Annotated in this window: 47 protein-coding genes (1 of these 47 running past the window's edge); 25 read left to right on the top strand and 22 right to left on the bottom strand. The window is 72.2% G+C overall.

Features of this window, described 5'->3' with window-relative positions; translation table 11 throughout:
• The 6 genes from J7E94_RS02810 to J7E94_RS02785 all read left to right on the top strand — a co-directional run.
• Positions 1 to 1,049 carry the 3' portion of an ROK family transcriptional regulator gene (locus J7E94_RS02810; RefSeq protein WP_215012002.1) on the top strand. It extends 166 nt beyond the left edge of the window, so 1,049 of the gene's 1,215 nt are visible here — the last part of the coding sequence; its start codon lies beyond the left edge, outside the window; it ends in the stop codon at positions 1,047 to 1,049.
• A 129-nt stretch (positions 1,050 to 1,178) separates the two neighbouring features.
• Positions 1,179 to 2,279 (top strand): sugar ABC transporter substrate-binding protein, encoded by a 1,101-nt coding sequence (locus J7E94_RS02805; protein ID WP_215012000.1) that lies wholly within the window; start codon positions 1,179 to 1,181, stop codon positions 2,277 to 2,279.
• A gap of 159 nt (positions 2,280 to 2,438) precedes the next feature.
• Positions 2,439 to 3,227: an ATP-binding cassette domain-containing protein gene (locus J7E94_RS02800; protein ID WP_215011998.1), complete on the top strand. Its 789-nt coding sequence runs from the start codon at positions 2,439 to 2,441 to the stop codon at positions 3,225 to 3,227.
• 26 nt (positions 3,228 to 3,253) lie between these two features.
• Complete coding sequence (locus tag J7E94_RS02795) at positions 3,254 to 4,534, top strand: sugar ABC transporter permease (protein WP_215012040.1); 1,281 nt, start codon at positions 3,254 to 3,256, stop codon at positions 4,532 to 4,534.
• A 249-nt stretch (positions 4,535 to 4,783) separates the two neighbouring features.
• The gene (gene dxs / locus J7E94_RS02790; RefSeq protein WP_215011995.1) at positions 4,784 to 6,733 is read left to right on the top strand and encodes a 1-deoxy-D-xylulose-5-phosphate synthase; all 1,950 of its coding nucleotides are present in this window, start codon (positions 4,784 to 4,786) and stop codon (positions 6,731 to 6,733) included.
• Between the two features lie 287 nt (positions 6,734 to 7,020).
• Positions 7,021 to 8,517: an amino acid permease gene (locus J7E94_RS02785; protein ID WP_308344441.1), complete on the top strand. Its 1,497-nt coding sequence runs from the start codon at positions 7,021 to 7,023 to the stop codon at positions 8,515 to 8,517.
• Between the two features lie 20 nt (positions 8,518 to 8,537).
• On the opposite strand, the gene J7E94_RS02780 is transcribed toward J7E94_RS02785, so the two are convergent.
• Positions 8,538 to 9,608 (bottom strand): LCP family protein, encoded by a 1,071-nt coding sequence (locus J7E94_RS02780; protein WP_215011991.1) that lies wholly within the window; start codon positions 9,606 to 9,608, stop codon positions 8,538 to 8,540.
• A gap of 176 nt (positions 9,609 to 9,784) precedes the next feature.
• On the opposite strand from J7E94_RS02780, the gene J7E94_RS02775 reads away from it, so the two are divergent.
• The 6 genes from J7E94_RS02775 to J7E94_RS35575 all read left to right on the top strand — a co-directional run bounded on the left by J7E94_RS02775 (position 9,785) and on the right by J7E94_RS35575 (position 19,981).
• Positions 9,785 to 11,383, top strand: a complete 1,599-nt coding sequence (locus J7E94_RS02775) for a hypothetical protein (protein WP_215011990.1) — start codon at positions 9,785 to 9,787, stop codon at positions 11,381 to 11,383.
• A gap of 220 nt (positions 11,384 to 11,603) precedes the next feature.
• A complete protein-coding gene (locus J7E94_RS02770) occupies positions 11,604 to 12,788 on the top strand; it encodes a CDP-alcohol phosphatidyltransferase family protein (protein WP_215011989.1) in 1,185 nt (394 codons plus the stop codon).
• Positions 12,785 to 17,221 (top strand): glycosyltransferase, encoded by a 4,437-nt coding sequence (locus J7E94_RS02765; protein WP_215011988.1) that lies wholly within the window; start codon positions 12,785 to 12,787, stop codon positions 17,219 to 17,221. The genes J7E94_RS02770 and J7E94_RS02765 overlap by 4 nt, the downstream gene beginning before the upstream one ends.
• A 21-nt stretch (positions 17,222 to 17,242) precedes the next feature.
• Positions 17,243 to 18,010: a rhamnogalacturonan acetylesterase gene (locus tag J7E94_RS02760; RefSeq protein ID WP_215011987.1), complete on the top strand. Its 768-nt coding sequence runs from the start codon at positions 17,243 to 17,245 to the stop codon at positions 18,008 to 18,010.
• Positions 18,007 to 18,723, top strand: coding sequence for an Ig-like domain-containing protein (locus J7E94_RS02755; protein ID WP_215011986.1), 717 nt, complete (start codon positions 18,007 to 18,009; stop codon positions 18,721 to 18,723). The genes J7E94_RS02760 and J7E94_RS02755 overlap by 4 nt, the downstream gene beginning before the upstream one ends.
• Positions 18,707 to 19,981: a phosphodiester glycosidase family protein gene (locus tag J7E94_RS35575; protein WP_215011985.1), complete on the top strand. Its 1,275-nt coding sequence runs from the start codon at positions 18,707 to 18,709 to the stop codon at positions 19,979 to 19,981. Before J7E94_RS02755 ends, J7E94_RS35575 begins: the two co-directional genes overlap by 17 nt.
• Positions 19,982 to 20,076: 95 nt before the next feature.
• On the opposite strand, the gene J7E94_RS02745 is transcribed toward J7E94_RS35575, so the two are convergent.
• From J7E94_RS02745 to J7E94_RS02725, 5 genes are all read right to left on the bottom strand, one after another.
• Positions 20,077 to 22,206 carry a 3-hydroxyacyl-CoA dehydrogenase NAD-binding domain-containing protein gene (locus J7E94_RS02745; protein WP_215011983.1) on the bottom strand — a complete coding sequence of 710 codons (2,130 nt, stop codon included), beginning with the start codon at positions 22,204 to 22,206 and terminating at the stop codon, positions 20,077 to 20,079.
• A complete protein-coding gene (locus J7E94_RS02740) occupies positions 22,203 to 23,429 on the bottom strand; it encodes an acetyl-CoA C-acyltransferase (protein WP_215011981.1) in 1,227 nt (408 codons plus the stop codon). Before J7E94_RS02740 ends, J7E94_RS02745 begins: the two co-directional genes overlap by 4 nt.
• Before the next feature lie 528 nt (positions 23,430 to 23,957).
• Positions 23,958 to 25,241: a ribonuclease D gene (locus J7E94_RS02735; protein ID WP_215011980.1), complete on the bottom strand. Its 1,284-nt coding sequence runs from the start codon at positions 25,239 to 25,241 to the stop codon at positions 23,958 to 23,960.
• Between the two features lie 140 nt (positions 25,242 to 25,381).
• Positions 25,382 to 26,044 (bottom strand): response regulator transcription factor, encoded by a 663-nt coding sequence (locus J7E94_RS02730; RefSeq protein ID WP_007267191.1) that lies wholly within the window; start codon positions 26,042 to 26,044, stop codon positions 25,382 to 25,384.
• 274 nt (positions 26,045 to 26,318) lie between these two features.
• Positions 26,319 to 26,975, bottom strand: coding sequence for a DUF3000 domain-containing protein (locus J7E94_RS02725; protein WP_215011979.1), 657 nt, complete (start codon positions 26,973 to 26,975; stop codon positions 26,319 to 26,321).
• Positions 26,976 to 27,123: 148 nt separating this feature from the next.
• Between J7E94_RS02725 and hemE the strand changes: the two genes are divergently transcribed.
• A complete protein-coding gene (gene hemE, locus J7E94_RS02720; protein WP_308344457.1) occupies positions 27,124 to 28,170 on the top strand; it encodes a uroporphyrinogen decarboxylase in 1,047 nt (348 codons plus the stop codon).
• A 143-nt stretch (positions 28,171 to 28,313) separates the two neighbouring features.
• On the opposite strand, the gene J7E94_RS02715 is transcribed toward hemE, so the two are convergent.
• Both J7E94_RS02715 and J7E94_RS02710 read right to left on the bottom strand, forming a co-directional pair.
• Positions 28,314 to 29,705, bottom strand: coding sequence for an FAD-dependent oxidoreductase (locus J7E94_RS02715; RefSeq protein ID WP_215011977.1), 1,392 nt, complete (start codon positions 29,703 to 29,705; stop codon positions 28,314 to 28,316).
• Between the two features lie 59 nt (positions 29,706 to 29,764).
• Positions 29,765 to 30,763, bottom strand: a complete 999-nt coding sequence (locus tag J7E94_RS02710; protein WP_215011976.1) for a DUF4349 domain-containing protein — start codon at positions 30,761 to 30,763, stop codon at positions 29,765 to 29,767.
• Between the two features lie 150 nt (positions 30,764 to 30,913).
• Here J7E94_RS02710 and hemG point away from each other — a divergent pair, with 150 nt between their 5' ends.
• Both hemG and hemQ read left to right on the top strand, forming a co-directional pair.
• Positions 30,914 to 32,371 carry a protoporphyrinogen oxidase gene (gene hemG / locus J7E94_RS02705; RefSeq protein WP_251056033.1) on the top strand — a complete coding sequence of 486 codons (1,458 nt, stop codon included), beginning with the start codon at positions 30,914 to 30,916 and terminating at the stop codon, positions 32,369 to 32,371.
• Positions 32,372 to 32,393: 22 nt separating this feature from the next.
• Positions 32,394 to 33,107 (top strand): hydrogen peroxide-dependent heme synthase, encoded by a 714-nt coding sequence (hemQ, locus tag J7E94_RS02700; protein ID WP_215011973.1) that lies wholly within the window; start codon positions 32,394 to 32,396, stop codon positions 33,105 to 33,107.
• A gap of 98 nt (positions 33,108 to 33,205) precedes the next feature.
• On the opposite strand, the gene J7E94_RS02695 is transcribed toward hemQ, so the two are convergent.
• From J7E94_RS02695 to J7E94_RS02675, 5 genes are all read right to left on the bottom strand, one after another.
• Positions 33,206 to 34,882, bottom strand: a complete 1,677-nt coding sequence (locus tag J7E94_RS02695) for an alpha/beta hydrolase (protein WP_374224378.1) — start codon at positions 34,880 to 34,882, stop codon at positions 33,206 to 33,208.
• Positions 34,883 to 34,964: 82 nt separating this feature from the next.
• Positions 34,965 to 35,753 carry a TIGR04222 domain-containing membrane protein gene (locus tag J7E94_RS02690; protein ID WP_215011970.1) on the bottom strand — a complete coding sequence of 263 codons (789 nt, stop codon included), beginning with the start codon at positions 35,751 to 35,753 and terminating at the stop codon, positions 34,965 to 34,967.
• 84 nt (positions 35,754 to 35,837) lie between these two features.
• Entirely contained in the window at positions 35,838 to 36,896 is a 1,059-nt protein-coding gene (locus J7E94_RS02685) for a TIGR04222 domain-containing membrane protein (protein ID WP_215011969.1), read from the bottom strand.
• Positions 36,893 to 38,356: a DUF692 domain-containing protein gene (locus tag J7E94_RS02680; RefSeq protein WP_215011968.1), complete on the bottom strand. Its 1,464-nt coding sequence runs from the start codon at positions 38,354 to 38,356 to the stop codon at positions 36,893 to 36,895. Before J7E94_RS02680 ends, J7E94_RS02685 begins: the two co-directional genes overlap by 4 nt.
• Positions 38,357 to 38,517: 161 nt before the next feature.
• Entirely contained in the window at positions 38,518 to 39,270 is a 753-nt protein-coding gene (locus J7E94_RS02675; RefSeq protein ID WP_215011967.1) for an aminoacyl-tRNA hydrolase, read from the bottom strand.
• A 71-nt stretch (positions 39,271 to 39,341) separates the two neighbouring features.
• On the opposite strand from J7E94_RS02675, the gene J7E94_RS02670 reads away from it, so the two are divergent.
• The gene (locus tag J7E94_RS02670; RefSeq protein WP_215011966.1) at positions 39,342 to 40,016 is read left to right on the top strand and encodes an AIM24 family protein; all 675 of its coding nucleotides are present in this window, start codon (positions 39,342 to 39,344) and stop codon (positions 40,014 to 40,016) included.
• Between the two features lie 26 nt (positions 40,017 to 40,042).
• Here the strand turns inward: J7E94_RS02670 and J7E94_RS02665 are convergent, their stop codons facing one another.
• The 3 genes from J7E94_RS02665 to J7E94_RS02655 are packed head-to-tail and all read right to left on the bottom strand — an operon-like array spanning position 40,043 to position 43,640.
• On the bottom strand, positions 40,043 to 41,029 hold the full coding sequence (locus J7E94_RS02665) for a hypothetical protein (RefSeq protein WP_215011965.1): 987 nt from the start codon (positions 41,027 to 41,029) through the stop codon (positions 40,043 to 40,045).
• Positions 41,026 to 42,291, bottom strand: a complete 1,266-nt coding sequence (locus J7E94_RS02660; protein ID WP_215011964.1) for an MFS transporter — start codon at positions 42,289 to 42,291, stop codon at positions 41,026 to 41,028. Before J7E94_RS02660 ends, J7E94_RS02665 begins: the two co-directional genes overlap by 4 nt.
• Positions 42,291 to 43,640 (bottom strand): discoidin domain-containing protein, encoded by a 1,350-nt coding sequence (locus J7E94_RS02655; protein WP_215011963.1) that lies wholly within the window; start codon positions 43,638 to 43,640, stop codon positions 42,291 to 42,293. Before J7E94_RS02655 ends, J7E94_RS02660 begins: the two co-directional genes overlap by 1 nt.
• 249 nt (positions 43,641 to 43,889) lie before the next feature.
• Here J7E94_RS02655 and J7E94_RS02650 point away from each other — a divergent pair, with 249 nt between their 5' ends.
• Entirely contained in the window at positions 43,890 to 44,081 is a 192-nt protein-coding gene (locus tag J7E94_RS02650; protein WP_215011962.1) for a hypothetical protein, read from the top strand.
• Between the two features lie 22 nt (positions 44,082 to 44,103).
• Here J7E94_RS02650 and J7E94_RS02645 read toward each other — a convergent pair whose 3' ends face one another.
• From J7E94_RS02645 to zapE, 5 genes are all read right to left on the bottom strand, one after another.
• The gene (locus tag J7E94_RS02645) at positions 44,104 to 45,009 is read right to left on the bottom strand and encodes a polysaccharide deacetylase family protein (RefSeq protein ID WP_308344435.1); all 906 of its coding nucleotides are present in this window, start codon (positions 45,007 to 45,009) and stop codon (positions 44,104 to 44,106) included.
• A 17-nt stretch (positions 45,010 to 45,026) separates the two neighbouring features.
• Positions 45,027 to 45,857: a PPK2 family polyphosphate kinase gene (locus tag J7E94_RS02640; RefSeq protein ID WP_251056039.1), complete on the bottom strand. Its 831-nt coding sequence runs from the start codon at positions 45,855 to 45,857 to the stop codon at positions 45,027 to 45,029.
• Between the two features lie 202 nt (positions 45,858 to 46,059).
• Complete coding sequence (locus J7E94_RS02635; protein ID WP_215011960.1) at positions 46,060 to 47,406, bottom strand: alkaline phosphatase PhoX; 1,347 nt, start codon at positions 47,404 to 47,406, stop codon at positions 46,060 to 46,062.
• Positions 47,407 to 48,292: 886 nt separating this feature from the next.
• Complete coding sequence (locus J7E94_RS02630; protein ID WP_215011958.1) at positions 48,293 to 48,721, bottom strand: OsmC family peroxiredoxin; 429 nt, start codon at positions 48,719 to 48,721, stop codon at positions 48,293 to 48,295.
• Positions 48,722 to 48,783: 62 nt separating this feature from the next.
• A complete protein-coding gene (gene zapE / locus J7E94_RS02625; protein WP_215011956.1) occupies positions 48,784 to 49,884 on the bottom strand; it encodes a cell division protein ZapE in 1,101 nt (366 codons plus the stop codon).
• 36 nt (positions 49,885 to 49,920) lie between these two features.
• Between zapE and J7E94_RS02620 the strand changes: the two genes are divergently transcribed.
• The 4 genes from J7E94_RS02620 (at position 49,921) to msrB (ending at position 53,182) form a co-directional block, all read left to right on the top strand.
• The gene (locus tag J7E94_RS02620; RefSeq protein ID WP_215011955.1) at positions 49,921 to 50,703 is read left to right on the top strand and encodes a pyrimidine reductase family protein; all 783 of its coding nucleotides are present in this window, start codon (positions 49,921 to 49,923) and stop codon (positions 50,701 to 50,703) included.
• Between the two features lie 135 nt (positions 50,704 to 50,838).
• Positions 50,839 to 51,306, top strand: a complete 468-nt coding sequence (locus J7E94_RS02615) for an indole-3-glycerol phosphate synthase (RefSeq protein WP_215011954.1) — start codon at positions 50,839 to 50,841, stop codon at positions 51,304 to 51,306.
• A gap of 58 nt (positions 51,307 to 51,364) precedes the next feature.
• Positions 51,365 to 52,759 carry a UDP-N-acetylmuramate--L-alanine ligase gene (gene murC / locus J7E94_RS02610; RefSeq protein ID WP_215011953.1) on the top strand — a complete coding sequence of 465 codons (1,395 nt, stop codon included), beginning with the start codon at positions 51,365 to 51,367 and terminating at the stop codon, positions 52,757 to 52,759.
• 15 nt (positions 52,760 to 52,774) lie between these two features.
• Positions 52,775 to 53,182 (top strand): peptide-methionine (R)-S-oxide reductase MsrB, encoded by a 408-nt coding sequence (msrB, locus tag J7E94_RS02605; RefSeq protein ID WP_215011952.1) that lies wholly within the window; start codon positions 52,775 to 52,777, stop codon positions 53,180 to 53,182.
• Between the two features lie 173 nt (positions 53,183 to 53,355).
• Here the strand turns inward: msrB and J7E94_RS02600 are convergent, their stop codons facing one another.
• On the bottom strand, positions 53,356 to 54,042 hold the full coding sequence (locus J7E94_RS02600) for a GntR family transcriptional regulator (RefSeq protein WP_215011951.1): 687 nt from the start codon (positions 54,040 to 54,042) through the stop codon (positions 53,356 to 53,358).
• A 350-nt stretch (positions 54,043 to 54,392) separates the two neighbouring features.
• Here J7E94_RS02600 and J7E94_RS02595 point away from each other — a divergent pair, with 350 nt between their 5' ends.
• The 4 genes from J7E94_RS02595 (at position 54,393) to J7E94_RS02580 (ending at position 57,239) form a co-directional block, all read left to right on the top strand.
• Complete coding sequence (locus tag J7E94_RS02595) at positions 54,393 to 54,725, top strand: hypothetical protein (RefSeq protein WP_215011949.1); 333 nt, start codon at positions 54,393 to 54,395, stop codon at positions 54,723 to 54,725.
• Positions 54,726 to 54,833: 108 nt separating this feature from the next.
• Complete coding sequence (locus tag J7E94_RS02590) at positions 54,834 to 55,643, top strand: putative hydro-lyase (protein ID WP_215011947.1); 810 nt, start codon at positions 54,834 to 54,836, stop codon at positions 55,641 to 55,643.
• Between the two features lie 9 nt (positions 55,644 to 55,652).
• Positions 55,653 to 56,282 carry an allophanate hydrolase subunit 1 gene (locus tag J7E94_RS02585; RefSeq protein WP_215011946.1) on the top strand — a complete coding sequence of 210 codons (630 nt, stop codon included), beginning with the start codon at positions 55,653 to 55,655 and terminating at the stop codon, positions 56,280 to 56,282.
• A gap of 81 nt (positions 56,283 to 56,363) precedes the next feature.
• Positions 56,364 to 57,239, top strand: coding sequence for a biotin-dependent carboxyltransferase family protein (locus tag J7E94_RS02580; RefSeq protein WP_215011945.1), 876 nt, complete (start codon positions 56,364 to 56,366; stop codon positions 57,237 to 57,239).
• The last annotated feature ends 432 nt before the right edge of the window (positions 57,240 to 57,671 follow it).

Raw genomic sequence — 57,671 nt, 5'->3', positions numbered from 1 at the left:
CCGTCGAGGTCACCGACACCTCGGCGGGCGGCCGGCGGGCGCGCAGCGTCTCGCTCAGCGGTGACGCGGGCATCGTCATCGGTGTCGACTTCGGCCACACCCACCTGCGGGTGGCGGTCGGGAACCTCGCCCACCAGGTGCTGGCCGAGGAGGCCGAGCCGCTGGATGTGGACGCCTCCTGGACGGAGGGCTTCGACCGGGCGGAAGCGCTGGTCGGGCGGCTGATCGCGGGCATCGGGGTGGGGCTGGAGAAGGTCATCGGCGTCGGGCTCGGCGTCCCGGGCCCGATCGATGTGGAGTCCGGGACCCTGGGCTCGACCGCGATCCTGCCGGGATGGGCGGGGATCAACCCCCGCCAGGAGCTCTCGCAGCGCCTCGGGGTGCCGGTCTACGTGGACAACGACGCCAACCTCGGAGCCCTCGGCGAACTCGTTTGGGGGAGCGGGCGGGGAGTAAAGGACCTCGCGTACATCAAGGTGGCCAGCGGCGTGGGCGCCGGGCTGGTCATAAACGGCCGGATCTACCGGGGGCCGGGCGGCACCGCGGGCGAGATCGGGCACATCACGCTGGACGAATCCGGCCCGGTCTGCCGCTGCGGGAACCGCGGCTGCCTGGAGACCTTCGCCGCGGCCCGGTACGTCCTGCCGCTCCTCCAGGGCACGCACGGACCGGAGTTGACGATGGAGCGGGTGGTCGAACTGGCCCGCGGCGGGGACCCGGGCTGCCGCCGGGTGATCACCGACGTGGGCCGCCACATCGGCAGCGGCGTGGCCAGCCTCTGCAACCTCCTGAACCCGAGCCGGGTGGTCCTGGGCGGCTCCCTGGCGGAAGCGGGTGAACTGGTGCTGGCGCCCATCCGTGAATCCGTGGGGAGGTACGCGATTCCGAGCGCGGCCCGCCAGTTGTCGGTGCTCACGGGCTCCCTGGGCGGCCGGGCCGAGGTGCTGGGCGCGCTGGCGCTCGTACTCAGCGAGATGGGCGATTCGACGCTTTTGTCAGATCATGGAAGTGGAGTGCGAACGCCCGCCGTCTTGCCTTCAGGTAGATAACAGATGGCACCGTTGTCATCTCGTTAAGGATTCACTCCTTGACGGCAAAACGCGGCCGGGGTTGACTCACATCCACCTCGGCCGCAGTGTTGCGGCCTCGTCAGGGAGGTTCAAGAAATGAACACTCGTATGCGTAGAGCCGCTGTAGCCGTCGCAGCCGGAGCGATGGCCGTTTCGCTCGCCGCGTGTGGCAGCGCCAAGGAGGCCGGCGAGAAGCCGAAGGCCTCCGGCTCCGCCGCGGGCGACGCGATCAAGATCGGCCTGCTCCTGCCGGAGAACCAGACCGCGCGTTACGAGAAGTTCGACAAGCCGCTCATCGAGAAGAAGGTCGCCGACCTCACCGGTGGCAAGGGCCAGGTCGTCTACGCCAACGCCAAGCAGGACGCGACCACGCAGAACTCCCAGGTCGACACGATGATCACCAACAAGGTGAACGTCCTGATCGTCGACGCCGTGGACTCCAAGGCCATCGCCGGCTCGGTCAAGAAGGCCAAGGACGCCGGTATCCCGGTCGTCGCCTACGACCGCCTCGCCGAGGGCCCGATCGACGCCTACACCTCCTTCGACAACGAAGAGGTCGGCAAGGTCCAGGGCAAGGCCCTGCTGGAGGCGCTGGGCGACAAGGCCAAGGACGGCCAGATCGTCATGATGAACGGTTCGGTCACCGACCCGAACGCCAAGCTCTTCAAGTCCGGTGCGCACTCCGTCCTCGACGGCAAGGTGAACATCGGCAAGGAGTACGACACCGTCGAGTGGAAGCCGGAGAACGCCAACACCAACATGGCGGCCGCGCTCTCCGCGCTCGGCAAGGACAAGGTCATCGGCGTCTACTCCGCCAACGACGGCATGGCCGGCGGCATCATCACCGCCCTCAAGGCGGCCGGCGTCTCCCCCCTGCCCCCGGTCACCGGCCAGGACGCCGAGCTCGCCGGTGTGCAGCGGATCGTTGCGGGCGAGCAGTTCATGAGCGTCTACAAGCCGTACGCCCCCGAGGCCGAGGCCGCCGCGAAGATGGCCGTCGCCCTCGCCAAGGGCGAGAAGATCGACGACATCATCAACCAGAACGTCGACAGCCCCACCACGAAGGGCGTGCCCTCCGTGCTGATCCCGGTCGTCTCGCTCACCAAGAACAACATCAAGGACACCGTCGTCAAGGACGGCGTCTACAAGGCCGACGAGATCTGCACCGACAAGTACGCGGCCGCCTGCGCCACCGTCGGCCTGAAGTAGCGGCCCCCGCCGCCTCCTCGCGAGGCGGCCCCCGTGCCTGTCCGGCGCCCCGCCCCCTCTTTCCCCGCCATCCGCGGGGCGCCGGGCAGAAACGTTTCCCCCATTCGCCCCGCTCCTGCTCTTTTGCACGACATCCCCGCCGGTCAGGCGGCGAAGGAGATGGTTCATGTGTCCGCTGCGCCCGTGCTGGCGTTGCGAGGGGTCTCGAAGCGGTTCGGCGCCGTTCAGGCCCTGACCGACGTAGAACTCGAGATCCACTCCGGTGAGGTGGTCGCCCTCGTGGGCGACAACGGCGCCGGCAAGTCCACGCTGGTCAAGACGATCGCCGGCGTGCACCCCATCGATGACGGCGTCATCGAGTGGGAGGGCCGTCCGGTCTCCATCGGAAAGCCCCATGACGCCCAGAACCTGGGCATCGCGACGGTCTACCAGGACCTGGCGCTGTGCGACAACATCGACGTCGTCGGCAACCTCTTCCTCGGCCGCGAGCTCAAGCGCCGCGGCGTCCTGGACGAGGTGGAGATGGAGCGCCGCGCCCGCGAGCTCCTGACCACGCTGTCCATCCGGATACCCAGCGTCCGGATCCCCATCGCCTCGCTCTCCGGCGGCCAGCGCCAGACCGTGGCGATCGCCCGCTCCATGCTGGGCGAGCCCCAGCTCGTCATCCTCGACGAGCCCACCGCGGCCCTCGGCGTCGAGCAGACCGCGCAGGTCCTCGACCTGGTGGAGCGGCTGCGCGAGCGCGGCCACGCCGTCATCCTCATCAGCCACAACATGGCCGATGTGAAGGCCGTCGCCGACAAGGTGGCGGTTCTGCGGCTGGGCCGCAACAACGGTGTCTTCAACGTCGCCGACACCTCGCAGGAAGAGATCATCTCCGCCATCACGGGAGCCACGGACAACGCCGTGACCCGCCGGGCGGCCCGCACCGGGGAGGCTCGCAAGTGAGCACCGAGAACCAAGCCGCCGACCCGCTGCACACGCCGGAGGAAGCGCACACCAAGGTCGTCAACCCGGCCGCCGCGCACGACGCCATCCCGGCCGTGGACCCCCGCCTGCTCGTACGCGAGGAGGGCCTCGCCGGATACCTGAGCGAGTTCGGGCGCCGGATGAAGGCGGGCGACCTGGGCTCCATCCCGGTCGTCATCGGCCTGGTCATCATCTGGAGCATCTTCCAGGGCCTGAACGCGAACTTCCTCTCCCCGGAGAACCTCAGCAACATCGCGATCACGATGACCGCCACCGGCATGATGGCCGTCGGCATCATCTTCGTGCTGCTGCTGGGCGAGATCGACCTCTCGGTCGGCTCCGTCAGCGGCGTCTCGGGTGCGATCGTCGCCGTCCTCGCCGTGACCCACGGCGTGAACGAATGGCTCGCGATCCTCGCCGCCGTCGTCGGCGGCGCCCTGATCGGCTCCATCCACGGCTTCTTCTTCGCCCGGATCGGCGCCCCCGCCTTCGCCGTCACCCTGTCGGGCCTGCTGTTCTGGTCCGGCGCGATGCTGCAGATCCTGGGCAGCAACGGCACGGTCAACCTCGACTCCGAGGGTGTGGTCGGCAAGCTGACCACGTACTTCTTCTCGGACGTGGCCGTCGGCTACGGGCTGGCCGCCGTCGCGGTGGCCGGGTACTTCCTCGCCACCTTCTTCGACGCGCGCCGCCGCGAGGCCGCCGGGGTCCCCTCCCGGCCGCTCGCCGAGATCCTGCTGCGCACCGGCCTGCTCGCCTTGTTCACCTTCGGTCCCGCGATCGTGTTCAACCAGTACAAGGGCCTGCCGCTCGCGGTGGTGCTCTTCCTGCTGGCCCTGGTCGGCACGGACTTCGTCCTGCGCCGCACCTCCTTCGGCCGCCAGGTCTTCGCGCTCGGCGGCAGCGTCGAGGCCTCCCGCCGCGCCGGCATCAACGTCAACCGGGTCCGGATCACGGTCTTCGCGATCGCCGGCACCTTCGCCGCCATCGGCGGGCTCTTCTGGGCCTCCAAGATCGCGGCGGCCAACCAGAGCGCCGGCGCCGGCGACCTGCTGATGAACGTCATCGCGGCGGCCGTCATCGGCGGCACCAGCCTCTTCGGCGGCCGGGGCCGGACCTGGAACGCCCTCCTCGGCGTCATGGTCATCACCTCGATCCAGTACGGTCTGGCCCTGGAGGGAATCGCGACGCCGATCCAGTACATGATCACGGGAGCCGTGCTGCTGGCCACCGTGGTGATCGACTCGATCACGCGCAAGACCCAGAAGACGGCCGGACGCGCCTGACGCGCGTCCGGAGGCGCTTCCGGCGGTAAGACAGGTCACAGTGCCCGGTGCCACTCCGTGTGGCGCCGGGCATCCGTGCGTACATGTGTGCGCACGGCTGTGCGGGTTTGCGCCCTTATGTGATGTGTGATCGCGCAATGGTGCGTACATGTATGACAAAGGTGTGGCTCACCCGGGCAGCCGGATGACCGGTCCCGCGAGCGGAACATTAGACTCGACAGACCAGCCAGCAACTGCAAGGAGGCACGGGTGCTGCTGACCCGCATCAAGGGACCGCGCGATCTGGACCGGCTCAGCCAGGAGGAGCTCAACCAGCTCGCCGCGGAGATCAGGTCGTTCCTCGTCGACGCCGTCTCCAAGACCGGCGGGCACCTCGGCCCCAACCTCGGTGTGGTCGAGCTGACGATCGCCCTGCACCGGGTCTTCGACTCGCCCAAGGACAAGGTCCTCTTCGACACCGGCCACCAGGCCTACGTCCACAAGCTGCTCACGGGCCGCCAGGACTTCGGCAACCTGCGCTCCAAGGGCGGCCTGTCCGGCTACCCCTCGCGCGCCGAGTCCGACCACGACGTGATCGAGAACTCGCACGCCTCCACCGTGCTCGGCTGGGCCGACGGCATCGCCAAGGCCAACGAGGTGCTCGGCCGCGAGGACCACCACGTCGCCGCCGTCATCGGCGACGGCGCGCTGACCGGCGGCATGGCCTGGGAGGCGCTGAACAACATCGCCGCCGCCAAGGACCGCCCCCTGGTCATCGTCGTCAACGACAACGAGCGCTCCTACGGTCCCACCATCGGCGGCCTCGCCAACCACCTGGCCACCCTGCGCACCACGGACGGCTACGAGCGCTTCCTGGCCCGCGGCAAGGACCTTCTGGAGCGCACCCCGGTCGTCGGGAAGCCGCTCTACGAGACCCTGCACGGGGCCAAGAAGGGCCTCAAGGACTTCATCGCGCCGCAGGGCATGTTCGAGGACCTGGGCCTGAAGTACATCGGCCCCATCGACGGCCACGACATCGAGGCCCTGGAGTCGGCGCTCCAGCGCGCCAAGCGCTTCAGCGGCCCGGTCATCGTGCACTGCCTCACCCAAAAGGGCCGGGGCTACGAGCCGGCCGTCCAGGACGAGGCCGACCGCTTCCACGCGGTCGGCGTCATCCACCCGGACACCGGCCTGCCGGTCTCCACCGACGCCGCCAGCTGGACCTCCGTCTTCGCCGACGAGATGGTCAAGCTGGGCAGGGAGCGCAAGGACATCGTCGCGATCACCGCGGCCATGCTCCAGCCGGTCGGCCTGAAGAAGTTCGCGGACGCCTATCCCGACCGCATCTTCGACGTGGGCATCGCCGAGCAGCACGGCGCCACTTCGGCGGCGGGCCTGGCGACCGGCGGCGCCCACCCGGTCTTCGCGGTGTACGCCACCTTCCTCAACCGCGCCTTCGACCAGGTCCTGATGGACGTCGCCCTGCACAAGTGCGGAGTCACCTTCGTCCTGGACCGGGCCGGTGTCACCGGCACCGACGGCGCCTCCCACAACGGCATGTGGGACATGTCCATCCTCCAGGTCGTCCCGGGCCTGCGCCTCGCCGCCCCGCGCGACGCCGAGCAGCTGCGCGCGCAGCTGAACGAGGCCGTCCTCGTCAAGGACGCGCCGACCGTGGTGCGCTTCTCCAAGGGCGTCGTCGGCCCGGCCGTCCCGGCCGTCGGCCGGATCGGCGGCATGGACGTGCTGCGCACCCCGGCCCCCGAAGTCACCCTCCCCCTCGGCCCTTCGGGCCTGGGAGGTGCCTCCACGGACGTACTGCTCGTCTCGGTCGGCGCACTCGCCCCGATGTGCCTGGAGATCGCCGACCTGCTCGACAAGCAGGGCATCTCCACGACCGTCGTCGACCCCCGATGGGTCAAGCCGGTGGACGAGGCGCTGGCCCCGCTCGCGGACCGGCACCGGGTCGTCGTCACCGTCGAGGACAACAGCCGCGCCGGCGGTGTGGGCTCGGCCGTCGCGCAGGCGCTGCGCGACGCGGGCGTGGACGTGCCGCTGCGCGACTTCGGCATTCCGCAGCGCTTCCTCGACCACGCCACCCGCAAGGAGGTCATGGCCGAGATCGGCCTGACCGCCCCGGACATCGCCCGGCAGGTCACCGGCCTGGTGGCCAAGCTGGACGGGCGCTACGACAGCGAGGCGGCCGCCACCCTCGACTAGGCCCGTACTTCGCAGGTCACCCGTTAGGAACGCCTCAACTCAAGATCGTTGGCCGATCTCGGCCGCGTTGGCCCAGCCGTGACAGACCGCACGGCGTCAACTATCCGATGGCGACCGATCGCGACCGGTTGATCTTCACGATCGGGTGACCTGCGAAGTCCGGGACTAGGACGGGTACGGGGCCACTGGGCCGCCGCGCGGTTGCACGTCACGGGCCGGGAGATCACCCTGAGGAGGGTGGGCCTCCCGGCCCTTTCTCGTGCGTCGCCGTGTTCGGAGGTGCGTTGGTGAGTACGGATCTGAACAGTCCCTTCCGCACCAAGTCGGTCGAACAGTCCATCCGGGACACCGAGGAGCCGGAACACCAGCTCCGCAAGTCGCTCTCCGCCTGGGACCTGACCGTCTTCGGCGTCGGCGTGATCATCGGTACCGGCATTTTCGTCCTCACCGGCAAGGTGGCCAAGGAAACCGCGGGCCCCGCCACCGCGCTGGCCTTCGTGGCCGCCGGTGTCGTGTGTGCCCTCGCCGCGCTCTGCTACGCCGAGTTCGCCTCGACCGTCCCGGTCGCCGGTTCGGCCTACACCTTCTCCTACGCCTCGATCGGCGAGCTGCCGGCCTGGATCATCGGCTGGGACCTGGTCCTGGAATTCGCCCTGGGCACCGCGGTGGTCGCCGTCGGCTGGTCCGGGTACGTCCGCTCCCTCATGGACAACGCGGGCATCCAGCTGCCCGCGTCCCTCCAGGGGCCCGACGTGCCGGGCGGCGCCTTCGACCTGCTGGCCTTCGTGCTCGTCCTGGTGCTGACCGCGATCCTGGTGGTCGGCGTGAAGCTGTCCGCGCGGATCACCGCCATCGTCGTCGCGATCAAGGTCACGGTGGTGCTCATCGTGATCATCGCCGGCCTCTTCTTCATCAAGGGCAGCAACTACAAGCCGTTCATCCCCAAGGCGGTGACGCAGGAGGGCGGTTCGGGCCTCGACGCGCCACTGGTGCAGCTGATCTTCGGCTACGAGCCCACGAACTTCGGCGTCATGGGCATCTTCACCGCCGCGTCCGTCGTCTTCTTCGCCTTCATCGGCTTCGACGTCGTGGCCACGGCGGCCGAGGAGACCAAGCTGCCCCAGAAGGACATGCCGCGCGGCATCATCGGCTCGCTGCTGATCTGCACCGTGCTCTACGTGGCGGTCTCGCTCGTGGTCACCGGCATGCAGCACTACAGCCAGCTGTCGGTGAGCGCCCCGCTGGCCGACGCCTTCAAGTCCGCCGGACATCCCGTGTACGGCGGCATCATCAGCTTCGGCGCCGCCGTGGGCCTCACCACGGTGTGCATGATCCTGCTGCTGGGCCAGACCCGCGTGTTCTTCGCGATGAGCCGCGACGGCCTGCTGCCGCGCTTCTTCTCGCGGACCCACCCGAAGTTCCGCACCCCGTACCGGCCGACGATCCTGCTCGGCGTCGTCATCGCGATCGTCGCCGGGTTCACCAGCATCAACGAGCTCGCGACCCTGGTGAACATCGGCACGCTGTTCGCGTTCGTGGTCGTGGCGCTCGGCGTGATCATCCTGCGCCGCAGCCGACCCGACCTGCACCGGTCGTTCCGGACCCCGTGGGTGCCGCTGGTCCCGATCCTGTCGATCGCCACCTCGGTCTGGCTGATGCTGAACCTGCCGGCCGAGACCTGGCTGCGCTTCGGGATCTGGATGGTGATCGGCCTCTTCGTGTACTTCCTGTACGGACGCAGCCACAGCCGGCTCGGCCGGCGGGGCCGCGACGCGAAGTTCTAGACCGAAGTTCCAGCAGGGGCTCAGCCCTTGGCGGGGGAGTCCTTGGCAGCGGCCGGGATCTTCTGGTCGTTGCGGAGGGCTTCCCACAGCTGGGTCGCCTGCGGCTCGGCCACGATCACGCGGTTGGGGTCGACCTTGTCGTAGGCGACCGGCAGCATGACCGTCTCCATGGTGTCCGGGTCCACGCCCTTCATGCTCTGCGCGAAGTCGGACAGCGCGGTGAGCGAGGCGAGGTCGGAGTCGGTGGTGAGCGACTTGGTGCCGGCGTCCGCGAGCTTGTAGAGCCGCGCCGGGTTGCCGAGGGCGTCCTGCTTCTTGATCTCGGACAGCATCGCCATCATGAACTGCTGCTGGAGCCCGATGCGCCCGAGGTCGCTGCCGTCGCCGTAGCCGTAGCGGGTCCGTACGAACTTCAGCGAGTCCGTGCCGTTCAGCCGGTGCTCGCCCGCGTCCAGCTTCAGGCCGCCCTTCGCGCCGCTCATCGGCTTGTCCAGGGTGACGGTGACCCCGCCGAGCGCGTCCACCAGTCCCTTGAACCCGGCGAAGTCCACCTCGACGAAGTGGTCCACGCGGATGCCCGACATCGACTCCACGGTCTTGACCACGCAGGCCGGACCGCCGAGCGAGTAGACGGAGTTGAACATGACCCGCTTCGCGGACGCGACGGTCTTGCCGTTGTCGCCCTTGCACTCGGGCCGGGTGATCAGGGTGTCGCGGGGGATGCTCACCGCGGTCGCCTTGGCCCGGCCCTCGGGTATGTGCACCAGCATCGCGGTGTCCGAGCGGGCTCCGCTGACATCGCCGTGGTCGAGGTCGCCGTTGGCTCCCGCACGGGAGTCGGAGCCGAGTACGAGGACGTTCTGCGCTCCGGCGACGACCTTCGGCGGGCGGTTGTCGCCGATCGCCTTGTCCAGGTCGACGCTGTCGATGTTCCCGTTCAGGTGGCTGTACGCCCACCAGCCGGCGCCCGCGGTGCCGAGGATCAGCACGGCGACCACGAGGAGGACGATCCTCAGAACGCGCCGCTTGCGCGGGCGTGCCCCGCGGCCTCCGGTCCGGCGGCGACTGCGTGCGGCGGTGTCTTGGGTCATACTGCTCGAATCCTCGGGGGGCCCTGGGGCGGACGTCAGTGGGTGCGGCCGTCCGGATGCCGCTGCACTATAAGCAGATTTCCGAGTCGAATGGGAGAGCGCTTATCGTCCTCCTGGTCGGTCGTGAAGCGGAAATCCCGGAGTCCGCGAAGCGCCAGGGAGGAGGAGAGGAAGCCATGGCCCGAGCAACCAGACGCCGTGCGCGACGCGGTGAGACGTCCCGTGAACCGCTGCCGGGCGCCGGCCCGCAGGCGACCCGGACGGCCCCCGTGGCGATCGTCGTGGCCGGCCCCGCCGATGCCGTTCCCCTCCTCCACTCCGAACCGGCCGGCTCCGTGATCGAGGTCATCTGCCTCGACGGCGGCGGCGACGCCGAGTACCGCGCGATGGAAGCGGCCGTCACCCAGGCGAAGCGACGCGGGTGCAGCTTCCCCGGAGAACCGTTCTTCCTCGACGCCGAGGCGGGCAGCCTCACCGGCCAGATCCTCGACGCCCTCCACGAGATCGGGCCGCTGCGCGTGCGGACCCTCGATCCGGACCCCGTGCACGACGACATCGACCGCGAACGCAAGCTCCCGATCGTCAACGAGCCGGCCGCGCGCGGCCAGGTGGCCCGCAGCGCGCTCAGGGCCGCCCGCCGCTACCAGCTGGAGGCCGGTACGCCGGTCTTCGTCGACTGCCGCAGGGCCGGCGCGGACGCCGAACTGCCCGCCGAGGCGTGCACGCGGTACCCGCTGCCCACCCGGTGGCTGATCACCGGCAAGGACGGCCGGCTGTCCGCCTACCTGCCCACGGCCGCCGGCGTCGTCCGCTGGACCGAGGGACCCACCGAGGCCGACGGCTGGCGGGGACCCGAGCTGCTCGAAGGCCCGGAGCTGATGCCCGGGCTGACCGTGCTGCGGGGGCCCGAGGGCTACGCGCACCTGATCGGTCTGAGCCGGACCACGCGCAGGGAGGGCGGCGTCGCCGTCGAGGTGGTCTGCGCCACCCAGTACCAGACGGGCCGCCCGGTCGGACCCTGGATCTCGATCGGCAATCCCAACGCCGCGAGCTGGCAGAAAGCGCGCGAAGTCGGATTTCCGGCAGCCACCTTCGACGCCGCCGGCGTTCTGCACCTGTTCGTCCGCAATTTCGGGCACAGCGTCAGTGTGCGGCGGCAGTCGCCCAAGGGGAGCCTGGCCGGCTGGGAGACGCTGCGCGGAATGCGGACGGCCGATGAAGTGGCGGCCTTCCCGGCCGCCGACGGCGGGGTGCACATGGTGGCGAGGGCGCGCGACGCCCGGGCCGCGGTGCACTGGTACCGGCGGGACGAGGCGTCGGGGTGGACGGAGAACCGCCGCATCCCCGTGAGCCCGTACCCCGGGAGCCTGTCCGCGGCCCCCGAGGCCGGCCTGGTGCGCTTCCGCTACGCGGGCAGCAACGAGGTCTGTGCCTGGTGGCCGGGTGCGCAGGCGCCGATCGGCCTCGGCGGGCCGGACGGGGTCGGTCCGGTCGCAGGGGTGGCGGGCGCCGACATCCAGGGGTGGGGCTGCACGGTGCTCGTGCGCGGCGGCGCCGGGAGAGTGACGGCCATCGGCGCGCACCCGGACGGGCGGCCGGACACGGGTGTGTGGTGGTCGGAGTCCGGGGAGCCCTCGGTGGTTCCCCCCGCGGCCGCGTTCGACAGCCGGGGCCGTGTGGTGATCGCCACAGTCGGGATGGACGGAAGACTGCGCGTTGCCCGCCAACAACTGGGATCCTCTGGCCTGGAGTTCACACAGTGGGACGTCCACTGAAGGGCATTGTGGCGGATCGCACGGTACGGGATGACCGGAGTTGTCATCCTGCGCCCTGGCTGGTGTCATACGTGTCTTGTTATGGTCGCTCAGCGCCCTTTACCTAAAACATAGGTGAACGTTCGGCGTCACGGTGGCGGCTCTCGCTGTCGCCCGTGCTCGTGGTTCGAGCGTTGGCGCCGCTGGAGGCCAGGTTCGCGCCATTGACGACTGAGGGGTTATGTCCAAGCTGTCACTGAAGGCCGTCCAGAAGCTGACCTGCAAAAAAAGGGACGCCTGGTGGACGGTCCTTCTGGTCGACCCGATAGCGACCCGCCTCGTCTGTCTGTTCGCCCGGTGGAACTTCGTGACGCCCAACCGCGTGACATGGGCCGCGCTCTACGTCGGCCTCGGCTCGGCCTACTTCTTCCTGCAGGGTGACTGGGCGTCCCTGTGCATCGGCGCGGGCCTTTACCACGTCAGCTTCATCCTCGACTGCATCGACGGCAAGCTCGCCCGCCTCAAGGGCAACGGCACCATCTTCGGCGGCTGGCTCGACTACGTCTTCGACCGCATCCGCGTGCTCTTCTGCGCGCTGGCCCTGATGGGCGGGCAGTTCCTGCTCCACGACGAGGAGGTCTACCTCCTCGCGGCCCTCGCCGTGATCTTCCTCGACATGCTCCGCTACGTCGACGCCCTCCAGATCTACAAGATGCGCATGTCCATGCGGAACAAGATCGAGGCGGTCACCCTCGCCCGGCAGGCGGAGCAGGGGCTCGCGGAGGAGGAGCGGAAGGTCGTCTTCATCGAGGACCTGCTGCGCGAGAACCCCCTGGGCGAGGCCGACGCCCTCAAGCGCGAGAAGGCCGAGGTCGACCAGGCCGAGGTCATCGACCTGCACCAGCAGTTCCGCGAGCGCTTCCCCTGGTACGCACGGGTCCGCCACGCCCTGGTGCAGAGCCGTATCCGGCCGCACCTCATCAGCGGCATCGAGTTCCAGATGTTCATCTTCATCGTCGGCCCGGTCATCGGCCACGTGCTGTGGACCACGGCCGTGTCGGCCGTGCTGATGGGCGCCTTCGAGCTCGTCATCATGTTCAAGTTCTGGCTCTCCACCCGCGACTTCACGCGCACGATGGAGCGCCTCGACCCGGGCAACACCCCGTCGCGCGCCGGCTCCATCGCCCCGCACCTGCACGCGGGGCGCCACCGCCGCCGCAGCGAGGACGACGACGCGCGCCTGATGCAGGCCGCCCAGATGTTCCCCGCCCCCGAGGCCTACGAGGACCCGGGCTTCCAGCCGTACCCGTCCCCCTACCCGGACGAGTACACGGGCAGCGTGACCGACACCATGCAGTTGTCCAAGATCCCGTCCCAGGCATCGCCGCGACCGGGCTACGCCGAACCGGAGCGCCACCCCAGATGAGTTTCCCGGTCGACATATCGCAGTACCGCGTCACCATCGTCATCCCGGCCTTCAACGCGAGCGCCACGCTCGCCCGGGCGCTCCAGTCGGCCCTGGCCCAGACGCACCGCGGCGTCGAGGTGCTCGTCGTCGACGACTGCTCCACCGACGGCACCCTCGGGGTCGCCCGTCAGTTCGCCGGCCAGGACGGCCGGGTCCGCATCATCGAGCGGCCGCACAACAGCGGCGGCTGCGGCGCACCCCGCAACAACGGCATCGAAGCCGCCTCCGGCCAGTTCGTGATGTTCCTCGACGCGGACGACGAGCTGCCGCTCAAGGCCGTCGAGACGCTGCTCTCCTCCGCCCTCACCACGGGCTCCGAGGTCACCGCCGGCCGTGTCGTGCGCATCAACATCGCCACCGACGAGATCACCGTATGGCAGCCGCAGCTGTACCCCGCCGACCAGACGGTGGCGGGCCTGGGCGCCATGCCGGAGCTCTTCGAGGACCCGATCGCCGCCGGCAAGCTGTACCGCCGCGACTACCTCGACAGCTTCGGCATCCGCTTTCCCGAGGGCGTCTTCTTCGAGGACACGTACTTCTCCACCGTCGCGAACTTCCACGCGCGCTCCCTCACCATCGTCGCGAGCCCCGTCTACCGGTGGATGTGGGAGCGGGACTCCGACCAGCCGTCGATCACCAACCGCCGGGGCGAGCTGCGCAGCATCCGCGACCGCATCCTGGTGCACCAGTACACCGACCAGTTCCTGCACAGCGTCGGCCGCCCGGACCTGCTGGCCCGCAAGGCCGCCAAGTTCCTCTCGCACGACCTGCGGCTCTACACCCCCGAGCTCCGCACCGGCGACCGCGCCTACCACACCGGCTTCCTCGCGGCGGTGGCCCCGTACCTGCGCACCCTGGAACCCACCACGTACGAGCTGTGCGGACCCATGGAGCGGGTGCGGGCCTTCGGCCTGATGCACGGCCGGGTCGACATCGCCGTCTCGGCCTCCGACTACATGCGGCGCCGCAGCGTCATCAGCTCCGACATCGTCGAGCGCGACGGCCGGGTGTTCTGGTCCGCCTCGCTGCTCGGCCACCCCGAGGCCGAGCGGTTCCTCGACGTCACCGAACTCGAGCTGACGGGCCAGAAGCTGGCCGACGCCCGCCTGTACAACCAGGCGTCGGCGATCGAGACCGTCGACGGCGAACTGCACATCCAGGGTGCGATACGCAACCAGTTCGGCCGGGTCGGCCCCGGCGACAAGGTCGAACTCGTCGCGGTGCTGCGCCGCCGCAGCACCAAGACCGACCACCGCTTCCCGGTCTCCGGCGTGGAGGTCGACGGAGACTGGATCCGCTACCACACCACCGTCGACCTCACCTCCACGCTGGGCAAGGCCGACCGCGCGGGCCACTGGAACTTCTTCGTCCAGCTCCGCCACGGCGGCGAACGCGCCTCCACCGCCCTCAACATCAGCGGCATCGACGTCAGCGCCCTGCGGTACACGTGCGAAACCGGGGTCCTGGAGGTCTACGAGACCGTCAGCGGCAATCTCGGCATCCGCCCGGAGACCGAGGAACGCCAGGTCAAGGACTCCGACCGGGGCACGCCCTGGCTGTGGTGGAAGGACGCCCCGCCGCCCGACTTTCCGGCGGCGGCGGAGCAGTACGCCGCCGCGGTCGTGGTCCACTGCCACAACGACGAGTACCACCTGCGGGAGTTCCTCTCCTCGCTCGTCGCCCAGCGGGCTTTCCCCCGCACCCAGGTGGTGTTCGTCGACGACGGGTCGAGCGACAGCACCGCGCGGCAGCTGGCCGCGTTCACCTCCTACTATCCGAATGCGGTCGTCGTCCACCAGCCCCCCCTCGGGCTGCGCGCCGCCTGCGACAACGGCCTCCAGTACGTCGTGGCGCCCTACGTGATGCTCGCGCGGGCGCGGGACATCCTCGGCGAGGACGCCCTAGGCCGGCTGCTCGCCGCCGCCCGCCGGGTGAGGGGAGCCGACGTCGTCGTCGGCGAGACCGACAACTTCCCCGGCCCCCCGCGCAGCGAGGACGAGCCCTGGCAGCGGTACTTCGAATCCGCCGCCAAGGTGCGCAGGCTCGCCGACGCCCCCTATCTCGTCTTCTCCACCTCGCTCGGCGCGAAGCTGTTCAAGACCTCGCACGTCCGCGAGCACGGCTTCCACTGCGGTAAGGGCCCGGGCCCCGAGGACGACTACTTCACCGTGCCCGCGCTGCTCTACTCGCGCGCCGTGGCCGTCGCGCCCGGAGCCCGCTTCTACGCGCGCGAGGAACGCCAGCAGAACTCGCTCTTCGACCGCCCGTGGAACGACCCGGTCAAGACGACGGACCGGATCCGGCTGGCCGCCTACGTCCTCGCGTCGGTGGAGGGGGCCCCGGACCGCGTGGTCCGTCTGGCCCAGCGCTTCATCGTCCGCACCCTTCAGCCCTATGTGCGCAACATGCACCGCATCATGAGCAGGCCGGAGCTCGCCGCGGCCCTGCCCCCGCTCACCTCGGTGTACTCGCGGATACCCGACGACCTCATCCTCCAGTACGCCGTACAGCCGCTCGCCAGGGTCCAGCACCACGCGATCGTCACCGGCAACCTCGACCTGTTCGCCGACCCGCTGCGGACGCCCGACTACCTGCCCACCCTCTTCCTCGACGACGAGGGCATCTACCGGCGCCTCGCCGGCGACCCGGTCCGTACCACGCTGCTGCGCGTGCCGCGGGCCAGCGCCGTCCTGGAGACCTTCGAGTGGCAGGACGACGAGATCCGCTTCGAAGGACTCCTCGTCCTGTCCGGGACCGACATCAGCACGGCCTTCACCAACAGGATCCAGCTGGTCCTCTCCAACGGGCGGCGGGAGGTGGCCCTCCCGGTGGAGCAGGTCTACCGCCGTGACCGCTGGCGCACCCGCAAGAACCAGGACTGGCTCTCCGGCTGGCGGGCCACCGCCAGGCCGGGCGCGCTCGACTCACTGCGCAACGCCGACCTGACCCTCACGATCCGGGTCATCGACGAGGACCGCCACCACGACATCCGGATCGCGGCCCGGCAGATGCTGCACCGGTTCAAGGGCGTGCACACCGCGGGCGGGCAGCGCTTCGTGCTGTCCATCGACGACGAGCAGGTGGCCGTCCGCTGGGTGCGCGGGTTTTGGGCGCGGCGCAAGGACACGCTGCGCCGCTTCCGCTGGGAACTGCGCAATTCGCTGCCCGGCCGCCCGGGCTGGCGCACCCGTCTCATGTACTGGTGCACCTACCCCTACCTGCACGGCCGGGGCATCTGGATCATCGGTGAGCGCGAGGACACCGCGCAGGACAACAGCTACCACCTGTTCAAGTGGATCCGGCAGAACCGGCCGAAGTGCAAGGTCTACTACTCCATCAACGGGGACTCACCGGACTTCGAGAAGGTCGCGCCGTACGGACAGGTCATCGACCGGCTGTCCTGGAAGCACCGCGCCTACCTGCTGCACGCGGAGCGGCTGATCAACGCCTACGACCTGGAGGCCTACCTCGGCTTCCCGGGCCTGCACAAGCGCGCCTTCCTGCGCGGCTACGGCGACCTGCTGCGCTACAAGCGCGTGTTCCTCCAGCACGGCGTCGTCTACAACGACGTCGTGGCCTCGATCCACGGCCAGGCCACCAACGTCGACATGGTGCTGACCACGGGGCGCAGCGAGCGGTCGTACTACGCCGAGCACTGCGGCTACGGCTACGACCGCGTCGCGGCGACCGGCCTGCCCCGCTTCGACGCTCTGGAGCCGGTGCCGGGCCTGCGCCGCGTCCTGGTCATGCCGACCTGGCGCCGCGACATCGTGGCCCCCTCGTACAACAAGGCGGCCAAGCCCGAGATCCCGTTCGCGGCCTCCGAGTACTACCGGTTCTTCTCGGCCCTGCTGCGCAACGAGCGGCTGCTGAGCGCGCTCCAGTACTACGGGGTCGAGCTGGAGTTCATGCCGCACTACGAGATCCGGCCCTACCTCGGCCACTTCAAGATCGACCACCCGTCGATCACCGTGTCGACGACGGGCCGGGACGTCCAGCTCGCGATGCGCGAGTGCTCGATGCTGGTCACCGACTACTCGTCGGTGTTCTTCGACGTGGCGTACATGGGCAAGCCCATCGTCTACACGAACTTCGACGACGAGTCCTTCTACAGCAAGCACTACAAGCGCGGCTACTTCGACCTGGCGAGGGACGGTTTCGGTCCCGCCTGCCGCACGGTCGACCACGCCGTCCACGAGATCATCGCGACCATCGAGCGGAATTTCCAGGTGGAACCGCACTACCGGCAGCGCGCCGAGGACTTCTTCGTCCTGCGCGACACCTCCAACTGCGAGCGCGCGTACGACGTCATCGACACGATGGACGCGAACGTCGTGGGCGACCAGCGGGCGCTGCTGCACCTCGGAGCACACGGGTTCGGGGAGTTCTGAGAGAGACATGAAGGTCGCAAGATGACGGCAGTTTTCCTCGCGGGCGGATCCAGCGTCTGCGACCGCCCGCGCAGCATGGCTCCCATGATCGGCTGGGGTCAGGCCATGCCCCTGTTCATCCAGGGAGCGGACGTGATCAACTGCGCGCGCGCCGGCGCGAGCAGCAAGAGCTTCATGGAACGCGGCCGCCTGTCGTGGATCCTCGACCACCTCACCCCGGGCGACCTGCTGGTGGTCTGCTTCGGCATCAACGACATGAGGCCCGTGGATGGCCTGTACGCCGCTCCCTTCGGCGAGTACCAGTCCGTGCTGCGCAGGTACGTCACCGAGGCCCGCGACCGCGGCGCCCACCCGGTCCTCGTCACCCCGCACGAACGGCGGGTCTACGACCGGTTCGGCAACCTGCGCCGCCCGCTCAGGCTGTACCCCGCCGCGATGCGCGAGGAGGCGCAGCGGCTGGCCGTGCCCCTCATCGACCTGAACGAGTGGAGCGTCGGCTGGTGGCGCCGGCTCGGCCCCGACGGCACCCGGGACCTGTTCCTGCACCTCGAACCCGGGGAGCACCCCAACTACCCCGAGGGCATAGCCGACAACACCCACCTGCGTGCCCACGGAGCCGCCGAATGCGCCCGTTTCGTTGCGGGTGAGCTGCGCGCGCAGGGCCTTCTGCCCACCGACTGGTTCCGCAACCTCGAAGCCGTCATCGATGCCGACCGGGTCATCCCCTTCCTCGACGACGCCGTCTTCGAGCAGCTCACCAAGGAACGTGTCGCGGGAGGCATGAAATGACCGCGTGGTTCCCCCTGGTCCGCGCCTGGGTCGCGGACGGCCCGTACGGAGGCGTGCTCGACCTCGCGTCCACCGTCGATCCGGCACGCCCGCTCGTCCCCGGCCAGACGTTCCGGCTCGCCCTGACCATCACCCCGAGCGGCGGTGCCTACCGGACGTACGGCTACATCCTGGACGGGGACCTGAGCGACGCGGTCACCCTCACGGAACTCCAGGGCATGCGTCAATTGCCCAACGGGCGGTACGCGGCCTTCGCGTCCGGCACCGAGGCGGTCACGGCCACCTGCCTGGTCGAGGTCGGGCAGGACGCCGTGGACGGAACGGTCGTCCTGCCGCGCGTCGTCGTCGGCGTCATGCCCGCACAGGGCGACAAGCTCGTCGCCTCCGCGGGGATCGAGGACCAGGGCTTCCACGTGCGCCGCCGCGTGATCCCCGGCCGGACGCTGTTCCTGAACCCCGGCGGCCAGGCGACGCTGCCCGGCGCCACGGCCGACGGCCTGCGGCTGAGCGCGGTCTCGCCTGCCCGGTACGGCATGGTCGGCTGCGCCCCCGACGGCACCGTCACCTACCAGGCGCCGGCCTCGTTCCACGGCTACGACCGCTTCACCTGCACGTACGAGGACCAGGACGGGCATGCCACCGCCTCCCACGTGATCATCCGCATCGGCGACCTGGGCCTTTCACCGGGGGCGCTCAGTGTCCACCACGGCTGACCGCGCCCGCTGGGCCGCCGCCGCGCTGGCCCTCGCCCTCGCCCTCACCGGATGCTCGGGACCGTCCGCGGTGCCCGACGACGGGGCGCCCTCCCGCACCCCGGTCCAGGAGATCCCGCTGCCCGCGGGGGTCACCTACCGGGAGACGGTCCGCAAGCTCGACGGCAAGCAGCCCTCCCACGTCCGGATCCTCACGATCCACCCGGACGCGCAGGTCCGCGTGGCGGGAGCGCACGGCAGCTCCCTCGCGCGCGCCGAGACGGTCCGCGCCATGGCCGGCACGGCCGGGGCGCTGGCCGCGGTGAACGCCTCGTACTTCGACATCAGCGGCGGCAAGAACTACGGCGGCTACGACGGCGACCCGCTCGGCCTGTACGCCGAGGGCGGCCGGGTGCTCAGCGAGGCGACCAACGGCCGCCCGGCGCTGCTGCTCGGCTACGTCGGGGACCGGCTCGACGCCCGCATCCAGGAGGTTGCCACCCGCGGCGAGGTGCTCGCGCAGGACGGCGCGCGCGAGGAAGTGGACGGCATCAACCGGGTCCCCGGCCGCATCCTCGGCTGCGGCGGAGTCGGCGGCGACCGCGTCGACGTCACCGAGGTGCCGATGGAGGAACCCTACGGCGGCCTGTGCACGGACTCCGGCGAGCTGGTGGCCTTCACCGGCGACTGGGGGGAGCGCACCCCGCCCGGTCCGCCCGGCAGCATGGAGGCCCTGCTCGACGCCGACGGACGGGTGATGAGCGTGCGCAAGCCGGCCGGAGGCGCCGTACCCCAGAACGGCAGCACGCTCTACGCGATCGGAACGAGCACCGCATGGCTGCGCTCGCACGTCGAACCCGGCAGCGACGTCGTCCTCTCGACCGTGCTCAACGACACCGCGGGAACGCCCGTCTTCGGCGCAGTGGACACCGCCATCGGCGGCCGCTACCGGCTGCTGCGGGCCGGTGCCCCCGCCTTGGGCGACGCGGCCTCGTCGACCAAGAAGGCACCCCGTACGGCCGCGGGCGTCACCGCGGACGGCACGCTGCTCGTGGTGACCGTCGACGGCAGGGCGCCCGGGGTGGACGCCGGTGCCACGCTCAGCCAGACCGCGAAGCTGCTGGCGTCGCTCGGAGCCAGGGACGCCATCGGGCTCGACGGCGGCGGCTCGACGACCATGGTCGTGCGCGGGGAACTGCGCAACAGCCCCCGCGAGGTGGAAGGGGAGAAGGTCACCGAGCGGCCCGTCGCCAACGTGCTGGCCCTCTTCGACCGCTGAGCGCGGCGACGCCCTCGCCCCGTGCCGGAAACGGCGGATGCCGCACCACCCGCCGGGGTGGTGCGGCATCCGCCGTTCCGTGCGACTGCGACCGGTCAGACCGGGACGCTCGCCATGCCGGGGGCGAGGAACTTCTTGCCGTTCACACGCTCCGAGACACCCTCACGGTCCAGGTACGGCGTCACGCCGCCCAGGTGGAAGGGCCAGCCGGCGCCCGTGATGAGGCAGAGGTCGATGTCCTGGGCCTCGGCCACGACACCCTCCTCCAGCATCAGGCCGATCTCCTGCGCCACCGCGTCCAGGACGCGGTCGCGGACCTGCTCCTCGGTCAGGACGACATCGCCCTGTACCAGGAGGGCGGCGACCTCGGGGTCCAGCTCCGGCTTGCCGGAATCGTAGACGTAGAAGCCGCGCTTGCCCGCCTTGACGACGGCCGCCAGGTTCGGGGAGACCTTGAAGCGCTCCGGGAAGGCGCGGTTCAGGGTCTCGGAGACGTGCAGACCGATCGCCGGGCCGACGAGCTCCAGCAGCACCAGCGGGGACATCGGCAGGCCGAGCGGCTCGATGGCCTTCTCGGCGGTGACCACCGGGGTGCCCTCGTCGATGACGTTCTGGATCTCGCCCATGAAGCGGGTCAGGATGCGGTTCACGACGAACGCCGGGGCGTCCTTGGTGAGGACCGCGGTCTTCTTCAGCTTCTTGGCGACACCGAAGGCCGTGGCCAGCGAGGCGTCGTCGGTCTGCTCACCGCGGACGATCTCCAGCAGCGGGAGGATCGCGACCGGGTTGAAGAAGTGGAAGCCGACCACGCGCTCCGGGTGCCGGAGCTTGGAGGCCATCTCGGAGACCGACAGCGAGGAGGTGTTGGTGGCGAGGATCGCGTGCGCCGGGGCGACCGCCTCGACCTCCGCGAACACCTTCTGCTTGACGGACATCTCCTCGAACACGGCCTCGATGATGAAGTCCGCGTCCGCGAACCCCTCGGCCTTGTCCAGGACGCCGGTCACCAGGGCGGTAAGGCGGTTGGCCTTGTCCTGGTTGATGCGGCCCTTGCCGAGCAGCTTCTGGATCTCGGCGTGGACGTAGCCCACACCCTTGTCCACGCGCTCCTGGTCGATGTCGGTGAGGACCACCGGCACCTCCAGGCGGCGCAGGAACAGCAGCGCCAGCTGCGAGGCCATCAGGCCCGCGCCGACGACGCCGACCTTGGTGACCGGGCGGGCCAGGGACTTGTCCGGGGCGCCGGCCGGGCGCTTGGCGCGCTTCTGGACCAGGTTGAAGGCGTAGATGCCGGAGCGCAGTTCGCCGCCCATGATGAGGTCCGCGAGCGCGGTGTCCTCGGCGTCGAAGCCCTTCTGCAGGTCGCCGTCCTTGGACGCCTCGATGATGTCGAGGGCGCGGTAGGCGGCGGGGGCCGCGCCGTGCACCTTGGAGTCCGCGATGAAGCGGCCCTTGGCGACAGCCGCGTCCCAGCCCTCGCCGCGGTCGATCTCCGGGCGTACGACCTCGGTGGTGCCGTTCAGCACGTTCGCCGTCCAGAGCAGCGACTGCTCCAGGAAGTCGGCGCCCTCGAACAGCGCGTCGGCGATGCCGAGTTCGAAGACCTGCTTGCCGCGCAGCTGCTTGTTCTGGTTGAGCGAGTTCTCGATGATCACCGAGACCGCGCGCTCCGCCCCGATCAGGTTCGGCAGGATGGTGCAGCCGCCCCAGCCGGGAACCAGGCCGAGGAAGACCTCGGGGAGCGAGAAGGCCGGGATGGCCTTCGAGACGGTGCGGTAGGTGCAGTGCAGGCCGACCTCGACGCCGCCGCCCATCGCCGCGCCGTTGTAGTACGCGAAGGTCGGGACCGCGAGGGCCGACAGCCGCTTGAAGACGTCGTGGCCGCCCTTGCCGATGGCGAGCGCGTCGTCGTGCTTCTTCAGCAGCTCGACACCCTTGAGGTCGGCGCCGACCGCGAAGATGAACGGCTTGCCGGTGATGCCCGCGCCGACGATGGAGCCCGCGAGGGCCTCCTGCTCGACCTGGTCGACCGCCGCGTTCAGGTTGGCGAGGGACTGCGGGCCGAAGGTGGTCGGCTTGGTGTGGTCCAGGCCGTTGTCCAGCGTGATGAGCGCGAAGCGCCCGGCGCCGAACGGCAGGTCCAGGTGGCGGACGTGCGCGGACGTGACGACCTCGTCCGGGAACAGCTCGGCCGCGCCCTTCAGGAGCTCAGCGGTGGTGCTCACTTGGAGTCTCCCTCGGCGTTGAAGTTCGGGTTCTCCCAGATGACCGTGGCGCCCATGCCGAAGCCGACGCACATGGTGGTCAGGCCGTAGCGGACGTGCGGCTGCTCCTCGAACTGGCGGGCCAGCTGCGTCATCAGGCGCACGCCCGAGGAGGCGAGCGGGTGGCCGAAGGCGATGGCGCCGCCGTACTGGTTCACGCGGGCGTCGTCATCGGCGATGCCGTAGTGCTCCAGGAAGGCCAGCACCTGGACCGCGAAGGCCTCGTTGACCTCGAAGAGGCCGATGTCCTCGATGGACAGGCCGGCCTGCGCGAGGGCCTTCTCGGTGGCCGGGATCGGGCCGTAGCCCATGACCTCGGGCTCGACACCCGCGAAGGAGTACGAGACCAGGCGCATCTTGACCGGGAGGTTGTTCTCGCGGGCGAAGTCCTCGGACGCGATGATCGCGGCGGTGGCGCCGTCGTTGAGACCGGCGGCGTTGCCCGCGGTGACCCGGCCGTGGGTACGGAACGGGGTCTTCAGGCCGGCCAGGTTCTCCAGCGTGGTGCCCGGGCGCATCGGCTCGTCGGTGGTGACCAGGCCCCAGCCCGTCTCACCGGCCGCCTCGTTGGTGTTGCGCACCGAGATCGGGACCAGGTCCTGCTGGATCTTGCCGTCGGCGTACGCCTTGGCGGCCTTCTCCTGCGAGCGCACGGCGTACTCGTCGGCGCGGAGCTTGGTGATCGTCGGGTACCGGTCGTGCAGGTTCTCGGCGGTCATGCCCATGAACAGGGCGGACTCGTCGACCAGCTTCTCGGAGACGAAGCGCGGGTTCGGGTCGACGCCCTCGCCCATGGGGTGGCGGCCCATGTGCTCGACACCGCCGGCGAGGGCGACGTCGTACGCACCGAAGGCCACACCGCCCGCGACGGCGGTCACGGCGGTCAGCGCGCCGGCGCACATGCGGTCGATGGAGTAGCCCGGGACGGACTGCGGGAGACCCGCGAGGATGCCGGCGGTACGGCCCAGCGTCAGGCCCTGGTCGCCGATCTGCGTGGTCGCGGCGATGGCGACCTCGTCGATCTTCTTGGGGTCCAGGTCCGGGTTGCGGCGCAGCAGCTCCCGGATCGCCTTCACGACGAGGTCGTCGGCGCGGGTCTCGTGGTAGATGCCCTTCGGGCCCGCCTTGCCGAACGGGGTGCGGACGCCGTCGACGAAGACGACGTCCCTGACGGTACGAGGCACGTTGGCTCTCCTCCAGGTGCGGGTGTGCACTGCTGCGCGGGGGCGGCTCGGCCTGTCTTGCTGAGCGCCCGCTCACCCGGCCCATGCTACTTGCGAGTAACCGGTGTGCACACCCCCTCCCCGAGGAGCGGCGAAGGTCACACCCGGCCTCCGGCCGATCGGCACCGTCAGGGACACCGGATAGGGGCGGTTCGGGGACGGTGCGGCGGTGCGCCGAAGGCTCCGGGCCGGCGCGCGCCGATCCCGGCGTGGCCCCGGCGTCCCGGCCGGGCCGACCGGACCGAAAGGGCCCCGCCATGGCCGTCGTCACCACCGACCGCGGCCCGCGCCGGCCACCAGATCCCCTGAGAGAGGGTGTCCAAGCACGTGCACCGCCTGTCGCGCGAACGGCTCAAGCACACCGCGATCGACGGGCACACCCAGGGCGGCAGCTTCCTGATGGACAAGGAGGGCGACTGCACCCCCGCGCCGTGAACACGCGCAGGCCCCCGGCGGGAGAGCCGGGGGCCTGCGCGGGGCGGAGCGGGATCAGGCGGTCGCCGCCAGGGCGGTCACCAGCGCCGCCGTCACCTGCTCGATCTGCCAGGGGCGGGCGCCGTAGCCGGCCAGGGCCGTCGCCACCGTGTCGGCCTCCAGACGCTGTGGCGGCTCCCAGCACAGCCGGCGCACCGTGTCCGGGGCGATCAGGTTCTCCTGGGGCAGGTTCAGCCCCTCCGCCAGCGCCGAGACGGCGGTGCGGGCCGCCGACAGCCGGGCCGCGGCGGCCGGGTCCTTGTCGGCCCAGGAGCGCGGCGGCGGCGGACCGGACGGGGTCGCCCCGGGCTGCGGCAGCTCGCTCTCGGGCAGGACCCTCGCCCGGTCCACGGCGGCCATCCACTGGTCCAGCTGGCGCCGGCCCATCCGCTGCCCGTAGCCGGGCAGGGCCGACAGGGTGTGCACGTTCGCCGGGAGGGCCAGGGCGGCCTCGACGATCGCGGCGTCGCCCAGCACCTTGCCGGGGGAGACGTCACGCCGCTGGGCGATCCGGTCCCGCGACTCCCACAGCTCCCGTACGACCGCCATCTGCCGGCGGCGGCGCACCTTGTGCATGCCGGACGTACGGCGCCACGGGTCCTTGCGCGGCGGCGCGGGTGGAGCCGCGGCGATGGCGTCGAACTCCTGGCGGGCCCATTCCAGCTTGCCCTGCCGGTCCAGCTCCTTCTCCAGCGCGTCCCGCAGGTCCACCAGCAGCTCCACGTCCAGCGCGGCGTAGCGCAGCCACGGCTCCGGAAGCGGGCGGGTGGACCAGTCGACGGCGGAGTGGCCCTTCTCCAGCGCGTAGCCGAGCACGCTCTCGACCATCGCGCCCAGTCCGACCCGCGGGAAACCGGCCAGGCGGCCGGCCAGTTCGGTGTCGAACAGGGAGGTGGGCGCCATGCCTATTTCGCGCAGGCACGGCAGGTCCTGGGTGGCGGCGTGCAGGATCCACTCGGTGCCGGTCAGGGCCTCGCCCAGCGCGGACAGGTCGGGGCAGCCCACCGGGTCGATCAGCGCCGAGCCCGCGCCCTCGCGGCGCAGCTGCACCAGGTAGGCGCGCTGGCCGTAGCGGTATCCGGAGGCGCGCTCGGCGTCGACGGCGACGGGCCCGGTGCCCGCGGCGAAGGCCGCGACCACCCGGGCGAGCGCGTCCGCGTCGGCGACCACCGGGGGGATCCCCTCACGGGGCTCCAGCAATGGAATCGGCGGCCCATCGGACGAACTGACGACGTCGTCCGGGGGGCCGCCCCCGGTGGTGGTGCGCAGGTCTGCTGCGGTCTCTTGGGCGTCGGTCACCGGTCAAGGGTATCCGTGGATACGGGGCGCCCGTCGCCGGAACGTTCCGTCGACGGGCGCGATGAGTATGCGGGGAGTTTTCCGGGGGTATTCCGGACGGCGGTCCCGGCCTGCTATCCGGGAGTTCCGGCCGCCCGCGGTCAGTGGATGATCCCGGTCCGCAGGGCGACGGCGACCATCCCGGCCCGGTCGCCGGTGCCCAGCTTGCGGGCGATCCGGGCGAGGTGGGACTTGACGGTCAGGGCGGACAGGCCCATCGAAACGCCGATGGCCTTGTTGGACTGGCCCTCCGCCACGAGGCGCAGGACCTCGACCTCGCGGCCGGAGAGCTCTCGGTAGCCGCCCGGGTGGCTCGGGGCACCCGGGGGGCGGCGGTGCATACGGGCGGCGGCAGCGCCGATGGGGGCGGCGCCGGGCCGGGTGGGGAGTCCGATGTTGGTGCGCGTACCGGTGACGACGTAGCCCTTCACACCGCCGGCGAGGGCGTTGCGTACGGCGCCGATGTCGTCGGCGGCCGACAGGGCCAGGCCGTTGGGCCAGCCCGCGGCACGGGTCTCGGAGAGCAGGGTGAGACCGGAACCGTCGGGCAGGTGTACGTCGGCCACGCAGATGTCGCGCGGGCTGCCGACGCGGGGGCGGGCCTCCGCGATGGACGACGCCTCGATCACATCACGTACTCCGAGGGCCCACAGATGGCGGGTCACGGTGGAACGGACGCGCGGGTCGGCCACGACGACCATGGCCGTCGGCTTGTTCGGGCGGTAGGCGACCAGGCTTGCGGGCTGCTCGAGAAGAACGGACACCTAGGCCTCCTGGGGGAGTGGCGGGACGGCCGGCTCGGGGAAGGAAGCCGGTGCGAACCGTGCGGATGGTCACTGACTCCTTCGGCACGTCACCCGCCCGGCTTTAGGGAATGATCACGATTTGGTGAGTAACAATTCGGGCAATTCGGACGCACGATCGATCATAGGGTGATCAGAAGCCCACAACGGACGCCCTGTTCCGACACCCCGTTGCGGACTTCGACCGGCCGTTCGCTTCCAGGCCGGTCTCGGGCCCGGCCGTACGGCCCTGCGCCTACGGGTGGTGCGGACCGCGCCGCTGTGGCAGGGAGACCACGCCCGTCGCGCTGTCCGTCGGCCCCACCGGAGGCAGCCCCGCGACCTGGCACAGCAGCTCGCACCACGCCGCCAGGTGCGCCGAGGTGTCCGGCACCCCGCCCACCCCCTCGCGCGGTGTCCACGAGGCTCTGATCTCGATCTGCGTCGCCGGCCGCCGCTCCGCGAGCCCGCCGAAGTAGTGCGAGCTCGCCATGGTCACGGTCCCGCTCGCCTCCCCGTACGTCAGCCCGCGCGCGTCCAGTGCCCCCGTCAGCCAGGACCAGCACACCTCGGGGAGGAGCGGGTCCGCGGCCATCTCCGGCTCCAGCTCCGCCCGTACGAGCGTCACCAGGCGGAAGGTCCCCTGCCAGGCGTCGTGCCCGGCCGGGTCGTGGAGCAGGATGAGCCGGCCGTCGGCCAGGTCGTCCTCCCCCTCCACCACCGCTGCCTCCAGCGCATAGGCGTGCGGTGCCAGCCTCTGCGGCGGCTTCGTCGGGTCGATCTCGATCCCCGGACGCAGCCGCGCCTTCTTCAAGCCGTCGACCGCCCGGCGGAACGGGAGCGGGACGGAGCTCTCCTTCGCGCTGTCCATACCGTCAGCGCCATCTGAAAATCGTCCCTGAGCCGCAGCCATGCGGGGAAGACTAGGCGGTATGTGCGCCCGTACGGCGCAGGGACACCCGCGCCGGGCCGGGCACTTCTTCATACGTGCGAAGATTTGGGTCGTGAGCGCCAACGACCTTCCCCTCGCGCCAGGCTCCGCCGGCGCCGGGGAGACCCCAGTGACGGGCCAGCCGAGCCAGACGTACGATTCCGCCTTCCTGAAGGCGTGCCGGCGGGAGCCGGTGCCGCACACCCCCGTGTGGTTCATGAGGCAGGCGGGGCGCTCGCTCCCGGAGTACCGCAAGCTGCGCGAGGGCACGCAGATGCTGGAGTCCTGCATGCGGCCCGACCTGGTCACCGAGATCACGCTCCAGCCGGTGCGCCGCCACAAGGTGGACGCGGCGATCTTCTTCTCCGACATCGTGGTCCCGCTGAAGGCCATCGGCGTCGACCTGGACATCAAGCCGGGCATCGGCCCGGTCGTCGCCCAGCCGATCCGCCGCCGCGAGGACCTCGCACAGCTGCGCGACCTCACCCCCGAGGACGTCCCGTACGTCACCGAGGCGATCGGCATGCTTACGGGTGAACTGGGCTCCACGCCGTTGATCGGATTCGCGGGCGCGCCTTTCACCCTCGCGAGCTACCTGGTCGAGGGCGGCCCCTCGAAGAACCACGAGCACACCAAGGCCCTGATGTACGGGGACCCGCAGCTGTGGGCGGACCTGCTCGACCGCCTCGCGGAGATCACCTCCGCCTTCCTGAAGGTCCAGATCGAGGCGGGCGTCTCCGCCGTCCAGCTCTTCGACTCCTGGGTCGGCGCGCTCGCCCCGGCGGACTACCGCCGCTCGGTCATGCCGGCCTCGGCGAAGGTCTTCGAGTCCGTCGCCTCGTACGGGGTCCCGCGGATCCACTTCGGCGTGGGCACGGGCGAGCTGCTGGGCCTGATGGGCGAGGCCGGCGCGGACGTCATGGGCGTCGACTGGCGCATCCCGATGGACGAGGCCGTCCGCCGGGTGGGCCCGGGCAAGGCGCTCCAGGGGAACCTGGACCCGGCCGTGCTGTTCTCCACCGAGGAGGCAGTGCGCGCCAAGACCGACGAGGTCCTGACCGCGGCCGCAGGCCTGGAGGGCCACGTCTTCAACCTGGGCCACGGCGTCCTCCCGACGACGGACCCGGACGCCCTGACCCGCCTGGTGGACTACGTCCACACCCAGACCGAGCGCTGAGCGCCGTTGCCGGGGCGCTGCCCCGGACCCCGCGCCTCAAACGCCGGCGGGGCTGAAATCGCCCTCCGGGCAGTCCAGCCCCGCCGGCGTTTGAGGCGACGGGCGGTGGAAGAGCGGGTAGGGGACCAGCCCCGCAGGGCCGCCTACACCCCCGCCGCCCGCACCGCCGATACCGCCTTGCGGGCCGCCACCAGGACGGGGTCCCAGACCGGGGAGAACGGCGGCGCGTAGCCCAGGTCGAGCGCCACGACCTGCTCCACCGTCATGCCCGCCGTCAAGGCGACCGCCGCGATGTCCACCCGCTTCGCGGAACCGGCGCCGCCCACGATCTGCACGCCGAGGAGGCGCCCGGTGCGCCGCTCCGCCAGCATCTTCACCGTCATCTCCGCCGCGCCCGGGTAGTAGCCCGCCGTGTTCGTCGAGCGGATGGTGGCGGTGACGAAGCGGAGCCCGGCCTCCAGCGCGTCCCGCTCGCGCAGCCCCGTACGGGCGATCTCCAGGTCGCACACCTTGCTGACCGCCGTGCCCACGACCCCCGGGAACGTCGCGTAGCCGCCGCCCACGCCCGAGCCGATGACCTGGCCGTGCTTGTTGGCGTGCGTGCCCAGCGGGATGTGCCGGGTGCGGCCCGCGACCAGGTCCAGCACCTCCACGCAGTCGCCGCCCGACCAGATGTTCTCGTGACCGCGGACCCGCATCGACAGGTCCGTGAGGATGCCGCCCGACGGGCCGAGCGGGAGCCCGGCCGCCCGGGCCAGGGCCGTGCGCGGCTCCACGCCCATGCCGAGCACGACCACGTCCGCCGGGTACTCCTCGCCGGCCGCCGTGGCCACCGCGCGGACCCGGCCCTCCCCGTCTTCGAGGATCTTCGTCACCTCGGCGCCCGAGACCGTACGGATCCCCATGCCGTTCATCGCGCTGTGCACCAGGCCGCCCATGTCCGGGTCCAGCGTGGACATCGGCTGCTCGCCGCGGTGCAGGACGGTGACCTCGTAGCCCCGGCCGATCAGGGCCTCGGCCATCTCCACGCCGATGTAGCCCGCGCCGACCACGACCGCCCGGCGGCCCTCCGTACGCTCCAGCGTGCCCATCAGGCGCTGGCCGTCGTCCAGGCTCTGGATGCCGTGGACCCCGTGCGCGCCGATGCCGGGGAGGCGGGGGCGGACCGGGCGGGCGCCGGTCGCCAGGACGAGCTTGTCGTAGCGCGTCCAGGATTCGGAACCGCTGTCGAGATCGCGGGCGCGGACCCGCCCGCCCGCGAGGTCCAGCTCCACGACCTCGGTACGGGTGCGCAGGTCGATGCCGCGGGCCCGGTGCTCCTCGGGGGTGCGGGCGATCAGGTCGTCGCGCTCGGCGACCCGGCCGCCGATCCAGTACGGGATGCCGCACGCGGAGTAGGAGGTGAAGTGCCCGCGCTCGAAGGCGACGATCTCCAACTCGTCCGGCCCCTTGAGCCGCCGGGCCTGTGACGCGGCGGACATCCCCGCCGCGTCACCGCCGACCACCACCAGTCGTTCCTTCGCCGCCGTCGCCATGGCCCGTACCGCCCCTTCACCGTCATCGGATGGGGAACACGCTACGGGCGAACGTGCGTTCAGTCCTGTACGCGGGCCTCGGTGTCCGCGGCGGGCCCGGTGTCCGAAGCCGCCGCCCGGGCCGCCGGGACCGATACCCGCTTCGGGACCAGTCCCGTCCTGCGCCGCGCCGGACGCAGCCGCCGGTACAGCCGGTAGCCCAGGCCCACCAGCGCGGCGGCCAGCGCGAACGGCAGCAGCGCGCCCACCGCCAGCGTCAGGAAGCGCAGGACCGTCAGGAAGACCCCCCAGCCGCCGCGCAGGGCGTCCATGAAGGAGGACTCCTTCTCCTCCTCCCCCACCGGCTTCGCGGCCGGTTCCGACACCTCCAGCGTGATCGTGCCCAGCGAGGTCTGGTCCTTCAGCGCCGTCTGCTGCGCCAGCAGCGACTCCAGGTCGGACTGGCGCCGGCTCAGCTCGCTCTCGAGCATCACCACCTCGCTCAGGGCCGAGGCCCTGCCCATCATCTCCCGCACCCGGGCCACGCTGGCCTGTTGCGAGGCGACGCGGCTGCCGATGTCGGCGACCTTCTCGGTGACGTCCTGCGCGTCGACCTTGCGGTGGAGGAGCTTTCCGCTGCCCTCCATGGCCCCGAGCACCGCGTCGTAGCGCTCGCCCGGCACCCGCATGGTCAGGGTCGAGGTCATCCGGCCGTCCTGGCCGCGTTTAGTGGACTCGTTGCCGACGTAGCCGCCCGCGCCGTCCGCCGCCGCACGGGCCGCGGCGAGCGTCTTCTGGGCGTCGGCGGTCTCGATGCCGAGCGTCGCCGTACGGATGACGTGGGGCCGGACCACGGCCGGCTGCTGCGCGCCCTTGTCGCCCGTCGCGGGCGCCGCCGAGGGAGCCGCCGCGGCCCCCTTCGCACCTTCCTGGGCCTTGCTGTCCTGCGCGGGCGCGACCGCCGCCTTGTCGGCCGCGTGGTCCGTGCCGGCGGCGCCGCAGCCGGTGAGCGCGAGCGCCCCGGCCAGGGAGAGGGCGGCCAGGGCGGCCGCGGAGCGCTGTCTGTTCCGGGTGTGCATCGCTGTAAACCCCCGAGGTTCGGCTGGTGTTGCCGTTTCGACGCACAGAGCCCCGTCGCGGGTTTCGCTTCCCCGGTCCCGGGCCGGTCCCGATGCGGTCACGGTCCGGCCTCGGTGATCGGCCAAGGAGCGGTCTGAGACGATGTGTCCATGCACGAAGCGGACATGCGTACGGACGGACCCGGCAGCACGGGCCATGTCGTCGTCATCGGCGGTGGCATCGCGGGCCTCGCGGCAGCCCACCGGCTCCTCTCCCAGGGCGTCCGCGTCACGCTGCTGGAGGCCGGCCACCGGCTCGGCGGCAAGCTGCGGTCCGGCGAGCTCGCCGGCGCCCCCGTCGACCTCGGCGCCGAGTCCGTGCTCGCCCGCCGCCCCGAAGCCGTGGACCTCGCCCGGGCCGTGGGCCTCGGCGAAGCCCTCCAGGCGCCCGCCACCGCCACCGCCCACCTGTGGACCCGGGGCGCACTGCGGCCGATGCCGCGCGGCCACGTCATGGGGGTCCCCGGCGACCTGGGGCCGCTCGCCGCGTCCGGGGTGCTCTCGCGCGAGGGCCTGGCCCGGATCGAGGCCGAAGGCGCCCTGCCGCCCACCGAGATCGGCGAGGACGTCGCGGTCGGCGCGTACGTCGCCGCCCGGCTGGGCCGCGAGGTCGTCGACCGGCTCGTGGAACCGCTGCTCGGCGGGGTCTACGCGGGCGACGCCTACCGCATCTCGATGCGGGCCGCCGTGCCCCAGCTCTTCGAGGCCGCCCGCACGCACCGCTCGCTGGGCGAGGGCGTACGGGAACTGCAGCGCCGGGCGGAGCAGACCCCCCAGGCGGCCGGCCCCGTCTTCGCCGGCATCGACGGCGGTATCGGACGGCTCCCGATCGCCGTCGCCGAGGCCTGCCGGGCGGCCGGGGCGCGGATCCTCCTCGACACCCCCGTGCGCGAGGTCACCCGTACGACCGGCGGCTGGCGGGTCGTGGCCGGCGCCGGGTCCACCGAGGTCATCGAGGCCGACGGCGTGATCGTGGCCACCCCGGCCGGGCCGGCCGCCCGGCTGCTCGACGGGCTCGCGCCCGCCGCCGCGGCCGAGCTGCGCGGGGTCGAATACGCCTCGATGGCCCTGGTCACGATGGCCTTCCGCCGCTCCGACCTGCCGGCCTCCGTCACCGGGGGCGGCGCCAGCGGATTCCTCGTACCGCCCGTCGACGGCCGGACCATCAAGGCGTCCACCTTCTCCAGCAACAAGTGGGCCTGGGCAGGGGCCGATCCGGACCTTTTCCTGCTGCGGACCTCCGTGGGCCGCTACGGGGACGAGGGCGAACTGGAGCGGGAGGACGCGGAACTGGTCGAGGTCTCCCTGGCCGACCTCGGCGCGGCCGTGGGCCTCGCGGCCCGTCCGGTGGCCTCCACCGTCACCCGCTGGGATGGCGGGCTGCCGCAGTACCCGGTCGGCCATCTCTCCCGGGTGGCCCGGATCCGTACCGCGGTCGCGGCCCTGCCCGGCCTCGCCGTGTGCGGCGCGCTCTACGACGGGGTGGGCATCCCGGCGTGCGTCGCCAGTGCCGGCAAGGCCGCGGACGCCGTCATCGCCTCGTTCGGCACCCCTGGCACAGAGCACTGATCGGCACTGGGACAATAGGCACATGACTGCACCAGAGAAGATTCCCAATGCGGGGAAGAAGGCGAAGGACCTCAACGAGGTCATCCGCTACACCCTGTGGTCCGTCTTCAAGCTGAAGGACGTTCTGCCCGAGAACCGCGCCGGCTACGCCGACGAGGTCCAGGAGCTGTTCGACCAGCTGGCCGCCAAGGACATCACCGTCCGCGGCACCTATGACGTCTCCGGCCTGCGCGCCGACGCGGACATCATGATCTGGTGGCACGCGGAGACCTCGGACGAGCTGCAGACCGCGTACAACCTGTTCCGCCGCACCAAGCTGGGCCGCGCGCTGGAGCCGGTGTGGTCGAACATGGCCCTGCACCGCCCGGCCGAGTTCAACAAGTCGCACATCCCGGCCTTCCTGGCCGACGAGGTCGCCCGCGACTACGTCAGCGTGTACCCCTTCGTGCGCAGCTACGACTGGTACCTGCTGCCCGACGAGGACCGCCGCCGCATGCTCGCCGACCACGGCAAGATGGCCCGCGGCTACCCCGACGTGCGGGCCAACACCGTCGCCTCCTTCTCGCTGGGCGACTACGAGTGGCTGCTGGCCTTCGAGGCCGACGAGCTCTACCGCATCGTGGACCTCATGCGTCACCTGCGTGCCTCCGAGGCCCGTATGCACGTCCGCGAAGAGGTGCCCTTCTACACCGGGCGCCGCAAGTCCGTCGCCGATCTGGTGGCCGGGCTCGCCTGATACCTCCCCTGGGGGGAAGGACCGGAGGACTGACCTTCTCCGGTGGATCGGGAGGCCCTGCCCCCGAAACGACGCAGCCGGAGATCCCGCCCGGAAGTTCAGACGACAGGCGGCAGCAGTGCCCTGCGGGCGCTTGCCGCCCCGTCGTCCAGCGACACCGGTGCGGGCTCCGGATGCGGCGCACACGTGACACGCCACCCCGGGGTGTCACCTGTCAGCAGATACCGCTCCACGTGACGGTCCACGCAGCCATTGCGTCCGCCGAACACCCCGTGGGTGCCGGCCCCGCGCTCCGTGACCAGCGCGGCCCCGCCGCCGAGCCGCCGCTGAAGCTCCAGCGCGCCCGGGTACGGGGTCGCCCCGTCCCGCTCCGCCGCGACGATCAGCGTGCCGGGGAGCCGGGCGGCCCGGGCCCCCGCCGCGATCCCCACCTCGACCGGCTGCTGCCGTGCCCGCACCGGCCAGTAGGCGCACGGCAGGTTCAGGAAGGCGTGGGCCCAGGCCCCGAAGGGGGCCGTGCGGGCCAGTTCGGTGTGGTCGCGGTCCCAGGTCTCCCAGTCGCCGGGCCAGGGAGCGTCGTTGCACAGCACCGCCGTGTAGACCGCCGTCGCGTTCTCGGCGCCGGCCGCCGCGGCCGGGTCCGGGGCGGCCTGCCCGGTCAGCGGGCCCGGATCGCCGCGCAGGAAGGCCGCCAGGGTCGCCGCCCGCTCCGGCCAGACGTCGTCGTCGTACGCGGCCTGGAGGTAGGCGGCTTGGAGTTCGCCGGTCCCGACGGACCCGCCGGCGGGGGTACGGGCCACCGCGTCCCGGACCCGTTCGTAGCTCGCCTGTACGGCCGCCGGGGTGGAGCCGAGTCCGTACGTGTCGTGGTGGCGGGCGGCCCAGGCGCGGAAGTCGTACCAGCGGTGCTCGAACGCCCGTGCCTGGTCGAGGGTGTTGCGGTACCAGACGCGGCTCGGGTCGGGATCGACCGCCGAGTCGAGGACCATGCGCCGGACGCGGCCCGGGTGGAGGGTGGCGTAGACCGCGCCCAGGTAGGTGCCGTACGAGGAGCCCAGGAAGCTCAGCCGGTCCTCGCCGAGGGCGGCCCGCAGCACGTGCAGGTCGCGGACGTTGTCCAGGGTCGTGTAGTGGGGCAGGGCCGGGCCCGCCCGCAGGGCGCAGCCGCGGGCGTAGGCCCGGGCGGCGGCGACACGCTGCCGCTTGTACGCGGGGGAGGGCTCGGCCGGGACCTGGGTGGTGCCGCGGGCGGCGGGGTCCTGGCAGGAGAGCGGGGCGGAGCGGCCGACTCCGCGCGGTGCGTAGCCGACGAGGTCGTAGGCGGCGGCGATCCGCCCCCAGCCCGGCGCCTCGGCGAGGAGCGGGAAGCGCATGCCGGAGGCGCCGGGGCCGCCGGGGTTGTGGACGAGGGCGCCTTGCCGGGGGGCGCCGAGGGCGCCGCTCGCCGGGACGCGGCTGACGGTGAGTGAGATCTGCGGGCCGACGGGGCGGGCGTAGTCGAGCGGCACGCGCAGGGTCGCGCACCGGATGGGGCCGGGCAGCCCCTCGACGTGCGGGCAGGGCCCGAAGCCGAGGCCGGTGGCGGCGGCGCGGCGGGCGGCGAGCTCGGCGCCCGCCTCCGCGGCGGCGCCGCCGGGCGGGAGGGGCAGGGCGGCCCCGGCCGGGCGCGGGAGCGGCCGCGCGAGCGGGGCGGCGGCCGCGGGGACGGCGGTGGCCCCGGTGCACAGGGTGAGGGAGAACCCCGCCGCGGCGGCTGCGAGGCGGGCGAGCGGCATCCGCATGGCGGCCCCTTCGTATCGTCCGATGAGACGACCATCGGGCCGGAGCCGTGTAAAGGATCGGCGGCCGGTGTCGGCCTCAATGGCCCCGTTGCCGCGGGAACCACCCCCGGTTGCCGTACCCCAGCGCCGCCCGCAGCCCGGGGTCGGAGACCACGCGGACCCCGCGCACGGCCACCGCGGTCAGCGAATCCCGGTGGCTGCGCTCCCGGTCCAGCGCGACGAGCAGCCGCTGGCCGGCCGGGGAAGCCCAGCGCGAGTACGGGTGGGCCTCGAAGCGGGCTATGGCCAGGCAGCTCGCGCCGAGGATGAGCGGCAGCGAGAACCACGCCAGGATCATGGCGTGGGTCATGCCTGCGCCGGCCGGGAGGGTGACGGAGGCCGCGGCCATCGCGAGGACCAGCAGGGTGGCCCCGCGCACGGCCCGGACCCCGTCGGCGACCCCGCGCCGGGAGCCGGCGGGCACCGCGAGACCGGCTTCGCCGAGCCGGTCCGCGAGGGCCCGTACCGCCTCGTCCGCGGCCGCCGTGGACCGCAGGTCCGGTACGGGAGACTGCCCGTCGGAGCCGAACGCGCCGAGTACGGACCACTCGTGGGCGTCGTGGCCGACGGGGTCGACGACGGTGGCCCAGCCGGTGTGGGCCAGCAGCAGCCGTCGCCGGCGCTGCATCGAGAGCAGCGTCAGCTCGGCCACCCGCCCTGGACCGCCGGCGAGGTAGGCGGCCTCGTACAGGCTCAGCTCGTCGTGGTGGGGCGCGGTGGCGGCGCCGGTGGCGGGCTCGGCGGCGCGGGTGGCGGCCGCCAGGAGGAGGGTGCACGACCACAGCACCCCCGCCCAGGACACCAGCAGGAAGAGGACCCAGAACATCCCCGCTTTCTACAAGCAGTTGATGCACGTGGTCACAGGTGGCGCCGAGGTGTGAGCACCTTGTGATGCGGCCGTGATGGGGAGTCAGGAGCTGCTGGAGCAGCTGGAACCGGACGAACTGCTGCAACTCGAACTGCTGCCGGAGCAACTGGAACTACTGCTTCCGCAGCTGCTGCCGGAGGAGCCGCAGCCCGATCCCGAGGAGGAGGAGCAGCTGCTGCCGCCCGACGAGCCGCAGCCCGAACCGGATCCGCAGCCCGAGCCGCAGCCGGAACCGCCCCCGCTGCCACCGTCGCTCCCGGCGCACCAGACGACGGGCAGGACCTCGGCGGAGGCCGCGTACGAGGAGCCCGACCCGTGCGGACGGGAGGCCGCCTGGGCCGCGGCCAGCCGGGTGCCGCGCGCGGCGGGCACCAGCTGGCCGCGCAGGAACGGGTCCCGCAGACCGCGCAGTCCGAACAGCGCGGTCTGCACGTGCGGGTTCCGGTCGTTGAGGTACGAGGAGCGGATCTCGCGCAGCGCCCGCATCCCCGCCGGGGTCAGCCGGCCCTTGGCGCGGGCCGCGCAGACCAGGCCCACCACGACCCCGCCCAGCAGGACGGGCAGCACCTTCACGATGAACGGCACCTGGACCGCCCCGGGCCGCAGGAGGCACGCCGCGAAGGTGAGCGGCAGCGACACCGGGACCAGGATCCCGCACACGGTGGCCTGGACCAGCCCCCAGCGCCGCCAGGCCCGGCCCCACCCGGGCGGCGAGAGCAGCCCCCGGGCGGCCAGCGCGCCCCCGGTCTCCTGGACGGCAGGGTCGAGCATGGCGGCGTAACGGACCTGGTAGAGCCAGCCCGAGGGCGCATCCTGGTGTGCCTGGAGGACGGCGCGCTCGGCCGGGTCGTACGCGCGCGCCCCGGGGCGTACGTGGGCGATGCCGGGGCCGCCGACGATCAGCCGGCCGTCCGCGAGCATCGAGACGAGCGCGGTGTCCACGACGGCGCCGGGGCCGCCCGCCATGAACGCGGCCTCGGACAGGTCGTGCAGGGCGGGCGCCGGGCCGGCCGACGGGGGCCGGGAGCGGCGCAGGCCGCGGATCAGCAGGCCGCTGGAGACGGCGACGCCGAGCCAGATCGCGAGGGCGAGGAGGTTCATGCCGCTCTCCCCACGAGGGCCCGGGCCCAGCGCACGACCCGGCGGGGCGGCCGCGCACCGGCCCGGTCCCGCCACCAGGAGGTCAGCCGCCGCCGGGCGGCCGGGTCGGCCGGCAGGTCCCGGATCAGCAGGTGCTCGGCGAAGTCCAGCGCGTCGCGGCGGTATCCGCCGGTCATGGGACGGCCCTTGGCGTACGCGAGGAAGGCCGCGCGGTACGGTCCGGCGCCGCCCAGGATCCCCGGCAGCTCGGGCGCCACCTTGGCCACCACATCGGCCCGCTTGGCGGCCAGCGCCCGGGCCTGTACCCCGATCCGCTGCCGGTCGAAGCCCTCGGGCACGGGCGTCCCGGCCACCAGCGCCGACAACAGCGCGGCCTGCCCGAGCGCCACCCGGGTCCGGGCCGCCTCGGCGACGCCCCGCGTCGCGGGGTCGGCCGGAGCGCCGGAATCCGGGGCGGGTCCCGCCGCGCCGGCGGCCGGGTCGGCCGCCGCCTCGGGGCCGCCCTGGTGGGCGGGGTCCGCCCCGGGGGCCGCCGAAGCCGTCGCATCGCCCGGAGCCGCCTGCGCCGGGGCGGAGGTCCGGGCTCCCGCCCGGCCCGCGGCCGCCCGGCCCGCGGCCGCCCGGCCCGCGGCCGCCCGGCCCGCGGCCACCGCGCGGATCGCGGTCAGTTCGGCGGCCAGTTCCGCCTCCGGCGGGAAGTCGTCGTCCCGTTCCAGCAGCACGCCCGGCGGGTCCACCCGGGAGCGGAGTTCGGCGAGCAGGTCGAGGACCACCGGCGGCACCGGGTGGGCGTGCGTGTCGTGCCAGACCCCGCTCCGCTCGACGCCGCCCGCCACGTGCACGTAGGCCAGCGCCTCCAGCGGGATCCCGTCCAGTACGGCGGCCGGGTCCTCGCCCCGGTTGACCCGGTTGGTGTGCAGGTTGGCCACGTCGATGAGCAGCCGGACGCCGGTCCGCTCGACAAGCTCCGTCAGGAACTGCCCCTCCGTCAGCTCCTCGCCGGGCCACGAGAACAACGCGGCGATGTTCTCCAGCGCCAGCGGCACCGGCAGGGCGTCCTGCGCGATCCGCACGTTCTCGCACAGCACGTCCAGCGCGTCCCGCGTGCGCGGCACCGGCAGCAGGTGGCCCGCCTCCAGCACGGGCCGTACGGCCGAGGACGTGCGGACGAAGGCGATGTGCTCGGTGACCAGCGGCGCCCCCAGCGCCACCGCCCGCTCGCCGAGCGCCGCCAGCTTCTCCGGGTCGGGCCGGTCGGCGCCGCCCAGTCCCAGCGAGACCCCGTGCGGCACGACGCGCGTCCCGCGCTCGCGCAGCCTCAGCAGCGCCTCGGGCAGGTGGCCCGGGCAGATGTTCTCGGCCACCACCTCGACCCAGTCAAGGCCGGGCAGCCGCTCCACGGCGTCCGCGATCTCCGGCCGCCAGCCGATGCCCACCCCCAGGTGTGCCATGGGCTTCATGTCCCCTCGCCCCCTCTCGGCGCTTCCCATCGGACCGTGTGCCGGTGTCATGGCCCCACCGGCGTCCGGCCAACCGCGCGGAGGGGACGTTCAGAGCAACATTTGAGGTTCCCGGGGGACGGGGACGGGGACGGGGGCGCCAACGCGGACGGGAAGGGGGATCAGACCCGGGCCCGCAGGGCCGGGTGGTCGGCGATCACCGTCGCGCTGCCCGGCGCGATCTCCGTGAACCCGGCGTCCCGGACCACCGGCAGGCCGCTCCCGCTCAGCTCCGCCCACCGCTCGCGCGCAGCCGTCCGTACGGCCAGCCGGAAACCGGAGTCCTGCCACGCGGTCCGCTCCGCGTCCGTCAGCTCCCACCACGCCAGCTGCGCCGCGTGCCCGGCCTGGGCCATCGCCTTGCCGGCGGACATGCCGAGGCCGGGGTTGAACCACAGCACCGGCACACCCGGCTCCACGGCCGCGGCCACCGGCTCCGGGTCGTCCAGATCGGTGCCCGACACCTGGAGCTTCGCCAGCTCCTTGGGCCAGCCGTCCAGCGGCACCGGCGGGAAGACCCGTACCTCCGTGGTGTCACCGTGCACCGTGACACCCGGCAGGGTGCCCGCCTTGCGCCACTCAGCCCCGCGCGCCCGCCGGACCACCTTGCGGATCCGCGCGTCCTGCCAGTCCCGGACCGCCTCGGCCCACTCGCCCTCGCCCAGCGCCCGCTCGTCGGTCAGCAGGACCAGCACCGCGCGGGCCGCCGTCTCCAGCGCGTCCGTCCGGGCGGGCGGCCCGGTCTTCTCGATCCGCACCACCAGCGGCAGGACGAACTGCGGGGCCTCGTCGCGCAGGACGTGCTCCTGCCGGAAGGGGCTGTCCGCCCCGACCGCGGGTACGTCGGTGGTGTCATGGGTGTTCCGGCTGCTCATCCCGCCAAGGATGCCAGGCTCCGCCTCCAGGATGATGCCGAGGGGGGCCGGTCCGGGCGAGGATCGACGGCATGAAGAGCGATCTTTTTGCGTCCGAGAACCTGGCCCAGGCGGCCGTCGCCCCCGGCATGACCCTGCAGAACGCCAAGTCCGTGAAGTACGCCGTCAACGGCGAGATGCTGGCCCGCCAGGGCTCGATGGTCGCCTTCCGCGGCAACCTCCAGTTTGAGCGCAAGGGACAGGGCATCGGCGGCATGCTCAAGCGCGCCGTCACGGGCGAGGGCCTGGCGCTCATGTCGGTACGGGGCCAGGGCGAGGCCTGGTTCGCCCACCAGGCGGGCAACTGCTTCATCATCGACTTCGAGCCGGGCGACGCGCTGACCATCAACGGCCGCAACGTGCTCTGCTTCGACCCGACCCTCTCCTACGAGATCAAGATGCTGAAAGGCGCCGGCATGACCGGCGGCGGCCTCTTCAACAGCCTCTTCACCGGCACCGGCAAGCTCGCCGTGGTCTGCGACGGCAATCCGATCGTCATCCCGGTCACCGGGCAGTCCCCCGTCTACGTGGACACGGACGCGGTCGTCGGCTGGAGCGCGCAGCTGGAGACCGGACTCCACCGCTCCCAGTCGGTCGGCTCGATGATCCGCGGCGGCTCCGGCGAGGCCGTCCAGCTCAGCCTGCGCGGCGAGGGGTTCGTCATCGTCCGCCCGAGCGAGCTCACCGAGACGGCGGCCGCGCACTGAACCCGGCCGGGTGACGGGGGCCGCCGCTACCGGTGGGCCGGTGACGAGCCGCCCGCCGCGAGAAGGCGGGGCGCTCCCGTGCCGTCCGCCGGGACCGACCAGATGTCGCTCGTGCGGCCGTCGCGTCCCGGCAGGGCGTAGGCGAGGGCCGAGTCGTCCAGCCAGACGGCCTGGTCGTCGACGCTGTGCGGTTCGGCCGACGGCTGTTCGCGCATCGTCGCCAGGTCGAGGACGTACAGCCGCCAGGGTGCCCGGAGGTCCTCGGAGACCTTCTTCTTGAAGGCGATGCGCGTCCCGTCCGGCGACAGCGAGGGGCATTCGACGTTCTCGCGCAACGCCTTCGCCGACCAGTTCCGCAGGTCGCCCTCGACGAGGTGGGTGCGGCCCCCGGTGGAGACGGTGGCGTAGAAGCGGTTGTCGTCGCGGGCGAAGGTCACGCCCCAGTAGTTGACGTCGGGGCGGTGGTGGCGGACCCCGTCGAGGGTCAGCGGGATCTGCTCGACGGACTTGACGAGATACCCGGTGCGCAGGTCCAGGATCGACGTCCGCGTGGAGAAGGCGGAGGTCGCGTACGAGTCGCCGGCCGCGAACGTGGTCCAGGACAGCAGCTGCCCCGAGGCGGAGACGCGGGCCCGGTTGGGGATGCCGGGCACGGTTACCCGGCGGACCTCGCGCAGTCGCCGGTCGAGGACGAGCGCCTCGGTGCGGGCGGGGGTCCCTGGCAGCTTGCGCAGGCACAGGGCGTGTTCTCCGGCGGTGTGGAAGCGGTCGCAGGCGGGCCCGCCGGCCACGCGCTCCGCGTCCTGGCCGGGCCCGCGCGCGACCCGCCCGGTGGCCGCGTCCAGGAAGTACAGCCCGGGCTCTTCGAGGGTGAACGAGGCGTCGGCGCCGGCCTGCCTCAGCGGCCGTTCGCGGTGCCGCGCGTGCAGGACGTAGCCGAGGGAGCCGCCCGCGAGGAGCAGCACGGCGACGGCGACGAAGGCGAAGCGCAGCCGCCGGGAGCGGAGGATCATGACGGCTCCGGAGAAGAGGAGGGGGCGGGGGCGGGCCTACGGGCGGCGGGCAGGATGCTCCAGGCGGCCGCGAGCGCCCCGGCCAGCGCGAGCGAGGCGGCCCACAGGGCGGGCCGCTGTCCCCAGAAGGTCCACGCCGCCCCGAATCCGGCGGCGCCGAGGAGCCGGGCCAGCGCCTGGCCGGTCTGCAGCACCGCGAGTCCGCCCGCCCGGCCGCGAGCGGGCAGCAGGGGAGCGGCGAGCGCCATCAGGATGCCGTCCGTGGCGGCGTAGAAGATCCCCAGCAGCGTCAGCACGCCCACGACGGCCGGCCAGGAGACGGGGACGAGCAGCAGGACGTACGCGCCGAGCAGGGCGCCGTGCCCGAGCAGGAAGCCCGGGCGCCGCCCGGTCCGGTCGGCGATCCGGCCGGCCGGGACGGCGAGCAGCAGGTACACGGCGGCCGCGCCGAGCGGCAGCAGCGTGAACAGCGCGGGCGGCAGATCGAGCCCGCGCAGCAGCAGCAGGTAGAGGAAGGAGTCGCCGATGGTGGTGGCGCCGAGCAGGGTCGCGGCGTACAGGACGCGCCGGAAGGCGGGGTCGCGAACGGCCGCGTACGCGGGGGCTTTCGGGGCGGCGGGCGTGGGGACGGCAGGCTCCGCAGTGGCCGGGACGTACACGACGAGCAGGACCACGCCGAGGAGGCCCACGCAGAAGCTGACGGCGAACACCGCGTCGTAGGCGTCGGCGGTCGCCCACAGCACGGCGAAGGCGGCGAGCGGGCCGAGCAGGGCGCCCGTGGTGTCCATGGCGCGGTGCACGCCGAAGGAGCGCCCGAGCGTCTCCGGCGGGCCGCTGAGGGAGATCATGGCGTCGCGCGGAGCCGTGCGGATGCCCTTGCCCAGCCGGTCGGCGGCCAGCGCGGCGGTGATCGGGGCGGTGGCGCCGCCGGCGAGGAGCAGCCCGAGCCGGGAGAGCGCCGACAGCAGGTAGCCGGCCCCGGCGACCCGCTTGTGGCGGCCGCCGCGGTCGGCGAGCCGCCCGCCGAGCAGCCGCACGAGTGCGGTCGCGCCGTTGAACATGCCGTCCAGGAAGCCGAACTGGAGCGGGGACAGGCCGAGGCCCAGGACGAGGTAGAGCGGCAGCACCGCCGTGACCATCTCCGAGGAGACGTCGGTGACGAGGCTGACCGCGCCGAGCGCGAGGACGGCGGCGGGGACGCGCCGCCGGGCCCCTGGCGGGCGGGGCGGCGCGTCCGGGCGGCCGTTGGCGGCCAGGTACATCAGTGGCAGCTGTACTTCGGGCCGGTGTCCTTGACCTGCCCGTCCGTGCCGACGTAGGACCAGCCGTAGCCGGAGTCGGTGAATTCCAGCTTCAGCACGCCATACGGTCCGCTGATCCGCTTCTGGCTGTTGGGCTGCACCTGTTCGATCGGGTAGGGCTCGGCGCCGCCCATCCCGCCGACGATCTCCACGATCCCGTCGGCACTCGCCCTGCCCTCGGGGTCCTGCGGGGCGAACCGCTCGTAGTGGTGGTCGTGCCCGTTCAGCACGAGATCGGCCTTCGCCGCGTAGAGGATCTTCCACACGGGCTTGGACACCGGGTCGTTGCCGTGCCCGCCGGACGAGAACAGAGGATGGTGCCAGTAGGCGGCCACGTACTGCTTGGAGTTGGCGGCGAGGTCGGCCTTGAGCCAGTCGATCTGGGCGGCCTGGTCGAAGGAGTTGGAGTCCAGGGCGATGAAGTGCCAGTTGCCCTCGTCGTAGCTGTACCAGCTCTTGCCCTGCGGGAAGGCGATGCTTCCGAAGTACGCCTTGTAGCCGGCGAGGGAGCCGGCCGGGTCGTACGTCTCGTGGTTGCCCGGGACCGGCCGGGTCTTGGCCTTGAAGGCGCCCCAGCTCTTGTCGTAGTAGGCGCGGTAGTCGGAGAGCCGGGCGTCGTCGTACTGGTTGTCGCCCATCGTCAGGTAGAACCGCGGGTCGATGCGCTGGGCGAGCGCGGCGGTCTTGGGGTGCGCGCAGCCGCTGTCGGAGGCGGTGCACTGGGCGGCGATGTCACCGGCCGCGGCCACCGTGAAGGCGCCGCCGGGCGGCGGCCCGCCGTCGAGGGCGCCGTACACCTCGGCCTCGAAGAGCGAGTAGCCGTACGAGGTGCCGCGTGCGGTCCCGTGGACGCGCAGGTACCGCCCCTTGCCGGAGAGGCCGGTCCAGTCGTCGGTTCCGCCGTTGCCCGCGGCCTCGGTGGCGAGCGGGGTCCAGGCGGCGCCGTCGGCGGAGATCTCGATCCGGTAGGCCTTGGCGTAGGCCGCCTCCCAGGCCAGCCGCACCCGGGAGACGGTGGCGGAGGCGCCGAGGTCGACCCGGATCCACTGCGGGTCCTTGCCTTCGACGCTGGCCCAACGGGTGGCCGGGTCGCCGTCGAAGGCGTTCTTCGCGCCCAGCGACGAGGTCTCGGCGGAGGACGCGGTGGCCGGCTTCCCGCGCGATATGAGGGGGTCGGTGGCGGCCCCGGCCCGTTCGGGCCAGGTGAGGAGGAGCCCTCCGGCGAGCGCGAGGACGGCGGCGCCGACGAGGAGGAGGGTGCGAAGTCTGCCGCGGAGCAGGAGGGGCCGAGCGGAAGTGTTCAGGCGCATACCTGGACTCCCTGCCTTGGGGGTGGCGAGAGCTGGACAACCGGTGCGCGACGCCGCACCCCGGCCCGCGGGCGGGCAGGAAGCGGCGCCACGGCGGCCGGGTCAGAGCTCTCGCTGAGCGCGTCATGCCCGAGGGATTCGGGTCCGGGCACCGCGCCAAGCCGCCGCCCGGGACAGTAACAGGAAGGAAAGTTTCCTACCAGTACTTCGGCAGCACTTCGGCAGCGGCAGCCCAGTACGCTGGTGCGCATGGACCAGCCGGACCGCACCGAGTCGTACTGCCCCGCCCCGGCGGCCCCGCCCGGGCGGGTGGCAGGGCCGCCGTACGCCGACTGTCCGGAGTGCGGCAAGCCCACCGAGTACGGGGTCGCGACCCCGGGCGTGGTGCTCTGCCCGGTGTGCGAATGGCAGGACGCGCAGCGCACGGCCTGCTCCGGCTGAGGGCGCCGACCCGGGTCCTGCGCTACTTTCCGATCAGCTCGGAGACCTTCACGAAGCGGTAGCCGCGCTTGCGCAGCTCCGGGACGATCTTCCGGACGGCCTCCTCGGTGACGGGGGCGGCGCTGCGCGTGCAGTGCATGACCACCACCGAGCCGGGCTTCACCCCGGCCAGCACCTGCTCGGCCACCGCGTCCGGGTCCTTCGCGAAGGCGTCCCCGCTGACCACGTCCCACTGGACGGCCGTGACCTTGGCCGTGGACAGGGCCCGCAGCGCCTGGTCGTCGTAGCAGCCGCCCGGGAAGCGGAAGTACGGGACGGTGTTGACCGCGCCGGCCTTGCGGAAGGCGTCGAAGGCCCGGTCCACGTCGGCGCGGGCGGCGGCGCCGTCGAGCGACGGCAGCCCGTAGCAGGGGGACTTGAAGGCGTGGTGGCTGTAGGAGTGGTTCGCGATCTCGAAGTTCGCGTCGGTGCCGATGGACTTCGCCTGGTCCGGGTACTCCTCGGCCCAGCGGCCCGTCATGAAGATCGTCGAGGGCACCTTCAGAGTGCGCAGGGTCGAGATCAGCTGGGGGTTGTCGAAGCGCTCCCCGTCCGCGGCGCGCGGCCCCTGGTCGGAGGTCATGTCGGCGTCGAAGGTCAGCGCGACGGCCTTGTCGCTCTGCTGCTTCGCCCGCTCGAAGACCGGGGTCAGGCCGTTCGGGCCGGGCGCCATGGTCGGGGCCTTGTGCGGCGCGCCGGCCTGCGGGGCGGAGGCGGAGGGCGAGGCGGGGGCGGCCGCTGACGGCGCGGCCGGGGCGGGGGCGGTGGCCGCGTGGGTGCCCATACGGGCCTCACCGCCGGCGTCCGACGTGCCGGTGCCGCCCCCGCATCCGGCGAGGGCGGCACTGAGGGCGGCTACGGCCGCCGCTTTGCGCACAGAAATGGTCACGCAGGCAAAATATATGACTATGTGGCGAGTAGCCGTCTGCGGCACTCCTCAACATCGAAGTCACCCTCCGGATAGCGGGGGCCGATGGCCTCCAGGTGCTCCAGGAGCAGGGTGCTGATCGCCCAGTTGCGGTACCACTTGCGGTCCGCGGGGACGATGAACCAGGGCGCGGCGTCGGTGGAGCAGCGCTCCAGCGCCAGCTCGTAGGCCTCCTGGTAGGCGGGCCACGCGGCGCGCTCTTCGATGTCGCCCTCGTCGAACTTCCAGTGCTTGTCGGGGTTGTCCAGCCGCGCCAGGAGCCGTGCCCGCTGTTCCTCGTAGCTGATGTGGAGGAAGACCTTCACGATGCTCACGCCGTCGTCCGCGAGGGACTTCTCGAAGTCGTTGATCTGGGAGTAGCGCCGGTTCAGCCGGCTGCGCGGCACCAGCTCGCGGACGCGGGCGACGAGGACGTCCTCGTAGTGCGAACGGTCGAAGATGCCGATCTCGCCCGGCTGGGGGAGGGGCTTGGTGATGCGCCAGAGGAAGGGGTGCTCCCGCTCCTCCGGCGTGGGCGCCTTGAAGGCCTTGATGCGGCAGCCGGAGGGGTTGAACTGGCCGATCACGTGCTTGACGGTGCCGCCCTTGCCGCTGGTGTCCATGCCCTGGAGGACCAGCAGGACCCGGCGCCGGTCGCCGGCGGTGCTCGCCGCGTAGAGCCGCTCCTGGAGCGAGGCGAGCTTCCCCGCCATGCCGGCGGTGGCCGCGAGCCCGGCCGCCTTGTCCGCGGGGCCGGAGGGGGTCCCGGCGGGGTCGAAGCGGCGGAGGTCGAGCCGTTCCCCTGCGGGGACGCGCAGCAGTCCGCTCAGGGGTGCGGCCTCCTCCCGGGCCTCGCCCTCGCCCTTGCCCTCGCCCTTGCCCTCGCCCTTGCCCTCGCCCTTGTCCTCGCCCTTGTCCCGGTCCCGGTCCTTGCCGCTGTCCTCGTCCCTGGATTTGGTCTTCTTGGCCACCCTGAACCCCGATCCCGTCGATTGCGTACGATCGTGCAACAAATCGAACGGAACCGCGAGATCAGTGCCAGGGTCCCGTCACCGCGAACGTGGTCCCCGGGGCGTAGGCGCTGACGTACATCGTCCGGCCGTCGGGGGAGAAGGTGACCCCGGCGAACTCCCCCCACTCCGGGGCGCCGGCGGGACCGATGTCGTCGGCGTTGCGGGCCACCGGGTAGACCTCGCCGCCGACCGTCACGCCGAACACGTACTGCGCCCCGCCGCCGTCCTCGCACACCATCAGGCCTCCGTCGGGGGCCAGGCAGATGTTGTCGGGGGAATCTCCGGGCAGCTGGATGTCCGTCGCCGGGCCGAAGAGGACGTCCAGCCGGAGCCGGGCGCGCAGCGGGTCGTAGAACCACACCTGCCCGTGGTGGTCGGCGCCCGCGCCCTCGCGGCTGCGGGCGTAGCTGGAGACGAAGTGGACGCCGTCGCCGCCCCAGTAGGAGCCCTCCAGCTTCTGGGCGTGGGTGATCCCGCCCGGCCCGAAGTCCTGGAGGCGGATCGCGGTGCCGGCCGCGGACGGGTCCGGTACGGGGACCCACTCCACCGGGAACTCCGCACCGGGCTCGTCCACCACCGACAGGTCCGCCACGCCCGGTACGCGCAGGGCCTCCAGGGCGCCGCCGGCCCGCAGGGAGCCGCGTCCGCCGAGGGGCCGCTCCGGCAGGAACCGGTAGAACAGCCCGAAGGGCTCGGTGAACGCGTCCTCGGTCTCGTAGACGATCCCGCGGTACGGGTCCACGGCGACGGCCTCGTGGGCGAAGCGGCCCATCGCGGTGAGCGGGACCGCGCCCGAGCGGTGCGGGTCGGCGGGGTCCACCTCGAAGACGTAGCCGTGGTCCTTGGTGTAGCCGGAGGTACCCGCGCGGTCCTCGGTCTCCTCGCAGCTCAGCCAGGTGTTCCAGGGGGTGCGGCCGCCCGCGCAGTTGACGGCGGTACCGGCGAGGGCGACCCGCTCCCCGGTCACCGCGCCCGACGCGTCGAGCTCCAGAGCGGTGCAGCCGCCGAGGGCCTCGGGGTCGTAGGTGAGCCCCTTGACGGCGGGGACGCGCAGGGCGGCCGTGGTCCGGTTCTCGTGGTTGCGGACCAGCCGTACGCGGCCGCCGCCGGCGCCGAAGGCGGCCATGCCGTCGCAGTTGGCCGGAACGGTGCCCTCGCCGGAGCGGAGCGGCTCGCCGGCCCGCGACAGCACCCGGTACGAGAACCCGGCCGGCAGGTCGAGCAGCCCGCGCGGATCGGGCAGGAGCGGCCCGTAGCCGGTGCTCTGCCGCATGGCTCCGGCCCGGCCGGTGAAGAGGGCGCCGAGCGCCCCGCTCAAGGCGATGCCGCCGCCGGCGGCGAACAGGCTGCGTCGGGATACGGGCATCGGCAACTCCCGGCGGCGGGGGCGGAGATATGACCGGCCTGTGGTACCACACGGGGCCGCCGGCCGCGAGCCTCACCCGCCGACCGGTCCCACCGCCGGCCCAGCGGCCCCCTGCCGGTGCCTCGGCTCACAACACCGCCCGCCCGGCCGCCCCGGGGCGCTGCCCCGGCCCCCGCGCCTCAATCGCCGGCGGGGCTGATGTTGCCTCCGGCCTCCGCGCGGGCGCGCGTCGATACAGCGGCCTGCCGGCCGTCCTGGGGTGCTGCCCGGGCCCCCGCGCCTCAATCGCCGGCGGGGCTGATGTTGCCTCCGGCCTCCGCGCGGGCGCGCGTCGATACAGCGGCCTGCCGGCCGCCCTGGGGCGCTGCCCCGGACCCCGCGCCTCAATCGCCGGCGGGGCTGATGTTGCCCCCCCGCGCCTCAAAAGCCGGCGAGGCTGATGTTGCTCCCCGCGCCTCAAACGCCGGCGAGGCTGGAGTTGCCCCCGGCGGTGCTTGGATGCCCTCCGGGCAATCCAGCCCAGCTGAGCGGGCGGCAGAAGCCAAATCCAGCCCCTCCGGCGTTTGAGGAGCGGGGTGCGGGGCGGAGCCCCGGATCTTTGAGGCGCGCATGCGCAGTCTCGCCGGCCACATCCAGCCTGGCCGGCGTTTGAGGCGCGGGGCGTGGGGCGGAGCCCCCGGCCTTGGGCCGCACTTGCCGGCGGCACTCGGCACATCCAGCCCCGCCCGGCGTTTGAGGCGCGAGGGGGCTGGGGCGCGGAGCCCACGCGGCGGAGCCCCACGCGGCGGAGCCCCACGCGGCGGAGCCCCACGCGGCGGAGCCCCACGCGGCGGAGCCCCCGGACCCGTACAGCGGGAAGGGGCTCCGCGCAGCGGAAGCGGCGGCGTCAGACGAGCTTGGCGCTCAGGGTGATCGTCGTGCCCGTCAGGGCCTGGCTGACCGGGCAGTTCTTCTTGGCGTCCTCGGCCGCGGCAGCGAACGCGTCGGCGTCCAGACCCGGAACCTCCCCCTCGGTGGTGAGGTGGATCCCGGTGATCCCCTGGCCCGGCACGAACGTGACCGCGGCCGAAGTGGTCAGCTTCGCCGGCGGGTTGCCCGCCTTCGCCAGGACGTTCGAGAACGCCATGTTGAAGCAGCTGGAGTGCGCCGCGGCGATCAGCTCTTCCGGGCTCGTCCGCCCGTTAGCCTCTTCGTCGGTGCGCGCGGGCCAGGAGACCGGGTAGCTGCCGAGGCCGGACGAGTCGAGGGTGACGACGCCCTTGCCCTTGAGCAGGTCGCCTTCCCAGACGGCGTGTGCGTTGCGTGTGGCGGCCATGGTGGATCCCTTCGCAGAAGTGGAAACGGCCGGGTCCCCGGAAGGGCCCGGCGTTCCCAAACCTACTGGGACACCAGGGGTTTCGCGTCGCGCGCCAGGGCGGTGAGCCGCGATATGGCGCGGAAGTATTTCTTCCGATAACCGCCGTTGAGCATCTCTTCGCTGAACAGGCGGTCGAAGGGGACCCCGGCGGCCAGGACGGGTATCTCCCGGTCGTACAGCCGGTCGGCCAGTACCACCAGCCGCAGCGCCGTCGACTGGTCCGGCACCGGGCCGACGTCGGTCAGGCAGACGGCCGAGATCCCCTCCGTCAGCGCGCCGTAGCGGCTCGGGTGGACCCGGGCCAGGTGTTCCAGCAGGCTGGGGAAGTCGTCCAGGCTCGCGCCCGGGGTCGCGTACGCGGCCTTGGCGACCAGCTCCTCCGAGAACGGGGCCGGCGCCTCCGGCAGGCCGCGGTGGCGGTAGTCCTGGCCGTCGATCCGCAGCGGCCGGAAGTGTGCCGACAGCCCCTGGATCTCCCGCAGGAAGTCCGCGGCGGCGAAGCGTCCCTCGCCGAGCTTGCCCGGCAGCGTGTTGGAGGTGGCGGCCAGCGCCACGCCCTGCTCGACCAGGCGGCTGAGCAGCGAGGAGACGAGCACGGTGTCGCCCGGGTCGTCCAGTTCGAACTCGTCGATGCACAGGAGGCGGTGGCCGCCCAGGGTCTGGACCGTCTGCTGGAAGCCGAGCGCGCCGACCAGGTTGGTCAGCTCCACGAAGGTGCCGAAGGCCTTCAGCGCGGGCTCGGCCGGGGTGGCGTGCCACAGGGAGGCGAGCAGGTGGGTCTTGCCGACGCCGTAGCCGCCGTCGAGGTAGACCCCGCGCGGGGCCGCGGCGACGGGGTTCTTCGGGGTCCTCGCGAACCAGCGCCGCTTGCCGGCTCCGGAGGCGTGCGCCCCGCCCAGGCCGGCCGCGAAGCCGCTGAGCACGGTGACGGCCTCGGCCTGGCTCGGCTGGGCCGGGTCAAGGTTGTACGTGTCGAAGCGCACCGAGTCGAAACGCGGCGGCGGCACCATCTCGGCCACCAGCCGTTCGGCGGGCACCCGCGGCTCGCGGGCGCACAGGGCCTGCGGGCCCGCGTCGTCGGCTATCGGGGGCCGCCCGGAGGCGGTGAGTGGTGTTGACACAGCTCTTAACTGTACGGGGCGTGGCACACTGCACCGATGCGACGCCTGTTCCCTGTGACCGATCAGACATCAGCCTCGCCGCAGGACCCGGCCGACCGCGAGTGGTCGCTGGACGAGCTCGCGGAGGCCTACGCGTACCCCGCGTTCGGGCCGGACGGGCACTGGCTGCGAGCGAACATGGTTTCGACCCTCGACGGGGCCGCCCAGCACGACGGCCGTTCGCAGCCGATCTCCGGTGAGACCGACATGCGGATCTTCGGGACCCTGCGGGCCCTGGCCGATGTGGTGGTCGTCGGTGCCGAAACGGTTCGCCAGGAGGGCTACCGCCCGGCCCGGGCCCGGGAGGACTTCTCGGCCCGGCGCGCGGCCGCCGGACAGGGCCCCGCCCCCGCCATCGCGGTGGTCACCGCGAGCCTGGACCTGGACTTCTCGCTGCCCCTGTTCACCTCCCCCCTCGTGCCGACCCTGGTGGTCACCGGGGCCGCCGCGCCCGCCGGCCGGGTGGCCGAGGCGCTCAAGGCCGGGGCCGAGGTCGTCGTCGCGGGCGACGGGGCCGGCGCGGACCCGGCCCGCGTCGTACGGGAGCTCGCGGAGCGGGGGCTGCGCCGCCAGCTCACCGAGGGCGGGCCCCGGCTGCTGGGCCAGTTCGTGGCCGCCGACGCCCTGGACGAGCTGTGCCTGACGATCTCGCCGATGCTCACGGCGGGTGATGCCCAGCGGATCTCCGGCGGCCCCTCTGTCACGGTTCCGCACCGCCTCGCGCCCGCCTGCGTACTGGAAGAGGCCGGGTTCCTGTTCACGAGCTACCGTCGGATCTGACAAGCCGCGGAATTTGCCGTTCCGCTTAGCTTCCACTGGGCACATATACCTCCGCAGGCCCCGTGTGCGAGCGGGGCAGGATGGTTTCCGCAGGGGCCGGCCACCCGGCTTCGGCCCATGAAGGAGAGGGCGTCCGTGTTCACGAGCGTATTGATGATCGAGCAGCCGCTGACCACGGTGGACGTGGACTTCGTCACCAGCCTGCACGGAGACGACCAGGTCTCCTTCGTCGTCCTCATGCAACCCAGGGGCGACCAGGACCGACTGCTGCGCGCCATCGACGACGTAGCGCTCGGTGAGCTCCCCGAGGCCATGCGCGAGGGCGGGGAACCCGCGGGCGAGGCCGCCCGGGGCCCCGCCGCACACGCCCTCGCGCACTCACTGAACGCCTTGCGCCAGAAGGGCGCCAGCGCCACCGGGCAGATCATCGAGGAGCACCCGCTCGACAAACTGAAGGCCGTCGTCGAGGAGACCGGGGCCGACGAGGTGATCGTCCTGACCGCCCCGCACTTCGTGGAGGAGTTCTTCCACCGGGACTGGGCCTCCCGGGCCCGGCACAAGGTCGGCGTTCCGGTGCTCAAGCTCTTCGCCCACAACGAATAGGCTTGGGCCCGTCAGCCCGACGCGCACAAGCACCGCACTCGATCCTGGAGCGACCTGAATGAAGCCCGGCCTGCCGACCGCCATGGAACGGCCCCACTTCATCGGCATCGGCGGCGCCGGTATGTCCGGCATCGCGAAGATCCTCGCCCAGCGCGGCGCGCAGGTGGCCGGCAGCGACTCCCGTGACTCCGAGACCGCCCAGGCGCTGCGCGCCCACGGCGCCACGGTGCACATCGGGCACGCCGCCGGCCACCTCGCCGCCGACGCCACCTGCGTGGTCGTCTCCAGCGCCATCCGCGCGGACAACCCCGAGCTGGCGCGCGCCGCCGAGCTGGGCATTCCCGTCATCCACCGCTCCGACGCGCTGGCCGCGCTGATGGACGGCCTGCGACCGATCGCCGTCGCCGGTACGCACGGCAAGACCACGACCACCTCGATGCTGGCGGTGTCGCTGTCGGCCCTGGGCCTGGACCCCTCGTACGCCATCGGCGGCGACCTGGACGCCCCCGGCTCCAACGCCCACCACGGCGAGGGCGACATCTTCGTGGCCGAGGCGGACGAGAGTGACCGCACCTTCCACAAGTACACCCCGCAGGTCGCGATCATCCTCAACGCGGAGCTCGACCACCACGCGAACTACGCGTCCATCGAGGAGATCTACGAGTCCTTCGAGACCTTCGTCTCCAAGGTCGTGCCCGGCGGCACCCTGGTCGTCGCCCACGGCCAGGAGGGCGCGGCCGAGATCGCCCGCCGGGTCGCCGGCCGGCAGGGCCTCGAGGTCGTCACGTACGGCGAGGAGCCCGAGGCCGACGTCCGGATCACCAAGATCACCCCGCGTGGCCTGGCCAGCGAGGTCACGGTCGTCCTGGGCGGCCGGATGCTCACCTTCACCGTCTCCGTCCCCGGCCGGCACTACGCGCACAACGCCGTCGCCGCCCTCGCCGCGGGCGTGGCCCTCGGCATCCCGGCGCACAACCTGGCCTCCGCCCTCGGCAAGTACACCGGCGTCAAGCGCCGCCTCCAGCTCAAGGGCGAGGCCGCCGGCGTCCAGGTCATCGACTCCTACGCGCACCACCCGACCGAGATGACCGCAGACCTGGAGGCCATCCGCGGCGCCGCCGCGGACTCCCGGATCCTGGTCGTCTTCCAGCCGCACCTGTTCTCCCGCACCCAGGAGCTTGGCAAGGAGATGGGCCAGGCCCTCGCCCTCGCCGACGCCTCCGTGGTCCTGGACATCTACCCGGCCCGCGAGGACCCGATCCCCGGTGTCACCAGCGAGCTGATCATCGCCGCGGCCCGGGCCGCAGGCGCCGATGTCAGCGCCGAGCACTCCAAGGACGCCGTCGCCGACGTCATCGCGGGAATGGCCAAGCCCGGCGATCTCGTTCTCACCATGGGCGCGGGCGACGTCACGGATCTGGGACCCCGGATCCTGGCCCGGCTGTCGGACTGAGGGAGCGGGAACGTCATGGCGTACGAGGTCGAGAAGACGGACGAGCAGTGGCAGGCGGAGCTGACGCCGTCCGAATACCAGGTGCTGCGCCTCGCGGGCACCGAGCCGGCCTTCCGCGGTGAGTACACGGACACCAAGACGGAGGGCGTCTACTCCTGCCGGGGCTGCGGGGCCGAGCTGTTCCGCTCCTCGGAGAAGTTCGAGTCGCACTGCGGCTGGCCGTCGTTCTTCGATCCGAAGGACACCGACGCGGTCGAGCTGATCGCCGACACCTCGCACGGCATGATCCGCACCGAGGTCCGCTGCGCGAAGTGCGGCTCCCACCTGGGCCACGTCTTCGAGGGCGAGGGCTATCCGACCCCGTCGGACCAGCGCTACTGCATCAACAGCATCGCGCTGCGCCTGACCCCTGACGAGAGCTGAGGTCCGCTCGGCAGTTGCCGGTGTGACGGCGGCATCTCGCCATGCGTGAGGCCAGGGGCGGACAGGGAGAGCGTCACGGCGTCTACGACCCCAGCGGCCCCGGCCGCATGCTCTTCGGCTTCTTCGCCGCCATGGCGAGACCGAACGCGAGAGCATCCGCGAGGCTCCCCTAGCTAGCCGGCGGCCTCACGATACCGGTCGACCAGGTCGCGCTCCGCGTCCCGCAGGTAGGCGGTCATCGCGTTGGCCGCCTTGACGTACTCTCCCACCGCAATCAGCTCCAGGATCTTCCCGTTGCGGGCCCGGTAGGCGACGTGGAACTCCCGGAGGTCGGGCACGGCGTAGAAGACCAGGCGCAGTTCGGCCAGTACCCGGCTCATCAGCGCGTCGAGTCGGGTGCTGCCGGCCAGGGCCGTCAGAGCCTGATGGAAGTGGAGGTTGGCGGTGCCCAGCACCCGCCAGTCGGCTGCCGACCCAGCGGCGTCGGCAGCCACCACCGCCGCGCGGACCCGGCTCAGGTCGACCTCGCGGCCCTTCAGATCCCTGATCACGGCCGGTTGCACCACCCTGCGCAGCCGGTACAGGTCGACCACATCGATCAGGCTCAGCTTGCGGACGAAGACGCCCTGATTGAGCCGGTGTTCGACCAGACCTTCGTGGGCCAGCAGGCGGAACGCCTCGCGCAGGGTGTTCCGGGAGACCTTCACCCCCTTGCTGATCTCCTCCTCCGACAGCCGGTCGTCCGGCAGGTGCTTGCCCTCCGCGATCCGCTTGCGCAGGATCCTGGCGACATGCTCCGCCTTACTGCTCCAACCCAGCCGCGCGAGCTCGTCGGCCCAGTCCTCGGCACGACTATCCATCACGCCTCTCCTTGCCACGGGCCATGCATCTCACATCCCAGCATGGTGGATGACCTGGTGTCAGGTAAACCCTCCAGCACTCTTGTTGAACAAATCACTCATTCACAGATCCTCTCAGTGCGGGATCCTCGATTCGCTTGCTACGTGCCACAGGCCTTTCCTACCGTGATGGCAATGGATCGTCAGATGGCGTTCAGATAGGGCCACTTGGGGAGCTGCTCATGATTCCGCCCGACGCACGTCCCTCGGAGAACCAGCCACACCGCACCAGATGCGACGGGTGCCGCCGCCACCAGCGGCGCGCCGCGGGCCCCCGGCGGTCGCAACCCAACCACCAGGACCGCGGCTCCTTGCCGGCCATCGCACCCTCGCTGACGGCCTTACTGGTCGACGCAGGCCTGGACCTCACACCGGTCCTGCGCCTGGTGGTCGCCCTCACCGCGGTTCTGCTGTGCCTGGGCGGCCAGCCGATCCTCGCCGGTTCCCTCTCGCTGATCGCCGAGCCCTACCGCGATCCGGGCGCCCGCGGCCTGAGCCTGCGGGTGCGCCGGGCGACCGGATCGGACCGCTACCTGGCCGTGGGGATCGGCCTCGGCGAGCGCGGCTTCGGCGCCGCCGCCGCCCTCGGACCGATCCCGCCGCTGAGCACCCTCCCGACGTTGCTTCGCCTCCCCCGCCGCTGAGCAGCTTCCCGCCACCGCTCCGGTTTCCCTCCCCGGCCCTGACACACGATCACTCCCCCGAGTGTGTCCGCACACGTCCGTATCCCAACCCGCAAAGGAGCCTTACCCATGACCGAAACCCGCGCCGCGCTCGCCCCGGCCGAGGCGCGCGAGCTGTTCCGGGCCGGCACCGCGGTCCCCACCACCGGGTGGTGCCTCGGGCGCACCCAGGCCAACATGATCAGCGTGCCCGCCGGCTGGGCGGCCGACTTCGCGCGCTTCGCCGAGCTCAACCCCGCCTCCTGCCCCGTCCTGGAGCAGACCGCGCCCGGGGCCCGCACCAGCGTCCTCGCCCCCGGCGCCGATCTGACCACCGACCTGCCGAGGTACCGCGTCTGGCAGGACGGCGAGTGGGAGGAGCACAGCGAAGTGGGCGCGTACTGGCGCGAGGACCTGGTCACCTTCCTCATCGGCTGCTCCTTCACCTTCGAGTCGGCCCTGCTGGACGCCGGCATCCCGCTGCGCCACATCGCCGAGGCGCGCAATGTCGCGATGTACCGGACCACCGAGCAGTGCGTACCCGCCGGGCGGCTGCACGGCCCGATGGTGGTCTCGATGCGCCCCATCCCGTGGGAACTGGTCGCCACCGCAGAGGTGATCACCAGCCGGATGCCGGCCGTGCACGGCGCGCCGGTGGCCGTGGGCCGGCCGGGAGACCTCGGCAACGCCAGGCTGGGCATACCCGACCTGAGCCGACCGGATTTCGGCGACCCGATCGAGATCGCTCCCGGCGAGGTGCCGGTCTTCTGGGCCTGCGGTGTGACGCCGCAGTCGGCGCTGATGTCCTCGCGTCCGCCCTTCGCGATCACGCACGCTCCGGGGTTCATGTTCATCACGGACAAGTTCGACCGCGACTACCTGCTCGGCGAACAGGACTGACGGGCCCTCATGCGCATCCTTTCCTACGGCACCCGGGCTCTCCTGGCCGAGGTCAGCGGTCTTGACCAGGTAGCCCGGCTGCATGCCGCGCTGCGCCGGCACCCGCTGCCCGGTGTGCTGGAACTCGTCCCCGCCGCCCGTACCCTGCTCATCCGCTACGACCGGGTGCTCACCGACCGGACCCGCCTCGTCGCCGCCCTCGGCGCCCTCGACCTGCGGGCGGTCCCGCCCGTCGAAGCCGAAACCGTGGTGATCCCGGTCCGCTACCAGGGCGAGGACCTGCCGGAAGTGGCCCGGCTGTCCGGTCTGACGGTCCCGCAAGTGATCGCCCGGCACACCGCTGCCACCTACCAGGTCGCCTTCTGCGGCTTCGCTCCCGGATTCGCCTACCTGACCGGCGTCGATCCGGCCCTTCGGGTACCGCGCCGTACCGTCCCGCGCACCCGGGTCCCGGCCGGCGCGGTGGCCCTGGCCGACGAGTTCACCGGCGTCTACCCGCGCGAGTCGCCGGGCGGCTGGCAGCTGCTCGGCAGCACCGAACTGACCCTGTGGAACCCGGCCGCGGACCCTCCCAGCCTGCTGACCCCAGGCACCGCCGTCCGCTTCCGCGACGTGACGGCGGATGGGGCCGAGCCGTGACCACCCAGGCGCGGCCCGGTACCCCGCCCGCCCTCGCCACCGCTGACCACCCGCTCCCACTCCACCTCGGAGGCCTGTCCGATGACCACGGACCCCGCGACCACCGCCCGCTCGGTACGGGTGGTCCACCCAGGCTTCGGTGCCACCGTGCAGGACCTGGGCCGCCCTGGGCACGCCGCGCTCGGCGTCGGCCTGTCCGGCGCGGTGGACCGGCGTAGCCTGCGACTGGCCAATCGACTGGTCGGCAACCATGAGCACGCGGCCGTCATCGAGGCACCACTGGGCGGGCTGGTGCTGGACTTCGACCACCACGCCACCGTCGCGCTCACCGGAGCGCCTTGCCCGGCGAGGGCGGGCGGCCGGGAGGCAGACATGTACGCCCCCGTCCGGCTGGCGCCCGGCGAGCGGCTGACCGTAGGCACCGCCACCGAGGGCCTGCGGCTCTACCTGGCGGTGCGCGGCGGGCTCGACCTGCCACCCGTACTCGGCTCCCGGTCCACCGACACCCTGGCCGGGCTCGGGCCGGCCCGGCTGGCCGCCGGCGACCTGCTCCCGGTGGGCGGGCTGGCCGACGGCTGGCCGGCCGCCGACTTCGCCCCGCAGCGCCGGCTGCCGGCCGAGCCCGTCCTGCGCATCCTGCCCGGACCACGGGAGGACTGGTTCACCCCCGAGGCGCTCGTCGCGCTCTGCACGCAGCCCTACACCGTGACCGACCAGAACGACCGGGTGGGGATGCGGCTCGCCGGGCCGTTCCTGGAACGAGCCCGCACCGGCGAGTTGCCCTCCGAGGCGGCGGTGCCGGGCGCCCTGCAGGTGCCGCCGAGCGGGCAGCCGATCCTCTTCCTCGCCGACCACCCGGTCACCGGCGGATATCCGGTGATCGCCGCCGTCCACGAGGACGATCTCCCCCAAGCGGCCCAGACCCGCCCCGGCCAGACGGTGCGCTTCCGTTGGTGATCGTTGTGATCGGCGAAGCCCCGTTTCGCCTCGTTGGCGGAGTCGTAATATCCGCAGTCTACGGAGCCGACCGGCGGCCGGGCGTCCGGGGGAAGTCGCGTGAGTGCACGCGTAGCCGTCTACGACACGGGCATGCTCATCGCTCTCGCCGACCGGCGAGTCAAGCGATCGCCGGACGTGCATGTGCAGCCGGTGTGAGCGCGCCGGACGGAGCACAGTGTGAATCCTCGAAGCGCGAGGGCCGGCCGAGCCTCTGGGATGCACGACTCGGTGGGTGCGGCCACTGCGCCGCCGGATGTTGAGGCCCCGCGGCCGGGCCGGCCCCGGCCAGGCAGGCCAGCGGCCGTGCGGTCGTGCCTGGTCGTCCGTAGCAGGAGACGGTGCACGGCGGGATCAGCCCGACCAGGATGTCCCGCCGCCCGCCGCCCGCCG

It is taken from the genome of Streptomyces sp. ISL-94 (genome assembly GCF_018614075.1).
Taxonomy (GTDB): domain Bacteria; phylum Actinomycetota; class Actinomycetes; order Streptomycetales; family Streptomycetaceae; genus Streptomyces.
The sequence above is the reverse complement of the archived record's forward strand: the minus strand, read 5'-3'. Positions and strand labels throughout refer to the sequence as shown.

Coding starts and splice junctions, on each gene's coding strand:
- J7E94_RS02805 (WP_215012000.1), top strand. CDS start 1,179: ATGCGTAGAGCCGCTGTAGCCGTCGCAGCCGGAGCGATGGCCGTTTCG.
- J7E94_RS02800 (WP_215011998.1), top strand. CDS start 2,439: ATGGTTCATGTGTCCGCTGCGCCCGTGCTGGCGTTGCGAGGGGTCTCG.
- J7E94_RS02780 (WP_215011991.1), bottom strand. CDS start 9,608: ATGACCCAAGACACCGCCGCACGCAGTCGCCGCCGGACCGGAGGCCGC.
- J7E94_RS02775 (WP_215011990.1), top strand. CDS start 9,785: ATGGCCCGAGCAACCAGACGCCGTGCGCGACGCGGTGAGACGTCCCGT.
- J7E94_RS02770 (WP_215011989.1), top strand. CDS start 11,604: ATGTCCAAGCTGTCACTGAAGGCCGTCCAGAAGCTGACCTGCAAAAAA.
- J7E94_RS02765 (WP_215011988.1), top strand. CDS start 12,785: ATGAGTTTCCCGGTCGACATATCGCAGTACCGCGTCACCATCGTCATC.
- J7E94_RS02760 (WP_215011987.1), top strand. CDS start 17,243: ATGACGGCAGTTTTCCTCGCGGGCGGATCCAGCGTCTGCGACCGCCCG.
- J7E94_RS02755 (WP_215011986.1), top strand. CDS start 18,007: ATGACCGCGTGGTTCCCCCTGGTCCGCGCCTGGGTCGCGGACGGCCCG.
- J7E94_RS02725 (WP_215011979.1), bottom strand. CDS start 26,975: ATGGCTGCGGCTCAGGGACGATTTTCAGATGGCGCTGACGGTATGGAC.
- J7E94_RS02715 (WP_215011977.1), bottom strand. CDS start 29,705: ATGGCGACGGCGGCGAAGGAACGACTGGTGGTGGTCGGCGGTGACGCG.
- J7E94_RS02710 (WP_215011976.1), bottom strand. CDS start 30,763: ATGCACACCCGGAACAGACAGCGCTCCGCGGCCGCCCTGGCCGCCCTC.
- hemG (WP_251056033.1), top strand. CDS start 30,914: ATGCACGAAGCGGACATGCGTACGGACGGACCCGGCAGCACGGGCCAT.
- hemQ (WP_215011973.1), top strand. CDS start 32,394: ATGACTGCACCAGAGAAGATTCCCAATGCGGGGAAGAAGGCGAAGGAC.
- J7E94_RS02695 (WP_374224378.1), bottom strand. CDS start 34,882: ATGCCGCTCGCCCGCCTCGCAGCCGCCGCGGCGGGGTTCTCCCTCACC.
- J7E94_RS02690 (WP_215011970.1), bottom strand. CDS start 35,753: ATGTTCTGGGTCCTCTTCCTGCTGGTGTCCTGGGCGGGGGTGCTGTGG.
- J7E94_RS02685 (WP_215011969.1), bottom strand. CDS start 36,896: ATGAACCTCCTCGCCCTCGCGATCTGGCTCGGCGTCGCCGTCTCCAGC.
- J7E94_RS02680 (WP_215011968.1), bottom strand. CDS start 38,356: ATGAAGCCCATGGCACACCTGGGGGTGGGCATCGGCTGGCGGCCGGAG.
- J7E94_RS02675 (WP_215011967.1), bottom strand. CDS start 39,270: ATGAGCAGCCGGAACACCCATGACACCACCGACGTACCCGCGGTCGGG.
- J7E94_RS02670 (WP_215011966.1), top strand. CDS start 39,342: ATGAAGAGCGATCTTTTTGCGTCCGAGAACCTGGCCCAGGCGGCCGTC.
- J7E94_RS02665 (WP_215011965.1), bottom strand. CDS start 41,029: ATGATCCTCCGCTCCCGGCGGCTGCGCTTCGCCTTCGTCGCCGTCGCC.
- J7E94_RS02660 (WP_215011964.1), bottom strand. CDS start 42,291: ATGTACCTGGCCGCCAACGGCCGCCCGGACGCGCCGCCCCGCCCGCCA.
- J7E94_RS02655 (WP_215011963.1), bottom strand. CDS start 43,640: ATGCGCCTGAACACTTCCGCTCGGCCCCTCCTGCTCCGCGGCAGACTT.
- J7E94_RS02650 (WP_215011962.1), top strand. CDS start 43,890: ATGGACCAGCCGGACCGCACCGAGTCGTACTGCCCCGCCCCGGCGGCC.
- J7E94_RS02635 (WP_215011960.1), bottom strand. CDS start 47,406: ATGCCCGTATCCCGACGCAGCCTGTTCGCCGCCGGCGGCGGCATCGCC.
- J7E94_RS02630 (WP_215011958.1), bottom strand. CDS start 48,721: ATGGCCGCCACACGCAACGCACACGCCGTCTGGGAAGGCGACCTGCTC.
- J7E94_RS02620 (WP_215011955.1), top strand. CDS start 49,921: ATGCGACGCCTGTTCCCTGTGACCGATCAGACATCAGCCTCGCCGCAG.
- murC (WP_215011953.1), top strand. CDS start 51,365: ATGAAGCCCGGCCTGCCGACCGCCATGGAACGGCCCCACTTCATCGGC.
- msrB (WP_215011952.1), top strand. CDS start 52,775: ATGGCGTACGAGGTCGAGAAGACGGACGAGCAGTGGCAGGCGGAGCTG.
- J7E94_RS02600 (WP_215011951.1), bottom strand. CDS start 54,042: ATGGATAGTCGTGCCGAGGACTGGGCCGACGAGCTCGCGCGGCTGGGT.
- J7E94_RS02590 (WP_215011947.1), top strand. CDS start 54,834: ATGACCGAAACCCGCGCCGCGCTCGCCCCGGCCGAGGCGCGCGAGCTG.
- J7E94_RS02585 (WP_215011946.1), top strand. CDS start 55,653: ATGCGCATCCTTTCCTACGGCACCCGGGCTCTCCTGGCCGAGGTCAGC.
- J7E94_RS02580 (WP_215011945.1), top strand. CDS start 56,364: ATGACCACGGACCCCGCGACCACCGCCCGCTCGGTACGGGTGGTCCAC.